Origin of the sequence: Collinsella sp. TF05-9AC, from assembly GCF_003438495.1 — a bacterium.
Taxonomy (GTDB): domain Bacteria; phylum Actinomycetota; class Coriobacteriia; order Coriobacteriales; family Coriobacteriaceae; genus Collinsella.
In genome coordinates this window covers 1-41,592 of sequence record NZ_QSSH01000022.1, presented here as the reverse complement: position 1 = coordinate 41,592, position 41,592 = coordinate 1, and the positions used below count along the sequence as shown (strand labels likewise).

The window sequence follows — 41,592 nt, the reverse complement described above, 5'->3', positions numbered from 1 at the left end:
TGAACTTAGAAGGGGGAGGCCTCGCGGCCTCCCCCTTTTTGCGTTATATACATGTTGTGCTTTGGGACCTAGCTTCCCCGTATGCGCTCTTACTGTTTGGCTGTTTTTTGAGTCCATCTAGTTTATTTGAGCGATAATTACTCGCATTGGCGTTAGGGAGGGCTTGATGTTTACCGTATTTGTCTTGGGCAATATTGCTTCGGGTAAGTCGACTGCCTGCCGCTATTTCGAATCTCGTGGCGCTATGCTTATCGATCTGGATGAGCTTGCAAAATCGCTGTATGTGCCGGGCTCTGATATCGTCAATGCTCTCGCGGATGAATTCGGTTGGGACATTTTGGATGAGGAAGGCGGCATTCGCCGCAGTATCCTCGCTTCTCGAGCTTTCGCTTCTCCTGATTCGGTCGCACGGCTCAATGGCATCGTGCATCCCGTTCTGATTGAACAGCTTTCGCTTAGGATTCTCGATCCGGTTTGTTGTACGGTTTCATCTCCCCGTTATCCCTTTGCGGTGGTCGAGGTTTCAGCTCCGACTGGTTTTGAGGATGCATTTGGCTTGGCTGATGAAATTCTGGTCATTAGCGCCCCTTTGTCAGTTCGTCGCGAGCGCGCTATTCAACGTGGCATGGAGCCATCTGATTTCGATGCCCGTTCTGCTTGCCAGCCCGATGAGTCTGCGCTGTGCAATCTCGCTACAACGGTGATTGATAATTCGGCAGCCGATAATTCGCTCTTTGAGCAGCTTGACTCATGGCTTGCATGCCACGGGTTTATAGATACTCCGGATAAGGAGGAGGCCGATGCCTAAGGCACGTTTCTTTACGTGGTATCGCGTGGCGCCACTTGCCGTTGTGTTCGTCTTCGGCCTTATTTCGCTCGTCTACTCGTGTGCTCCTGCCGCTTTCTTTAAGCCGCTGTATCCGATTGACTACGAGGCGTATGTAAAGCAATCCAGTATTTCGCATAATCTGGATCCGTATCTGGTGTGCGCTGTCATTAAGTCGGAATCGAATTGGGATCCCGAGGCCGAGTCGAATCAGGGTGCTCAGGGATTGATGCAGCTGATGCCCGAGACTGCCCAGGACATGATCGCCAAGGGCCTTGTCGACGGAGGGGAGTATTCGGTCGACAATCTTAACGATCCGGCTACGAATATCGAGTTTGGCTGCGCATACCTCTCGTATCTTCTCGCCTATTTCAACGGGTCGACGGATAGTGCCATCGCCGCCTATAACGCCGGTATGGGCAATGTCGACGGATGGGCGCAGCAGAACACGTCACTCCATAATGCGATTACCTTCCCTGAAACTCAGGCTTATCTGATTCGCGTCAATAATGCCTGGGTTCGATATAAGACTCTCTATCCCGATCGGTTCGTATAGGACTAAGCCCACCGCCTGCGTATACTGCAGATGTACGAGTTAGGAGTATCCATGGCGGAATTTGAAGTAGAACGCGTTGGTGGTGAACTTAAGCGCTTTGGCGTTGAGGGCGCTGATGTGCCGTTTAAGGTCGTGTCTCCATACGAGCCCGCTGGTTCCCAGCCTAAGGCCATTGAGTCACTTGTGCGGGGCGTGAGGGACGGAGACCGCTATCAGGTTTTGCTGGGCGTGACTGGTTCGGGCAAGACCTTCACGATGGCAAAGACTATTGAGGCCCTGGGAAAGCCGACGCTGGTCATGGCTCCGAATAAAACGCTCGCCGCTCAGCTTGCGAGCGAGCTCAAAGAGTTCTTTCCCAACAACGCTGTGGTCTACTTCGTCTCGTACTACGACTACTATCAGCCCGAGGCGTATGTGCCGCAAAGCGATACATATATCGAGAAAGACTCCTCGATTAACGAAGAGGTTGAGATGCTGCGACATCAGGCGACCGCATCGCTGCTCTCTCGACGCGATGTGATCGTTGTCGCATCGGTCTCGTGTATCTATGGCATTGGCTCTCCTGAGGACTATGCAGGTCTGGCTCCAAACGTCGACAAGAAGGTGCCGCTCGAGCGCGATGACTTTATCCATGCACTTATCGACATTCAATATGATCGCAATGACTATGACCTGGCACGCGGCACGTTCCGCGTGCGCGGCGATGTTGTCGACGTGTATCCGCCTTATGCCGAGCATCCGTTGCGGTTTGAGTTCTTTGGCGACGAGGTCGAGCTGATTGCCGAGATCGATGAGGTCACCGGTGAGATGCTTCGTGAGTACGAGGCCATCCCTGTATGGCCGGCATCGCACTACGTGACCGAGAAGCCGAAGGTCAAGGCGGCTCTGAAATCGATCAGCGAAGAGTGCGAGAAGCGCGTGGCGGAGCTCAAGGCGACCGACAAGTTGCTCGAGGCGCAGCGTCTGCAGCAGCGCACCGATTATGATCTTGAGATGCTCGAGACGATGGGCTTTTGCAACGGCATCGAGAACTACTCGCGTCATCTGGACGGTCGCAAGCCGGGTGAGCCGCCGTTTACCCTAATCGATTACTTTCCCAAGGATATGCTCTGCATCATCGATGAGAGCCATGTGACGGTGCCGCAGATTCGCGGCATGCACGAAGGTGACCGCTCGCGTAAGGTGACGCTGGTGGAACACGGTTTTCGCCTGCCCTCGGCGCTCGATAACCGCCCGCTTCGTTTCGATGAGTTTGAGGCAAGGATACCCCAGTTTATCTATGTTTCGGCCACGCCGGGCGACTACGAGCTGCGGGTGAGCCAAAACGATGTGGAGCAGATTATTCGTCCGACTGGCCTGCTCGACCCCAAGATTGACGTGCGTCCAGTTCGCGGCCAGATTGACGATCTTGAGGACGAGATTCGCGAGCGCGTTGCCCGCAAGGAGCGCGTGCTGGTGACCACGTTGACCAAGCGCATGGCCGAGGACCTGACCGACCATCTGCTCGACGCAGGCATTAAGGTCAATTACATGCACTCTGATACGGCGACAATGGACCGTGTCGAGATCCTGCGAACGCTGCGCGAGGGCAAGATCGATGTTCTCGTTGGCATCAACCTGCTTCGCGAGGGCTTGGATCTCCCCGAGGTCTCACTGGTGGCAATTCTCGATGCCGATAAGGAAGGCTTCTTGCGCAACCGCCGTTCGCTGATTCAGACGATTGGCCGTGCGGCCCGTAACGCCGATGGTGAAGTCATCATGTATGCAGACGTTGTGACCGATTCGATGAAAGAGGCCATCGAGGAGACGCAGCGCCGTCGCGAGATTCAGATGGCATATAACGAAGAACATGGCATTGTGCCCAAGACAGTGCGCAAGGCCATCAACGACATCTCAAGTTTTATTGCCGAGGCCGAAAAAACTGTGGGCTCCAAGGGACGCTCGAAGGGCGACTCTCTTGGCCATGGCGCATTCTATACGCCCGATGAGTCGGGCGAGGGCGGTGTGCCGGAAACGGTGGCGCCCGAGCAGACACTTGCGGAGCAGTTGGAAGAACTGCCGCATGACGAGCTTGTGCGGATCGTCGAAACCATGGAAGAGGATATGCGTAACGCTTCTGCCGCTATGGACTTTGAGGAGGCGGCGCGCCTGCGCGATGCCGTCGTTCAGATTCGGGCGATGCTCGAGGGTGCGTCTGAGGACGAGACGATCGAGCGCTTACGCTCGCAGGCCCGCAAGGGTTCCACGTTCGCATCGGGCAGAAAACGCCAGGGTGCACGGTTTAAGAAATAGCGAACAGGCCCCGAGTTCCCTGTGGAGCTCGGGGCCTGTGTCTTTTGCGCGCTGGAATTCGTGCGTTAGAGGTCCGCGATCAGGGCTTCGGCACAACGGATGCCGTCGGTGGCCGCGCTCATGATGCCGCCGGCATATCCAGCTCCCTCACCACAAGGGTAGAGGCCCGGGGTCGACACGGCATGGCACGTTCGGTCTCGGGTGACAGTGACCGGTGAGCTCGAACGAGTCTCCACGCCGGTAAGAACGGCATCGGGACGGTCGTAGCCTCGTAGCTTTTTTCCGAGTAGGGGAAGTCCCAGGCGGAGCGACTCGACGATATGCTGCGGCAGGGCTTCGTCAATTGTCGTCCAGGTCACACCGAGCGGATAGGTGGGCTTTACCTTTCCGGGCGCCTTGCTGGCGCGTCCTGCGAGGAAATCTCCGACGAGTTGTGCCGGTGCGTTCCAGTTGGAACCGCCCAGGCGATAGGCGGCCGCCTCGCAGGCGCGCTGGAGCTCGATGCCGGCGAGCGGGTCATCGTTGGGAAGGTCCTCAGGCGTGACGTTAACGAGCAGGGCGGCGTTTGCGTTGCGTCCGTCGCGGGCATTGAGGCTGGCGCCGTTGACGCACAGGTGGCCCTGCTCGGAAGAGGCGGCGACAACCTGCCCGCCGGGGCACATGCAAAACGAGAACACGCTGCGGCCGTTGGGAAGATGGGCGACGAGCTTGTAGGGGGCTGCTCCGAGGGCAGGATGTCCCGCCAAGGCTCCATATTGGGCTCGGTCGATGTCGCACTGCGGATGCTCGATGCGAACGCCCATGGCAAAGGTCTTTTGTGCGAGGGCCACGTTGTGGTCCTTAAGGAGCTCAAAAATATCGCGAGCAGAATGCCCACAGGCGAGGATGAGGTGCTTTGTTTCGATTGGCTCGTAAGCGGCGTCTTGGGACGATTGGACATCGATACCGGTGATGGCGCCAGACGCGTCGGTGCGAATGTCGACGAGCTTCGTTCGATAACGGACGACACCTCCGAGCTGCTCGGTGCGCTGGGATATAGCGGTGACAACCTTGGGAAGGATGTCGGAGCCAATGTGCGGCTTGGCATCCCACAGAATATCGCGGGGCGCACCCGCCTCGACGAAGGTTTCGAGGATAAGGCGATGGGCGGGATTTTTTGTTCCCGTATTGAGCTTGCCGTCCGAGAAGGTCCCCGCGCCGCCCAGACCAAACTGAATATTGCTCTCGGGGTCGAGGATGCGCTCCTTTAGAAAGAGGTCGATCGCCTGCGAGCGGCGAAATGCCGGGTCGCCGCGCTCGATAAGCAAGGGCTTAAGACCTGCTTCGGCGAGCGTGAGCGCAGCGAAAAGGCCGGCGCATCCGGCGCCGACAACGACGGGGCGCTCTTTGGATGCGTCGGAAATGGGGGAGGGGAATGAAGGCTCATCGTCTTCTATCGCGCGTACGAGCGAGCGGTCACGTTCGGAAACGCTGTCGACCGCTTCTCGCTCGAGGTGGGGACTGGTCAGCTCAACACGAAAGCTCAGGATAAAATGGACGTCTCGTTTTTTGCGAGCGTCGATTGACTTGCGGTGGAGCTCGATGGACTTGATCTCGGAGTCTTTGCAACGTAGGACGCGCTTGGCGACTCGCTTGCCAACAATGAGGCAGGCATTTTCATCGCCGGCTTCATCGAGCGAAGCGTTGACTTGGGTGATTTCGATCATCGAGGTCTCCTTAGAGGCAAGAAAGAGGCCGTCCGGTATCCCAGACGGCCCGAATGCGTTTTTGATTATAGACTGCGCGGCTACAGGCTGCTTGCAGCGCGAATGCCCGAGAGCCATGCCCACGCAAGGTTAAAGCCTCCGCAATCGGCGTCGATGTCGAGCGCTTCGCCGCAGACGTAAAGCGGGGCGTCGACAACGCTGCGCGCGCGTAGACTGGGTGTTGAGATACTCTCGACAGATACGCCACCACGCGTGACCTGTGCCGAGCGCTCCTCGGCTGTTCCCTCAACGAGCAACTTAAAGTGCTTGAGGATCGAGACCAGGTGGATGACATCGTTGGAGCCTGGATGGCACTGCTCGAACGCCGTGCAGACGACGCGGGAGAGTTGCGGGGCGAGCATGCCGTCGAGCCAACGGAGATCGCGGGGCGAAAAGCCGCCGAGCAGCTCAACGCGCCGGTTGAGCATATCGAGCAGCTCGTCTTTGGAGAGGTCGGGGAAAATGTCGAGCAGGATCGTATCACCGCGCTGGATACGACGGGAGAGGTTGAAGACAGCGACGCCCGAGATGCCGAAGGCTCGAAACAGGACTTCACCGTCTTCGTGCCAGAGCTCATTATGATTGCGGGCGAGCGTCAAGCGGGCGCGGACGCGCAGGCCGTCCAACGTCTTGAGTGCCGCCCGATCGCCGACGACCGTTGCCGATACGGGGCAGAGGATGGGGCGCAGCGAAGTGAGGGGGAGGCTAAACGTATCGGCGATACCGGTGGGGTTGCCACCCGTGGCGATAATTACGGCATGTGCCTCCAGGGCCTCGTTCTTGCGAGGGACATCGGCGAGCGCTTTCCGAAGCGAGCGGAGCTCCGTTTTTCGGTCGTCGTGCTTTTTTGCCTTGAGCGCCCGCGCTGGACGGTCTATTTGGAGTGTCCAGCCTTCGGAAGCTTTGTGCGCCGAGGCAACGTTGGCTCCGCAGATTAAGGTAATACCTAGGCGGTCGCAAACGTTGAGAAGCGCGTCGCGCACCGATTCTGCGCGAAGGGAGCGCGGGTATAGCCGGCCTTCCTCGGAGGTTGTCATGATGCCCAGCGAGGAGAAGAAACCCATAAGCTCTTGTTCGGGTTGGGGGCCCATGACAGATTCGACGAATGCGGGGTGGTTATACTGCTGAGGATCAATCGATTCGTTGGAGAGGTTGCAGCGGCCGTTACCGGTCGCAAGGAGCTTTAGGCCGCAGGCGACATCGCGCTCAACGATGCAGACGCTTTTGCCAGCACGTGCGGCCGTAATGGCGGCGGCGAGGCCTGAAGCCCCGCCGCCGATTACCAGGACGTCATAGAAGGCGCTCGTGTTCACTTAGGCCTCGTCGGTCTCGTGCGGGGTAATAGCCTCGACGGCAGAGACTGCCTTGGGCAACATGCCATCGGGCAGCGCGGTCTCAACCTCGCCCTTATCGCAGGCCTCGGCGAGTGCCGGATTAATGGGAAGCGTGCCCAAGATGTCGAGGTTATAGCGCTCTGCGACCTCGGGGAGCTTGCTTTTGCCAAAGACCTCGATCTTCTTGCCGCAGTCGGGGCACTCGATATAGCTCATGTTCTCGACGATGCCCAGAATGGGGACGTTCATCTTCTCGGCCATGTTGACCGCCTTGGCGACGATCATCGAGACCAGGTCCTGCGGGCTCGTGACGATGACGATGCCGTCGACGGGCAGCGACTGGAAGACGGTGAGCGCGACGTCGCCTGTTCCCGGAGGCATGTCGACCAGCAGGTAGTCGATGGGGCCCCACGAGGTCTCGCTCCAGAACTGCCTAATGGCGCCTGCGATGACCGGACCGCGCCAAAGGACGGGGTCGGTCTCGTTTTGGAGCAGAAGGTTGGAGCTCATGACCTTGACGCCGTGCTCGGAGATTTCGGGCAGCATGAGGTTGCCAAGGGCATGGACGTGGCGTCCGCTCATGCCGAACATCTTGGGGATAGAGGGACCGGTGATGTCGGCATCGAGGACGCCGACCTTGTGGCCGTGACGGGCAAGCTCGGTGGCGATGGCACCGGTGACAAACGACTTGCCGACACCGCCCTTGCCGGAAAGCACGGCGATGACGCGTTTGACCTCGGACAGCGTGTTCTCCTCAAATTGCGACGGCGACGTTTGTCCGCCGGCGGCCTGTGCGTGTTCGCAACCCATGTATGACTCCTTTGTATATGCTGGGGCCGGGGCCCCGCGATGTGACACGAGCGTCATTGTACCCTCGTTTGCGAGCGGGAGTCATTTGCGATGCGTTTGGGCCGAGCGTGCTTGCAATACGATGGGCCCAAGCGAATGGGCGGGCTTACTGAACTTTGCTGGCGAACTCGAGGTATTGCATGCGCTGCAGCTTGTCGATCGTCGAGGCGTAGGGGCTGTCCTCCGATTCCAAGTCGTAGCGCAGCCCGTCGGCACCGAGATAGCCGGCGACATTGATGGTGGGCACATCTGACCTTGTCGCAAGCAGGGCCTTTTGGTAATTGGTGAGCGGGGCGCCGATCTTATTAAGGGTAATGGCTGCAATCTCGTTTGCCCCGACGGTGTCGTAGACGTTGAGCTCGGTATTGCCGGCGATCTCATAGTTAGCCCAGACGAGATATGTCGACTGATAGATACGGAAAGCGTGGCTTGCCGTATCTTCCTGAGGGTACAGCTCGTCGTTGAGGGTCGTTGCGGCGCTCGGCTGATGGTCGCCAAAAAAGACAAGAACAACCGGTCTGCCGATATTGCGGAGCTCGTTGATAAAGTACTCGAGGTCCCGGTCGGATGCGTTGATGCAGGTGAGATAGGTGTTGAGCGCGCTGTTGGCACCCTCGCTGGCTCCCTCGACCCAATAGTTTGTCAGCTCTTCGGCGGGAACGGTGCCATAGTCGTAGCCGCCGTGATTTTGCATCGTGACGTCAAAGATGAACTGCGGCGCTTCGTCGGTTCTAAGCAGGTCGAGTATCTTGTCGTAGGTGGCGTAGTCGCATACGCCGGCATGGTAATAGGGCGCACCTTCGAAATCGCCGATTGAAAGAAAGTCTCCAAAGCCAAGCTGCTGATAGATTTTATCGCGATGGTAGTTGACGGGGTTTTGCGGGTGCATAGCGGTAGCGGTATACCCAAGCTCTTTAAGGTCCTTTGCCAGGCTGTTGACGCCATTCATCTGATACAGCTGATAGGGAATTTTGCCTAATCCGACAAAGGCCGTTGTCGCTCCGGTCAAAAATTCGAATTCGGAGTTCGCCGTTCCGCCACCGGCGACCGAAGCGAGCATGGTGCCGCGAACAAGTGTGTCGGGAAGCGAGTTGTAGAATGCGGGGCCGGTGTACCCGGCCGTCTGGAGCTGCTCAAAGCACGAAAGGTCGCTAAAACTCTCGTTCATGACGGCAACAATCGTCGGCTTGATTTCATTGAACTGGGCAACGGCCGCCGCGCGCTGTTCGCTCGAGCCATATGTGCTGTCGTAGACGGCGGCGAGCTCCTGCTCGATGCTCTGCGCCTCATCGGGCGTATAGTCTTCGGGCTTCTCAATGGGCAACTCGTTGACCATTTCGGTGAACGAAGTGATAAAACCCTGAGACGCATACGTGGTGATGGGCTGCCAACGGTCAAATCCAAAATCCAGCGCCTGCTCCAAGTCGATGTTGGAAAAGCCTGAGAGCCCCACAATGGTCACTAGCAGAAAAGCACAGAGGTTAGCGGCGATAGCGGGGAAGACATGGGTGGGCGTACGGAGCTTTCGCGGTCGGATGAGCGAAAGAAGCCCCAGGGAAATCTCCAGCAGGGCGAGAGAGGTTACGATTCCGGCGGTAAAGGTAAACTCGTATCCCTCGCTCACTTCCATTGCGGTGCCAAGGGCCAAGATATCGCTTGGCAGGATGGCTTCGCCTTTAAACGTTATGACGAAGTGCTCGGCAATGCCAAGGATGCAACAGACGACGGGCACGAGGGCCATGACGCCTCCATGACGCTGTCCCAGCAAATAAAGGGAGAGCAGAACCGTCGCGAGCAGCCCGACGGAAAACCCGAATGAGTTGGCGGGAATGCGATAGAACGTTTCGTTGCAGGCAATTTCGAGTGAAACGAACGAGAGCGCTGAAACAGCGGCGATGACAAGGATGTCACGGCAAATACAGGCAACTGTTCCCGTCGCAAGGTCGGTTTGGTCGATAAGTCCCGAAACCAAGGGCTCGACAAGAAGCATGACGGCGGCAGCACCGAGCGCCGAATAAGAAAGGACCCATAGGGAGCTGCCCTCATTTACGAGCAATTGATTCGTAACCCATGCAGCTACCACGCCGAGCGGGATGAGGAGCGTCGCGCACCAAAAGACGCGGGCAATGGGTGGCTTTTCGTTGCGTTTGATTGAAAAATACACGCGCACGACGACGGCGGCTACGATAAGGACGGCGATGAATATGGGCAGATTGGCCATGTCGCTCGAAGTGATTTCAAGGGGGATATCTTCGGTCATGGACGTTCCTCTGGTACAGCAAATTAAGTTCAGTATTAGATTACTGTAACCTTTCCACGGCATTTCGAGAAACAAAGCGCCCGATACGCAAAGCTAAAGGTCTGCGAATCTTGTATTACGAACATCTGTGCGCGTCGAGTGCGCTAAACTCATCGGCAGTATGGTTCGATGCAATAGGAGGCAAGGAGCTTCCATGTCTGATTCTTCTATCGTTATTCGCGGCGCTCGTGAGCACAACCTCCGTGATATCGATGTTTCCATTCCGCGTGACCAACTCGTGGTCATTACCGGTCTTTCTGGCTCGGGCAAGAGTTCGCTGGCATTCGACACTATCTATGCCGAGGGCCAGCGTCGATACGTCGAGAGCCTTTCGAGTTATGCGCGCCAGTTCTTGGGCCAGATGGACAAACCCGACTTGGATTCAATCGACGGCCTTTCGCCGGCTGTCTCAATTGATCAAAAGACGACATCCAAGAACCCGCGCTCGACGGTTGGCACCGTAACCGAGATTTATGACTATCTGCGCCTGCTGTTCGCCCGTGTGGGCACCCCGCACTGTCCCGAATGCGGCCGTGTCATTGAGCGTCAGACGACCGATCAGGTTGCCGACAAGGTCTTGGCGGCGGGGGAGGGCCGCCGCGCGTTTGTGCTGGCACCGGTGGTACGCGGGCGAAAAGGCGAGTACACCAAACTGTTTGAGGACCTTCGCGCCGAGGGCTTTAGCCGCGTGCGTGTCGACGGTGAAGTGCGCTCGCTCGACGATCCGATCGATCTGGACAAGAAGTTCAAGCACGATATCGAGGTCGTGGTCGATCGCATCGTGATTCGCGAGAACTCGCTGGGCCGTATCGCCGAGTCCGTTGAACAGGCGACTGCGCTGGCGCACGGCAATGTGAACGTATACTTGCTGCCCGACCGCGACGCTCCCGAGGGGACCGAAGGCGAGTTGCTGGAGTATTCGCTGGCGTTAGCGTGCCCGGAGCATGGACACTCCATCGATGACCTGCAGCCGCGCGATTTCTCGTTCAACGCGCCCTATGGCGCGTGCCCCGAGTGCGATGGCCTGGGTTTTAAGAAGACGGTCGATGCCGAGGCCCTAATCGAAGACCCCTCGAAGTCGATCGCCGACGGGGTCTTTGGCAGCCTGTTTGGCAACTCTAACTACTATCCGCAGATTTTCGCTGCGGTTTGTAAGCACTTCAAGGTGAGCGTCGATACGCCGTGGGAGGATCTGCCTCCGCGGGTGCGTCGCGCGTTTTTAGACGGCATGGGCGACCAGAAGATTTCGGTCGACTATCAAAAGCTCGATGGGCGCCGCAGCCAGTGGGACACCAAGTTCTCGGGCGTGCGCAATATCCTGTACGAGCGCTATACCGAGACGACGAATGAGAACACCAAGGCGCGCTTGGAGAAGTACATCCGCGAGGAGCCGTGCTCGAGTTGCCATGGTGCTCGTCTGCGCCCCGAGATGCTCGCCGTTACCGTAGGCGGTAAGTCCATTTACGAGGTCTGCTGCCTATCGTGCCGCGAGTCGCTCGAGTTTTTTGAGGGCTTGGAGCTTACCGAGCGCCAACAATTTATCGGCGGGCGCATCGTTAAGGAAATCCTGGAGCGCCTGCGCTTTCTGGTCGATGTCGGACTCGACTATCTGACCCTCGACCGTGCCTCGGCGACGCTTTCCGGAGGCGAGGCCCAGCGCATTCGCCTGGCAACGCAGATCGGCGCCGGCCTCATGGGTGTGCTGTACATTTTGGACGAGCCGTCGATCGGCCTCCATCAGCGCGATAACGAGCGCCTGATCAAGACGCTTGAGCGCCTACGCGATATCGGCAATACCGTCATCGTCGTCGAGCATGATGAGGATACGATTCGTGCTGCCGACTATGTGATCGACATGGGCCCCGGTGCGGGCGTGAACGGCGGACACGTGGTCGCCGCGGGAACGCCTGCCGATATCATGGCGTGCCCCGATTCGATGACGGGTGCCTACCTGACCGGCAAGCGAATGATTCGGGTTCCCGATGAACGCCGCAAGCCCGGTCGCGGCTGCCTTAAGATCACGGGCGCCCGCGCCAACAACCTCAAAAACGTTACCGCCAAGATCGAGTTTGGTACGCTTACGGTTGTTACCGGCGTGTCGGGATCGGGCAAGAGCTCCCTGGTTACCGACACCATTGCGCCTGCGCTTACGAATGCCATTCACCGTTCGACGCGTCCTGTGGGCCCGTACAAAAAGCTCGAGGGTATCGAGTGCATCGATAAGGTGATCGACATCGACCAGTCGCCGATTGGCCGCACGCCGCGTTCCAACCCTGCTACGTACATTGGCCTGTGGGATGATCTTCGCGCGCTGTTTGCGAGTACGCCGGAGTCGAAGGCGCGTGGCTACTCGCCGGGACGTTTCTCCTTTAACGTGAGCGGCGGTCGCTGCGAAGCATGCAAGGGCGACGGACAAATTAAGATCGAGATGCACTTCCTTCCCGATATCTATGTCCCCTGTGAGGTCTGCGGCGGCAAACGCTATAACCGCGAGACGCTTGAGGTCACCTACCGTGGTAAGACCATCTCGGACGTGCTCGACATGAGCGTCACCGAGGCACTGGCCTTCTTTGGGAATATCCCGCAGATTAAGCGCAAGCTCCAGACGCTGTACGATGTAGGCTTGGGCTACGTGAGCCTGGGCCAGCCCGCCACGACGCTCTCGGGCGGCGAGGCGCAGCGTGTGAAGCTCGCCAAGGAGCTTCATCGACGCCAGACGGGCAAGACGTTCTATATTTTGGACGAGCCGACGACCGGCCTTCATTTTGAGGACGTCCGCCAGCTGCTCGATGTGCTGCAGCGCTTGGTCGATGCGGGCAACACGGTGCTGGTGATTGAACACAACCTTGATGTCATCAAGGTTGCCGACCGCCTGATCGATATGGGCCCCGAGGGCGGTAACGGCGGCGGAACCGTCGTGGTTTCGGGCACACCGGAGCAGGTTGCGGACTGTCCGCAGAGTTATACGGGCAAGTTTTTGGCGCCGTTGCTCAGGCGTGACCGGGAGCGTCAGGCTCAACTTAATGCTCAATAAATAGGCGATTCAGTTTATGGGCGCCATCGACTCCTTGTGATTCGATGGCGCTTGCTGTGTCGAAGTGACGTATGCAGCCGAATTGGACATATACTTAATCCTTGCGTCCGAATGCGAGGGAAAGGATATGCCATGGCAAAGGCTGTAAAGACGCCAAAAACCAATGCGATGCGCGAGCTGGAAAGCGCCGGCATTTCCTATGTTCTACATACGTACGAAGACGATGGTGATGAGTCGGCGGGCCTGGGGGTCGCGATTTCGGAGCAGCTTGGCGAGGAGCCCGGTCAAGGATTTAAGACCTTGGTCTGCGTGACGCCGTCCAACGACCACGTCGTGTGCTGCATCCCTGTTGCCGACGAGCTCGATCTAAAGTCCGCCGCGCGTGCCGCGGGGGAGAAGTCCTTGGCCATGATGCATGTGAAGGATTTGCTTGCGGCGACTGGCTACGTTCGCGGCGGCTGCAGTCCGGTCGGTATGAAAAAACGCTACCGGACGCTCATTGATGAGACATGTGTCCTTTGGGATACCATTTTTATTTCGGGAGGCAAGCGTGGTTATCAGCTCGAGCTTGCACCTGATGATTTAATTGCATTTTGCGGGGCGACAGTTGCCGCGATTACGAGAGAGGACTGAGCGATGCCGCAGGAAGAATTGAAGCGCGGAGCTCATTTTGCAGAAGAATCTGCGCCTCAGACACCCTCATCCGAAGCTTCTTCGTCGCGAGATGACACTGACGACATGGGCTCGTCGGACTACTCCACGGTTGGTCGTTCCGCCGGGCTTATGACCATCCTGACCATCGTGTCTCGCGTCACCGGTTTTATCCGCACGTGGGCAATGGCGGCCGCTATCGGCATGTCGCTACTCTCGTCCTCCTATCAGGTCGCCAACAACCTGCCAAATATGCTCTACGAACTCGTGATGGGCGGCATGCTCGTGACGGCGTTTTTGCCCGTGTACATGGGCGTGAGGCGTGAGCAGGGTCGCGAGGCCTCGAACGAGTACGTGGGCAACCTGCTTGGCATTCTGCTTTTGGTGCTGGGTGGCATTTCGTTGTTGGGGACCGTGTTCGCCCCGGGCTTTATCTGGACGCAGTCGTTTCTTTCGGGCGACGGTGGCAGCATGGATACCGCTGCGTTTATGTTCCGTTTCTTTGCTATCCAGATTCTGTTTTACGGCTTGGGCTCGGTGTTCTCGGGTGTCCTCAACGCGCACCGCGACTACTTCTGGTCGACGTTTGCCCCGGTCCTTAACAACGTCATCGTCATTGCAAGCTTTATGGGCTTTGCGCCCGTGTCCGCGCAATTTGGCGAGCATGCCGGCATCATCTTGATTGCGGCTGGTACAACCCTCGGCGTTTTTGTCCAGATGGCCTGCCAGATTCCCGCGCTTGGCAAGCACGGCGTTCATCCTCATATCCATATCGACTTTAAGGATCCTGCGCTGCGTCAGACGATTGCGCTCGGTATCCCGACGCTGCTTGCCACGGTGTGCATGTTTGTCTCGACCTCCATCACCAATGCCGCTGCGCTGGTGGTTCAGCCCGAGACGGGTCCTTCCGTTATTGCCTATGCGCGCCTGTGGTACACGCTGCCCTATGCGCTGATTGCCGCCTCGCTTTCGACGGCGCTCTACACCGAGCTGTCCCATGATGCCCAGGAGAAGGATTACGACAGCGTTCGCATGGGCATTTCGCGCGGTGTCGCCCAGATGCTTTTCTTCCTGATTCCGTTTGCGCTGTACCTGATCGTCTTTGCTCGTCCGCTCAACATGATTTACTGCGCTGGCAAGTTCGATGAATCCGGCGTGGCACTGGTATCCGAGTTTCTAATTTATCTGGCGCTCTCCCTGCCGCTCTACGGCGTGGTCGTGCTGATGCAGAAGAGCTTCTCGGCTCTGCTCGACATGAAACCCTATAGCCGCTATTGCCTGTATTCCGCTATCGGTCAGGCCGGCTCGGTGCTGCTGTTTGGCGTGGTGCTGGGCTACGGTATGCCCGCGATCGCGCTTTCGTATGTCGTCGACTACGTGATTTTGGTTGGCTGCTCACTGTGGTGGCTGCGTCGTCGCCTCCACGGTCTTCAGGTCAAATCTATTCTGCATGGCGGCTTCTTTGGCCTTTTGCTCGGCGGCCTGGGCGCTGCCGCGGGTGCCGCCGTCATGTGGGCGCTTGAGCACTTTGTCGGGGTCCTCGGTGGATCGATTCTGATTACCTTGGGCTATGTTTGCGTTGCGGGCATCGTCTCGCTCGCCGTCACCTTTGGCCTGGCGGTTGCCTTTAAGATGCCCGAGGTCTCGGCGCTGCTTCGCCGCAAGTAGGTAAACGTGGCGGGTCACGATAACATTCCAACGCTTGCCGAGCAGGTTTCGCGTGTTCCCACGCAGCCCGGCTGCTACCTTTGGAAAGATGCCAAGGGCGATGTCATCTATGTGGGTAAGGCGAAAAGCCTGCGCGCCCGCATGCGCCAATACGTAACGCTGCAAGATGAACGTCAAAAGATTCCGCTCATGATGCAGCTGGTGGCGAGCTTCGACTATATCGTGGTGGAGACCGAGCACGAGGCATTGGTGCTCGAGCGCAACCTGATCGGCCAGTACCATCCATACTTTAACGTCGACCTCAAGGACGATAAGAGCTATCCCTTTATCGCTATTACCAAGAGCGACCTGTTTCCCGCTATTAAATACACGCGCGAGCGCCATAAGCCCGGTACGCGCTATTTTGGCCCCTATACCGATAGCCGTGCTGCGCGTGAGACCATCGATACGCTGCGCAAGGTCATTCCTATTTGCTCGGCATCCTGTGCGGAGTGGCGCCGCTGCCGCCGCATTGTCGAGTCCCATAAGGGCGAAGAAGACATCGTCAATATGATTTGCGCGCAAAACGGGCGACCCTGCTTTGACTACCATGTCGGTCGTGGACCGGGTGCATGCGTCGGCGCGATTTCCCCTGCCGACTATGCCAAAAACGTCAAGCGAGTCGAGCGCTTTTTGTCAGGCCATCGCAAGGATGTCGTCGACGAGCTCACGTCTGAGATGACGGAGGCCGCCGAGGCACTCGACTTTGAGCGCGCGGCGCGCGTCAAGCGTCGCCTGGATGTCATTAGGGGCCTGGACGATCGCCAACAGGTCGTTTTTCCATCGAGTGTCGATATCGACGTCATCGGCTTCTATCGCGAGGAGACCATCTCCGCCGCTTGCGTCTTCGTCGTTCGCGAGGGCCGAACAGTTCGCACCTGCGAGTTCATTCTCGACAAGGGTCTTGATGTTGACGAGGAAGAGCTCCAGTCGGGCTTTCTTAAGCGCTATTACGACGAGACGGCTGATATTCCAGCTGAGGTCAACCTTTCCGTCGAGCTTGAGGATGCGGAGGCGCTGGGGGAATGGCTTGCGGGCAAGCGCGAGCGTTCCTGCCATCTCCATAGGCCGCAGCGTGGCGAAAAGCACCGTTTGCTCGATATGGCATCCAAAAATGCGCGCCATGCCCTCATGCGCTACATGATGCGAACGGGGTACGCTGACGACCGCACCAATCAGGCGCTCCTGGAGCTCGAAAGCGCGCTGGCGCTGCCAGCGCCGCCGATGCGTATCGAGTGCTTCGATATCTCGACGCTGCACGGAACCTTTACCGTCGCCTCGATGGTGGTGTTTACCAACGGGCGCGCCGACAAGAGCCAGTACCGTCGTTTTAAAATTCAGGCCGAATTGGACGAGGCAAACGACTTCGTGTCGATGTCCGAGGTTTTGGGACGACGCTATGCTCCCGAGCGCATGGCCGACGAGCGTTTTGGCTCGCGCCCCGATTTGCTCGTTGTCGATGGCGGTAAGCCGCAATTGACCGCTGCGATCAAGCAACTTGAGGCTCTTGGGCTCGATATACCAGTTTGTGGCTTGGCAAAGGCCGATGAGGAAGTTTTTGTGCCTTGGGACGAGACTCCCGTCGTGCTGCCGACCGGGTCTGCTTCGCTCTATCTAATCAAACAGGTGCGCGATGAATCGCACCGTTTTGCAATCACATTCCATCGTGAGTTGCGCGATAAAGCCATGACAGTTTCGGTACTCGATGACGTTCCAGGCGTGGGACCCACCAGAAAACGTGCCCTTATGCGCCATTTTGGTTCGATGAAGCGTTTGCGCGCGGCGAGCGAGCAAGAGATCGCGGAAGTTCGCGGCATACCTGCCGATGTTGCCAAGGCGGTCCACGAGGCGCTCGTTGCGTGGAATGCCGAGCGCGCCGAGGCGGCGGCTGGCCATTCCGATAGCTAAACACGAGCCTAAACTACTGATATACATGATTGCGTGATTTTCAACCATTTATTTCGCCATGATTGCATGCTGGTTTCGGGTTTTATTAACGCTAAAACGTTTGACTAGTCATGGTGAACAACCCTGCTATCCTGCGGGTTGACGAAGACTGATATCTCACCTCGTCGATACATACTGTCTGGCGAATCATTTGTCAATGAATTCGGTGAACGGTAGTAAATACCGTTCAAGCGTATGTATGTATCGGTCGCCGAGCGCGGCACCTCAGTTGGGTTCGTCGGTAGGTAAGGTATATATCGTCCGCAAGTTGCGCGGGGGCAAGTCTAGGTGCTCCCGAGTAAGATTCTCTATTGATAGGAGAAGACATGGCCATCATCAACAAGGGTATGTCCAGGCGTTCGTTCCTCGGCCTCACCGGCAGCGTCGCTGCTGTCGCCGGCCTTGGTCTCACCGGCTGCGGTGGCAGCTCCAGCGACGAGGGTTCCGCTTCCGGTTCCACCGATTCCGCCAACCGTGGCGGCGGCGTGATCACCGCTGGTTCCGCTTACGCTCCGTCCAGCTTCGATCCCGCCAGCACCGGCTCCGCTGTGGGCCTGGGTGCTAACTGGCACGTCGTCGAGGGCCTCTACGGCATCGATTACCACGACTACAGCACCTTCAACGAGCTCGCCACCGACGATCCTAAGTCTGTGGACGACACCACTTTCGAGGTCACCATCCGCAAGGGCGCCAAGTTCTCCGATGGCACCGAGGTCACCGCTGACGATGTCGTCGCTTCCTACACCGCTTGCGCCGCTTCCGCTACCTATGCTCCGTTCTTCCAGCCCTTCGAGTCCATCGAGGCCAAGGACGCCAGCACCGTGACGGTCAAGACCAAGGTCCCCAACTTCTCCCTGCTCAAGGATCGTCTGGCCATCGTCCGCGTTACCCCGGCCACCCAGACCGAGGAGGATCGCGCCAAGCAGCCGATCGGCTCCGGCCCCTGGATGTACGACTCTATCTCCGATACCGAGATCACCTTGGTTCCCAACCCCGAGTACAACGGTGAGTATGCTGCCGAGGATAAGAAGATTCAGTACAGCATCCTGACCGACCCCACCGCTCGCGTTACCGCTCAGCAGGAGGGCTCCACGCTCGTTATGGAGCTCGTTACCGCTGACGCCGTCGACCAGCTCGAGAGCGCCGGCTGCAAGATCGATAACGTTCAGGGTTTCGGCACCCGCTTCATCATGTTCAACGTCGCCAAGGAGCCTTGGAACAACGTCAAGGTCCGTCAGGCTGTCATGTATGCGCTCGACACCGAGAAGATGGTCAGCAACACCTTCGCCGGCCTTGCCACCGCTGCCAGCTGCTACCTGCCCAAGAGCTTCACCAACTATCATGAGGCTTCCACGGTGTACAAGACCGACGCCAAGAAGGCTAAGAAGCTCATCGAGGAGTCTGGCATCACCCCGGGTGCCATCACCCTGCGCACCACCGATAACGAGCAGATTAAGGGCATGGCCGCCCAGGTCAAGAACGACCTCGACGCTCTCGGCTTCGATGTGACCATCCAGACCGATACCTCGCCGGCCACCTACGCTGCCATCGACGGCGGCGAGGCCTACGATATCCTCCTTGCCCCTGGCGATCCTTCCTGCTTCGGCGCCGACCCCGACCTGCTGCTCAACTGGTGGTACGGCGACAACGTCTGGATGCAGACCCGTTGCCCGTGGAAGGAGTCCGCTGAGTGGCAGAAGCTCCACGGTCTCATGGACGAGGCTCTTGCCGCCGAGGGCGACGAGCAGCAGAAGAAGTGGAACGAGTGCTTCGACATCATTGCCGACAACGCCGTTCTGTACCCTGTTGTCCACGTCAAGACCGTCTCCGCTTTCTGGGACGATCCGTCCACTGCGCCCAACGGCGAGGCCCTCGATGGCTTCAAGGGCATCGGCACGACGAGCATGTCCTTCAGGGGCGTTGCGACCGTCAAGGCGTAAGACTCGCTTGAGTCTGTATGCAGGATGTCGGCCGTTGGGACCGTATCCTCATAGTTGAAACAAAGACCCGGGCGGCAACGATGTCGCTCGGGTCTTGTAATGAGTATCCGTACTCATATACCAGTTGGTCCTACCGACAAAAGAAAGGGGAGAGAACGTGAACAACTTGCTACGTTTGATTGGAAGGCGTCTTGTGGCGCTGCCGATCATGGCATTGGGCGTCACCGTCCTGGTGTTCTTCCTTATGTCGTTCTCCAAGACCGACCCCGCCTACACGGCGTTGGGTGACGGTGCCTCGCCCGAGGCGGTTGCCGAGTACCATGAGAAGTATGGTCTGGACGACCCCTGGCCCGTGCGCTACGTGCGCTATATGGGCGATTTGATCCATGGCGACATGGGCACCTATGGTGCTGCTCGCAACTCCGTTGCCAAGCGCATCTCCACGGCCCTGCCCGTCACGATGCAGCTGACCTTTATCGGTCTTGCTATCGGTGCGGTCGTTTCGTTTTTGCTCGGCGTCATCGCGGCACTGTATCGCGACAAATGGCCGGACCAAGTGATCCGCGTCTTTTCCATCGCCGGCTTGGCAACCCCGTCGTTCTGGCTTGCCGTTCTGTTGATCCTGCTGTTCTCTTCCTACCTTAAGGTGCTCCCGGCATCGGGTGCTCTGCCTCACTTCACCACGAATCCGGTTGGCTATCTGGGACGTATGATCATGCCCGCCATCGCCTTGGCATTTCCGCTGACGGGCCAGATGACTCGTATCGTGCGTACCGCCATGGTCGAGGAGCTCGACAAGGATTATGTCCGTATGGCTCGCGGCGCCGGCGTTCCCGAGAAGGTCGTCGTCGGCATCAACGTTCTTCGCAATGCGCTGATCACCCCGGTCACCACCCTCGGTCTTAAGATCGGTTACCTCATGGGCGGCGCTGTCGTCATCGAGGTTATCTTCAACCTCCCCGGCATGGGCACCGCGATTCTGCAGGGCGTTCAGGGCAACGAGGCGAACCTGGTTCAGGGCGTCGTTATCGTCGTTGCTCTCGCCTTCATCATCATCAACATCGTGGTTGACATGCTCTACCTGCTCATCAACCCGCGCATCAGGACGGTGTAGATTATGGTAAAGATTCGAGAGAAGCAAACCGAGCAGCTCGAGAAGGCTGCCTCCAAGGGGCTCAAGCTCGGTGGCTGGAAGAAGATGACGCTGTCTTCTAAGATTGCCGCCGTCGTGCTGGTGCTGGTCGCCCTGACTGCGATCCTGGCGCCCCTTCTTGCCCCCTATAGCCCGGTCGAGATCTTTACGGCTCGCCAGGCTCCCGGCAACGGATTTATCTTCGGTACCGACGATAAGGGTCGCGACATTCTGTCGCGTATGCTCTACGGTGGTCGTTACTCGCTGATTATCGGCTTTGGCGCCACTGCCATGGCTCTGGTCTGCGGCTCGGTCGTGGGCGCCCTTGCAGCGGTTTCGCGCAAGGCCGTCTCCGAGTCGATCATGCGTATCCTGGACATCATCATGTCCATCCCGGGCATCGCCCTCGCGGCCGTCTTCGTCTCCATCCTGGGCAACTCCGTGCCGTCGATTATCTTCGCCATCGGCTTTATGTACACTCCGCAGATTGCCCGTATCGTGCGCGCCAACATCGTGTCCGAGTACGGCGAGGACTATGTCCGCGCGGTCATCGTTTCCGGCGCCAAGGCTCCGTGGATTTTGATCAAGCATGTTCTGCGTAACTGCATCGCCCCGATCATGGTCTTCACCGTTACCCTGGTCGCCGACGCCATCATCTTCGAGGCCTCGCTGACCTTCATCGGCGCTGGTATTCAGGAGCCCACCGCTACCTGGGGCAACATCCTCGCCGACGCCCGCGGCGGCGTGCTTGCCGGCCGTTGGTGGCAGGCGCTGTTCCCGGGTCTGGCCATCATGATCACCTGCCTGGCGCTCAACATCCTCTCCGAGGGCATTACCGACGCCATGGCCGCTGCTCCCTCCGCCGCCCTGGATCCGACCGATTCCTCCAAGCGTCGCGAGGCCGACCTGCTGGTCTCCGACCCCGTTCGCGCCTACAAGGAGCAGGCCCAGTCCCTCTCCGCTCGCCTTGGCGCCCTGCGCGATGTTGAGCTCAAGCGTGACGATCGCCATGTGCCCGACGAGTCTGTCGAACCGATTCTCTCGGTCCGTGACTTCTGCATTCAGTTTGAGCATCACGGTGATATCAACGTCGTCGACCATGTCAACTTTGACGTCCGTCCTGGTCAGACCATGGGTCTGGTGGGCGAGTCCGGTTGCGGTAAGTCCATCACCACGCTGGCCATCATGGGCCTGACCGATGAGGACGAGCACCTTTCCGGCGAGGTCCTCTGGGAGGGCCGTGACCTGCTCAAGATGAGCAAGAAGGAGTGGTTCGGCCTGCGAGGTACCGATATCGCTATGGTCTATCAGGACGCCCTGTCCTCGCTCAACCCCTCCATGCTCATCTCTGCCCAGATGAAGCAGCTCACCAAGCGCGGCGGAACCCGCAGCGCCGAGGAGCTCCTGGAGCTCGTCGGCCTCGATCCCAAGCGCACGCTTGAGAGCTATCCGCACGAGCTTTCCGGCGGCCAGCGTCAGCGTGTCCTGATCGCTATGGCCCTTACCCGCGACCCCAAGCTGGTCATCTGCGACGAGCCCACGACCGCTCTGGACGTTACCGTCCAGAAGCAGGTCATCAAGCTGCTCAACGATCTTCAGGCCAAGCTCGGCTTTGCCATGATCTTCGTTTCGCACGACCTGGCGCTGGTCGCCGAGGTCGCCCACAACATCACGGTTATGTACGCTGGTCAGGTTATCGAGCAGGCGCCCACCAAGGAGCTGCTCACTAACCCGATCCACGAGTACACCCGCGGTCTTCTGGGCTCCGTTCTGTCCATCGAGAGCGGTTCGGGCCGCCTGCACCAGGTGCCCGGCGCCGTTCCGAGTCCGCGCGATTTCCCCAAGGGCGATCGCTTCGCGCCCCGCTCGAGCCATCCGCGTATTGGCCTGGACACCCGTCCGGTCTTCAAGCGCGTGCCCGGCACCGAGCACTTCTATTCCGAGCTCCCCGACGAGGTGCTCAAGGCAAATGGTTTGACCCCTCACGCGGAGGTGATGTAGATGAGCGAGACCGCAGTCAACGGCGTCGAGCCGATCATCTTCCTTGATGACGTCCACGTCACCTTTAGGACCCGTACCGGCTCGATTCTGCACCCCAACCTGGTTCACGCCGTCCAGGGTGTAACGATTAAGCTCATGCCCGGTCAGACGATCGGCATCGTCGGCGAGTCCGGTTGCGGTAAGTCCACCACCGCTAACGTCATGTGCGGCCTACAGGCCCCCACGAGCGGCAAGGTCTACTTTAAGGGCAAGGACGTTACCAAACGTACCGCCGAGGACCGTCGCCACATGGGTCGCGTCATCTCGGTCGTGTTCCAGAACCCGGCCACGGCGCTCAACCCCCGCATGGTCGTTCGCGAGCAGCTGCTCGACCCCATGCGCGTCCACAACCTGGGTACCGAGGCCGAGCAGGAGAAGCGCGTCAAGGAACTCTTGGAGCTCACCGGTCTGCCCAGCTCCGCTGCCGAGGTTCTTCCCGGCCAGCTTTCGGGCGGCCAGCGTCAGCGCGTCGCAATTGCCCGTGCCCTGTCGCTGAACCCCGATGCCATCATCGCCGACGAGCCCACCTCGGCTCTGGACGTTTCGGTCCGCGCGCAGATTCTGAACCTGCTGACCGACCTTAAGAAGGAGCTCGGCCTGGCCATGGTGTTCATCAGCCATGACATCCAGACGGTCCGCTATATCTCTGACGACATCATCGTTATGAATGGCGGCAAGATCGTCGAGCAGGGCGAGGCCAAGCAGGTCTTCCAGCACCCCCAGGACCCCTACACCAAGATGCTGCTCGGCGCTGCGCCGTCGCTGCTGCATCCCAAGCTCGGCGAGTAGCCTCGCTTTCCCTCCCGTGCGCCCGGTTCCCTTGCCGGGCGCACCTCCGTTGCGATTTCGAAAGGTTGGGTTCACGAGCCATGCCAAGTGCTCAGGAGCTACAACATCAATTTGGTGAATATCGAGGCGCCATGCCCCGTCCATCAGATTTCGATCTCTTTTGGAAGGATCGCATGGCCGAGGCCGACGCCGTCGGGCTTGACTATGCGATCGAGACGGCATCGGTCAACGATGCCGCGACCTGCCAGCTTTTCGACCTCTGGTATACCGGCATGTGTGGCGCTCGCCTGCATGCCAAGTACCTTAAGCCCGTCTCGGACGAGCCCGTGCCATTGGTGCTTCAGTTCCATGGGTATCCGGGTGCAAGCCGCAGCTGGTTTGAGCAGGCGTCGTTTGCGGGCATGGGCATGGCACTCATCGCCCTCGACTGCCCCGGCCAAGGAGGTCCCTCCGAGGACATTGGTGGATTTGAGGGCACAACGGTCGCGGGCCATATCGTCGCCGGTATCGACGGCGACCCGGCCAACCTCTACTATGTCCGCTTGCACCAAGATATTCGCATCCTGTGCCGCATCGTTCGCGAGCTCGAGGGCATCGATCTTGCCCGTGTGTTTGTGAACGGCGCGTCTCAGGGCGGCGGTTTGGGCATTGCGACCTGTGCACTTAACAGCGAGCTTATCAATCGCGCCGCCATCCTCTATCCCTTCCTGTCAGATTTTCGCCTGGTCTGGGATTTGGATGCCGATGACATTGCCTACGAGGGCCTGCGCTATTGGTCTCGCTGGTTTGACGAGGACTCGACTCGTATTGACGAAGCCTATGCCAAGCTGGCGTACTTCGATTCCAAGAACTTTGCCCCTATGGTCAAATGCCCCGTGCTGTTTGGCACCGGCACAGCCGATATCGTCTGTCCGCCAGCGACGCAGTTTGCGGTCTATAACAACCTGACCTGCGAAAAGCGTCATGAGTTCTTTGAAGGCTTTGGCCACGAGGAGATTCAGGATTTTGACGATTTGATCATTCCGTTTTTCTGCAAGGGAGGGGAGGCTCATGTCTAAGTGCGAGAGCAATGTTGACGAGCTGATTGTCCCCGGGCTTGCGGGAATTCCTGGAACGGTTTCGTCAAGGCTCGCAGAATATCGGGACTGGCGCGGTGATGTCCAAGCAGATGTTTCTGATTTAGAGACATGCGCTTCGAATCTTGAGATTCAAGCCCTGATCATTACGGCGATTGACTTTGTTAACCCCTGCGCCCGTTACTCGGAGGTCTCCTTTGAGCTCGGTGACGATGCGATTCACGCTCGTTTGATTGAGCCTGTCGGTCGTGCCCGAGTATCTGAGCGCGTGCCGCTGTGCCTGATGTTCCACGACATCGATCGGCCTGTGCGCGGCTGGCATCACATGACGAGATTTGCCGCCATGGGGTATGCCGTCCTCGCGCTGGATGACGATGTTGCTGGTGCGGACGACCTGCAGCGGGGGATTTCTTCGCCCGCTTTTGTCGAGCGCGTCCGTTGGGGCTGCGCGCTGGCGAAGGTGGCGCGCAATCTTGATGGCATGGACCCCGACCGCATCTTTGCATGGGGCGAGGGTCTTGGCGGCGGAGTCGCGCTGGCGGTTTCTGCTCTGGACGAGCGGGGCCTCGCCTGCACGGCGGTTGCCAATCCGCTTCCTGGCGGCCTCGAGGCGCTGTCGTCTCGGGTGCGCGGATCGGTGCTCATGGGCACATCGCTTATGGATACCGTGAGCGATCCCAAGGATCAGTTTGCCGTATTCAACGGTCTTGAGTGTGACCGGAGGCATATCATCTATGCCAAATACGCTCACGAGCGCATCAATGCGTTCGAAAACGAAGTCGTCGACTTTTTTAACCAAACGTTCTGCTCGTGTTCTTTGGCCTAGACGGCCTGGACACTGCCAACAAGAGTGGGCGGCATAGGGCTGCCCACCAGACAACTAAGGAGATTCTCGTGGCAACTCAGAAATTCACCGGCGTTATCCCTCCCGTCGTTGTTCCCGATACCGAAGATCACCAGCTCGATGTTGTCTCCTTTGAGCGCAGCATCAACCGCATGATCGACGCCGGCGTCGATGGCCTGTTCTTCTTGGGATCCTCGGGCGAGGTCGTCTTCTCCACCGACGAGCGCCGTCGCCAGATTATCGCCGAGGCCGTCCGTATCGTCGACCACCGTGTGCCTGTTCTGGTCGGCATCATCGATACCGAGACCGAGCGCATGATCGAGCACGGCAAGGTCGCCCAGGAGCTGGGCGCCGATGCCCTCGTCGCCACCTGCCCGTTCTATGCCCTGCAGGGCATGACCGAGGTTGAGGAGCACTTCCGCATCCTGCATGAGGAACTCGACCTGCCCATCTTCGCCTACGACATCCCCGTGTGCGTCCACACCAAGCTCCCCTGGAAGCTCCTTGCCAAGCTCGGCGCCGAGGGCGTTCTGGCCGGCGTCAAGGATTCCTCGGGTGATGACATCTCGTTCCGCTACCTCGTTCAGGAGAACGAGAAGAACGGCCATCCGATGAGCATCCTCACCGGTCACGAGGTTGTTGTCGACGGCGCTTACCTCGGTGGCGCCGACGGTTCCGTCCCGGGTCTCGCCAACGTTGAGCCCGAGGGCTACGTGCGTCAGTGGAAGGCCGCTCAGGCTGGTGACTGGGCTACCGTCAAGGCCGAGCAGGATCGCCTCAATGAGATTTCGCACATCTGGGATGTCACCTCGGGCGTCCAGGGCTATGCCGGTGGCGTCGGCGCCTTCAAGACCGCTATGAACCTCATGGGCATCTTCGACAGCCCGACCATGCCGCGCCCGGTGAAGGCCATGACCGGCGAGAACGTCGAGGCGATTAAGAAGGTCCTCCAGGACAACGGTCTCCTGTAAAGCTTCCCCGGGCACCCGATCTTGGGGCTCAAGCGGTCGAGCGTGACCCATTGGGTCAACGCCCGACCGCTTTCACCCCAACCTCGGGCACCCGGGAAACCTTTACCAAGCTGCGGCGATAACGCAGCCTTCATTTCCTGTAGTTGTTTTTTATCTCCTAAGGAGAGCGACATGGAGAACAAGTACATTTGCTCCGTTGATATCGGCGGCACCAAGATTGCGACCGCCATTATGGAGTACCCGGCTGACGGTAGCGTGCCTCATCCCGTTTTTGAGGCCGAGGTTCCCACCGAGGCCCAAGAGGGCGGCGAGGCCGTCTTCCAGCGTATCGAGGCGTCCATCAAGGCTGCTCTCGAGGCGAATCCCGATGTCGAGGTCCTTGGCGTCGGTATCGGTGCCGCCGGCGTCGTCGATCCCAAGACGGGCGCCATCGCGTATGCCAACGAGATCATGCCCGGCTGGTCCGGCGTTCAGTTGGGGCCGCGTCTGCGCGAGGACCTCGGTCTTCCCGTTGCCGTTGTAGGCGACGTGCAGGCTCATGCTCTGGGCGAGGCCCACTGGGGCGTCGGCAAGGGCAAGTTCTCCGTCTTGTGTCTTGGCATCGGTACGGGCATCGGCGGCGCATATGTCGAGAACGGCCGCGTGATGCAGGGCTTCCATGGTGCTGCCGGCCATATGGGCCACATCGAGTGCTCGGCTGCCGCCGGCATTCCCTGCGCCTGCGGGCGTTCCGGCCATCTGGAGTCGGTTGCTTCGGGCACTTCCATTGGTCGAATGTACGATGAGCGTTTTGGCCGCGTCGACCCCAGCCGTCCTTCGGTCGGTCGCGATGTGAACGACCTGTGCCGTGCGGGCGACGCAAAGGCGACCGAGGTCATCCATGACGCCGGCTTTGCGCTGGGTGCCAGCTTGGGCTCGCTCGCTAACATCCTGGACCCCGAGGTCATCGTGCTTTCGGGCGGCGTGATTCACCAAGGTCCCGATTGGCGTTCGCAGACGTGGAAGGATTCGGTGCACGAGGGCTATGCCAGCCAAGCGCTCGATCCGCTTCAGAACACACCGATCCTCATCGGTTCTCTGGAGGGCGATGCTCCGCTCATCGGTGCCGCCGAACACCTTCTTGCTTCGTTGAAGTAAACATAACTACCAAGTGTGCCTTCTGAGGTGCCGCAGATTGACGTGAAAGAGGAGCGAAGCGTACTTCGGTACGCGAGCGACGGTTTGAACGTCAAGGTGCGGCGTCTCAGAAGGCTGTTTTGAGAAAGGTTGAGTCGAACATGACCGTTGATCCTTTGATCCAGTCCCTGAAGGGCAAGCTCGTCGTGAGCGTTCAGGCGTATATGGGCGAGCCGCTTCGTACGTCCGAGACCATGGCGCAAATGTCTCGCGCTTGCGAGCTCGGCGGCGCCGCCGCCATTCGCTGCCAGGGCCTTGCCGACATTGCCGCCATTAAGGGTCGCTGTGAGGTTCCCGTCATCGGCCTGTGGAAGGATGGGCACGAGGGCGTTTACATCACGCCGACGCTGCGTCACGCTCGCGCCTGCGTTGCTGCCGGTGCCGATATCGTGGCGATCGACGCCACCGATCGTCCGCGCCCCGATGGCAAGACGGTCGAGGATACCTTCCGCCCGCTGCACGAGGAGGGTGTGCTCCTGATGGCGGATTGTGCCACCATCGAGGATATTCGCCGTGCTGTTGATATGGGCTTTGACCTGGTATCCACCACGCTTTCTCACGGCGTCGCCGCCATCGACTGCACCATGGCCGATGGCCCCGACCTGCCGCTCCTGCGTCAGGCGACTGAGGAATTCCCCGGCCTTCCTATCATTTGCGAGGGTCGCGTGCATACGCCCGAGGAGGCTCGCGCCGCGATCGATGCTGGCGCCTGGGCCGTTGTCGTCGGCACCGCCATCACGCACCCCACGAGTATTACGAGTTGGTTCAAGGCTGCACTTGAGGCGTAAGACAGGCCTCGTATCCGCTCGGGGCGGTATACTCAATATAGGCAATTGACCGCGCGGGATCCGGGTTGCTGGGTCCCGCGCTTGTTTTCGGGAGGCAGCACATGCAAAAGGGAGATGCCATGGATGCGGCGGAGCGCTCGGAGCGCATCCCCGATATCGTCATCATCACCGGAATGTCCGGATCGGGCCGCACACAGGCCATGCACGTGTTCGAGGACATGGGCTATTTTTGCATCGATAACCTGCCTCCGCGTCTCATCGCCCAGCTTGCCGAGCTCGTCGGCATCAATACGGGCGTGGGCAGGCATCTCGCCGTCACCTGTGACCTGCGCAGCCAGGGCTTGTTCGATGAGCTGCTCGATGCCGTTGCCGCACTCGAGGAGCGCGAGATGAGCTGTGACATCGTGTTTCTCGAGGCCTCTGACGAGGTGCTGATCCGTCGTTATAGCGAAAACCGCCGCCGCCATCCCATTGCCAAGCCGGGGGAGACTACGGCCGATGCGATTCAGCGCGAGCGCCTGCAGCTGCAGGGTGTGCGCGACCGAGCCGATATGATCATCGACACGAGCCGCCTGCGTACCTCTGCCCTGCGCAACAAATTGCGCATGGCGTTCTCCGAGTTGTCCGACCAGCAGCTCATGGACGTTCACGTGTTCTCGTTTGGCTTTAAGCACGGCATGCCCGTCGAGGCGGACATTATGATCGACGTCCGCTTCCTGCCCAATCCGTTCTACGATTCCGAGATGCGCACCATGACCGGTCTCGATAAAAAGGTCTCCGACTTTGTTCTGGACCATCCCAAGACCCAGGAGTTCTGGAAGGCCTGGACGCAGCTGCTCGATACGGTCATGCCCGGCTATATCGCGGAGGGCAAGCCACAGCTTTCTATTGCCATCGGCTGCACGGGCGGTCAACACCGCAGCGTTGCCATCGCCGAGGCCACGGCACGTTATTTAGAAGGTGCCCAATATCATGTGAGCATTTCCCATCGCGACCTGTCGCGCGCCAACACGAAAGCATAGGCCTGCATGTCGTTTACCGCCGAGGTGCGTGACGAGCTCGCGCGCTGCGAACCCGAATGTGAATACTGCGATTTGTCGACGCTTGCCGCCCTGACGCGTGTGAGCGGTACACTTTCGCTGGCCGGCTCCGGGCGGTATCGTTTGACGGTCGCGACCGAGACGGGCGCCGTCGCGCGCACGATGATCACGCTGACGCATCGCATCCTTAAGCTCAAAACGGAATTCACCGTTCGTAAATCGGTCTTGCATAAGGTCCGTAACTATCTCATTACCCTGCCCGATCAACCCGACCTGGACAAGGCTCTGGTGCTGCTGGGCATTCTCGACCGCAGGGGAGGGCTCGTCGCCGGTGTTCCCCGGCACATCGTTGCCCGTCCCTGCTGCAGGCTTGCCTACATCCGCGGCGCGCTCATCGCCGGCGGTTTCGTGGCCGATCCACGCGGCGATTTTCATTTGGAGATCGCGGTGCAGGGCGAGCAATATGCCCGGGGACTTTGCGATCTATTGGAGCAGATTGGAGTCCATGCGCGCGTTAACGCGCGGCGCGGATCCTTTGCTGTCTACATTAAGAGCGCCGAGGAGATCGAGCAGCTCCTAAAGCTGGTCGGCGCCAAGCGCAGCGTTGCCGAGATCGAGGAAGCGCGCGCGGTCAAATTGGTTAAGAACGACGTAAACCGTCGCGTGAATGCCGAACTGGCCAATCAGACCAGAAGTGCGGGTGCCGCCCAGCATCAGCTTGCGTTGATCGATGAGCTCGAACAGCGGGGTTTGCGCGACACGCTTCCGGACGCCTTGGCAGTCTTTTGCGACCTGCGCGAGCGCTATCCCGATCTGTCGCTGCGTGATTTGGGGGAGATGGCTGACCCTCCCTTGTCGAAGTCTGCCCTGTACCATCGCGTTTTGAGGCTTGAAAAGCTCATTGAAGCAAACAAGTAGTTTGAAGTATCGACTTATATACGGATTTAGCTGCTATTTTATTCTTTAAAACGTTTTAACGTAAATTTGATTTTCAATTTCGAGCATTCTCGTGAAATTCAAGTCAAAAAAAAGGTATATTAGGCGAGTGGTTAGTTTGTGGGCCTCAACGGCGGGCGCTGTAGCTCGCGGGGGCCTTACGAAAGGAGACACAATGGCAGTAAAGGTTGCTATTAACGGCTTCGGTCGCATCGGTCGTCTGGCTTTCCGTCAGATGTTCGGTCATGAGGGCTCCGAGATCGTCGCTATCAACGACCTCACCTCTCCCGATATGCTCGCTTACCTGCTGAAGTACGACTCCACGCAGGGCAACTACGCTCGCGATCACGAGGTCGTTGCTGGCGAGGATTCCATCACCGTTGACGGCAAGGAGATCAAGATCTACAAGGAGGCCGACGCCAACAACCTGCCTTGGGGCGACCTCGACGTCGACGTCGTTCTCGAGTGCACCGGCTTCTACACCAGCAAGGCTAAGGCTCAGGCCCACATCAACGCTGGCGCCAAGAAGGTCGTCATCTCCGCTCCGGCCGGCAGCGATCTGCCCACCATCGTGTACAACGTCAACCATGAGACGCTGACCGCTGAGGACAACATCATCTCCGCTGCTTCCTGCACCACCAACTGCCTTGCCCCGATGGCCAAGGGTCTCAACGACTTCGCTCCCATCGTGTCCGGCATCATGACCACCATCCACGCCTTCACCGGCGACCAGATGCCGCTCGACGGCCCGCAGCGCAAGGGCAACTTCCGTCGCTCCCGCGCCTGCTCCGAGAATATCGTCCCGAACACCACGGGCGCTGCCAAGGCCATCGGCCTGGTTCTCCCCGAGCTCAACGGCAAGCTCATCGGTGCCGCCCAGCGCGTCCCGACGCCGACCGGCTCGCTGACCAACCTCTACGCCGTCGTTGACAAGAAGGTCACCGTCGACGAGGTCAACGCTGCCATGAAGGCCTACGCCGAGACCATCCCCGATACCTTCGCCTACAACGAGGACCAGATCGTCTCCCGCGACATCGTCGGCGAGACCCACGGCTCCATCTTCGACGCCACGCAGACCATGTGCTCTGACCTCGGCAACGGCCAGACCCTCGTTCAGGTCACCTCTTGGTACGACAACGAGAACTCCTACACCTCTCAGATGGTCCGCACCATCAAGTACTTCGAGAAGTTCGTTGCTTAATTTAGCTTTTAGCGAATAGCTCGTTGAGCGTCTAAAGAAGGGCGCGGCCTTATAGGGCTTACACCCTAGGGTCGCGTCCTTTTTATAAGAAATCGTCTGCCGTAATGGAAGGCAGACACGTACGAAAGGTAGAAGCAAACATGGCCTTTACCAAGAAGACCGTCCGCGACATCGATGTCGACGGCAAGCGCGTTCTCGTCCGCGTTGACTTCAACGTGCCTATCAAGGATGGCGTCGTTGGCGACACCACCCGTATTAAGGCTGCCCTGCCCACCATCAACTACCTCGTTGAGCACAACGCTCGCGTCATCCTCATGAGCCACCTCGGCCGTCCTGAGGGCACTGGCTTCCAGCCCGAGCTTTCCCTCGAGCCTGTCGCCAAGAAGCTCGCTGAGCTCTCTGGCCTTGACGTTGCTTTTGTTGCCGACACGTATGGCGAGAAGGCCGCCGAGGCTGTCGCCGCCGTCGAGCCGGGCAAGGTCCTCGTTCTCGAGAACGTCCGTTTTGACAAGCGTGAGAAGAAGAACGATCCCGAGATCGCCAAGAAGCTCGCTTCCTATGGTGACGTCTTCGTTCTCGATGCCTTCGGCACCGCTCACCGCGCCCAGGGTTCCGTCGTGGGCCCCGCCGCTTACCTGCCTGCCGTCGCCGGCTTCCTGCTCGAGAAGGAGGTCGACACGCTGACCGGCATCTTCGCCGAGCCCGAGCGCCCCTTCGTCGCTATCGTCGGCGGTTCCAAGGTTTCCTCCAAGATCGGTGTTCTCGATCACCTCATCGACTCCGCTGACACCCTGATCATCGGTGGCGGTATGGCCTACACCTTCTTCCTGGCTCAGGGCCTGTCCGTCGGTCAGTCCCTCAAGGAAGAGGACTGGGTCGAGCGCGCCGGCGAGATGCTCAAGAAGGCCGAGGAGAAGGGCGTCAAGATCCTGCTCCCCATCGACAACCGCGTTGCCGATCACTTTGGCGAGGACGCTGTCCCCGAGGTTGTCGCTTCCGACGCTATCCCCGACGACCGTGAGGGTATGGACATCGGCCCCAAGACCGAGGAGCTTTACGCCGAGGCCGTCAAGGGCGCCAAGACCGTGTTCTGGAATGGCCCCATGGGCGTCTTCGAGTTCGACAACTTCGCTCACGGCACCCAGGCTATCGCCGAGGCTGTCGCCGAGGCCGACTGCACCTCGATCATCGGCGGTGGCGACTCTGTCGCAGCTGTCAACAAGTTCAACCTGGCCGACAAGATGAGCTGGATCTCCACCGGCGGTGGCGCTTCCATGGAGCTCGTCGAGGGTAAGGCCCTGCCCGGAGTGGAGGCGCTTCTCGATGCCTAATCGCACCCTTCTTATCGCTGGTAACTGGAAGATGAACAACGACGTCGCCGAGGCTGCCAAGCTCGCCGACGAGCTGGCTCAGGCTCTGCCCGAGGTTCCGGCTGGCGTCGAGGTGCTCGTCTGCCCTCCGACCATCGACATCACCACGGTTCATGACCGCATTCAGGCTGCCCCCATCGCCCTCGGTGCACAGAACGTGTACTGGGAGGCCAAGGGTGCCTTCACCGGTGAGTCCTCTTGCGACATGCTCAAGTCCGCTGGCTGCACCTACTGCATCATCGGCCACTCCGAGCGTCGTGACTACTTCCACGAGACCGATGAGGACCAGAACAAGAAGGCCAAGGCTCTCGTTGCCGCCGGTCTTGTTCCCGTCTTCTGCTGCGGCGAGTCCCTCGAGGTCCGCGAGGCTGGCACCTATGTCGAGCACGTCGTGAACCAGGTCAAGGCTGGCCTTGCTGGTCTTGAGATCACCTGCCCCAAGCAGGTCGTCGTCGCCTACGAGCCCATCTGGGCCATCGGCACCGGCAAGACCGCTACCGCCGAGGACGCTCAGGAGGTCTGCGGCGCTATCCGTGAGACCCTCAAGGAGATGTTCGGCGAGGAGCTCGCCGACGGCATCCGTGTCCTGTACGGTGGTTCCGCTAAGCCCGGCAACATTGCCGAGCTCGTCGCCAAGCCCGACGTTGACGGCGCCCTCGTGGGCGGCGCTTCGCTCAAGGCTGCCGACTTCGCCTCTATGGTCGTCAAGGCAGGCGAGTAGGACATATGGCACAGCGTCATCTTCCTGCACTCCTGATTATCATGGACGGCTGTGGCCTGGCTCCGGCCGATGGCGAGAACGCCGTCGCCGCTGCCAAGACGCCCTTCCTTGATAGCCTGTACGAGAAGTACCCCCACACCACGCTCGGTGCTTCGGGCGAGGACGTGGGCCTTCCCGACGGCCAGATGGGCAACTCCGAGGTGGGCCACCTCAACATCGGTGCCGGCCGCATCGTGTTCCAGGAGCTTTCGCGCATCAACAATGCCATCAAGGACGGCTCCATCGCCAAGAACGAGGTTTTCGTCAAGGCTATGGACGATGTTAAGGCTGAGGGCAAGACCCTTCACCTCATGGGCCTTATGAGCCCTGGCGGCGTTCACTCCCACATGAACCACGTCGAGGCTCTGGTCAAGATGGCTGCCGAGCACGGTGTCAAGACCGTTCGCGTCCACGCCTTCATGGATGGCCGCGACGTTGACCCGCAGTCCGGTGCCGGTTACATGAGTGAGTTCTGCGCCTTCCTGGCTAAGATCTCCGAGGAGACCGGTTGCGACGCTCGCGTTGCCACCGTGTCGGGCCGTTATTGGGCCATGGACCGCGATAACCGTTGGGAGCGCATCCAGCGCGCCTACGACGTCATGGTCAATGCGTCCGATGCCGATACAGACCCCGTTGCCGGTATCAAGGCCTACTACGAGAAGGATCCGCGCGGCGACGAGTTCGTCGAGCCCTTCGCTGCCCACAACGAGGGCATCCACGAGGGCGACGCGGCTATCTTCTTCAACTTCCGTCCCGACCGCGCCCGTCAGATGACCCGCGTGTTCACGGACAAGGAGTTCGACGGCTTTGAGCGCGAGCAGATCAAGCTTTCTCACTTTGTGACGATGACCGAGTACGATCCGACGTTTGACGTCGAGGTCGCCTTCCCCAAGACGTTCCCCGAGAACGTCCTGGCCGACGTTATCGCCGCCAACGGCCTGAAGCAGCTGCACACCGCCGAGACCGAGAAGTACGCCCACGTGACGTTCTTCCTCAACGGCGGCATCGAGGAGCCCAAGGAGGGCGAGGAGCGCGTGCTCGTCGCTTCCCCCAAGGTCGCTACCTACGATCTGCAGCCTGAGATGAGCGCTCCCGAGGTTACCGAGAAGCTCGTCGCCGCTATTAACGAGGATCGCGCTGATTTCTACATCGTGAACTTCGCGAACTGCGACATGGTTGGTCACACCGGTGTCTTCGACGCCGCCGTTAAGGCCGTCGAGGCTGTTGACGATGCCTTGTCCAAGGTTGTCCCGGCGATTCTCGCCAAGGGTGGCTTTGCGCTGATCACCGCCGACCACGGCAACGCCGACCACATGTTTGACGTTGCTTCCGACGGTTCCAAGCATCCGTTCACGGCTCACACCACCAACCGTGTGCCGTTCATTATCGTTGATGAGAAGGCCAAGCTCACCGGTATCGAGGACGGCCGTCTTTCCGATATCGCTCCGACCATGCTCACCATGGCTGGTATTGAGCCTTCCGCCGAGATGACGGGTCGCGTGCTCGCCACCGAGGCCTAAGAGAAAACGCCAAGCGTTTCTTTGAAAAGGGGTTGTCCATATTCGGGCAACCCCTTTTTGGTATTTCTGCCATATCTGCCCCGTCTCCGAGTGGCAGGTAGGGGAGAGCGGGGGATTGTGGTACAGTACTGGAGTTTGAATTGTTCTATTAAGGAGCTTATCTATGGGTCCGTTCCAGATTCTTCTGTTTGTCGTTTGGGCTGTCTCTGCCGTGGCGCTGACGATTCTCGTCCTGATGCATTCCGGTAAGGGCACCGGCGTTTCGGATATGATCGCTAGCTCGCTGTATAACTCCAGCTCTGCCACGGGCGTCATGGAGCAGAACCTCGATCGCCTGACGGTAATTATGGCCGTCGTTTTTGCCGTGTGCGTCGTCCTGTGCATGTTCTTCTTCCCGCAGGGCATCGTCGGCTACTAAGCATCGGCGTATATACGTTTGCAATGGGTCTCGCAGGTGCGGGACCCTTTTTGTTTACATATTTGTAACAGAGTCAAAATATCCCCATATACTTCGCCCAACTAAAGAAATTCTTGACCGTTGACCGGAATTAGCCCCAAATCGTGCATAAAATGCGCTACTGTATTGCGAAACGTTGGTCCGTTGTGCATAACCAGCCATAGCAACGGGCGGCGTTTTAATGGTTCGGATCGGATTGTCTCGACATGTGTCCGACTGAACATTTCTTTGTCCTATCTCATAAGGAGGATGGCATGGCTGATTCTATGTTCCACCAGCCCGTTATGGGTCGTCGCGCCTTCGTTGGCGGTACCCTTGCTGCGAGCTCCATGGCTTTTCTTGCCGCATGCGGCAAGAAGGGCGGCGACGCTTCCGGTTCTGAGTCCGGTTCGACGCTGAACTTCTACATCAACAACCCGGTCTGCATCGACCCCTACAACGTCCAGGAGGACCAGGGCACTCAGGTCGAGTACCAGCTCTTTGACGCTCTGACCTCTTATGACGCCGAGAAGGGCGAGATCGTTCCGCTGGCTTGCGAGTCCTTTGAGTCCAACGACGACGCCACCGAGTTTACCTTCAAGATCAAGAAGGCCAAGTTCCACAACGGTGACGACGTTACCTCCAAGTCCTTCAAGCTCGGTTGGGAGCGTCTGGTCAACACCAAGTCGGCTGTCGCTACCGAGTACGGCCCTTCCGAGGTCTCCTATCACCTCTCCATGGTCGAAGGCTATGACGATCTGCTTGCCGGTAACGCTACCGAGCTCAGCGGTGTTACGTGCCCCGACGATGAGACCCTCGTCGTCAAGCTGTCTTCCGCTTACGCTGACTTCCCCTTCGTCGCCTCTCATCCGGCTCTGGCCCCGGTTCCCGAGTGCGCCGAGTCCGATGTCAAGAGCTTCTATCTTGCCCCGGTCGGTAACGGCCCGTTCATGATGGACGGCAAGTGGGAGGATGGCCAGGAGATCAACGTCAAGAAGTTCGACGATTACTATGGCGACAAGGCCAAGATCGATGGCATCCACTTCCAGGTCATCAAGGACATGGAGACCGCTTACAAGGAGTTCCAGGCCGGTAACCTCGATGTCTGCGACGTTCCCGTCGCTCAGATCGATGCCGCCAAGAAGGATCGCGGCGTGTCCAAGGACGGCTACACCATGGGTGACGGCGAGCGCATGCTGCTCGGCGCCGAGCCTTCCACGTACTATCTGACTTGCAACACCACGGCCGAGCCGTTCAACAACGCCGACCTGCGTAGGGGCATCTCCCTGGCCATTAACCGTGAGGCCATCTGCAAGACCATCTTCAAGGGTACCCGTACTCCTGCCGACGGCATTGTTCCTCCGGGCATCGATGGCTACAAGGAGGGCGCATGGGAGTTCTGCGCCTACGATGTCGACAAGGCTAACGAGTACCTCGACAAGGTTGCTCCCGCTGGCGCTAACGGGGATCGTGGCATTAGCGTGACCCTGTCCTACAACCAGGACGGCGGTCACAAGGAGATCATGGAGTCCATCATCGGTGACCTCGCCAAGGTTGGCGTTACCGCTGTCTCCGATACCCCTGAGTGGTCTGCCCTGCTCGAGCAGTATCAGAACTTTAACTATCAGTTCGGTCGTCTGGGTTGGATTGCCGACTACCCGATCATGGACAACTTCCTGTATCCGCTGTTCCACTCCGACTCCCTCGGTGGCGACAACCGCTCCGGTTACAACAACCCCGAGTTCGACGCCAAGGTCGACGAGGCCCGTACTATTGTTGACGACGAGGAGCGCGTCGCTAAGATGCAGGAGGCCGACGCAATGGTCGCTGCCGACTGCCCGGTCATCCCGATTATGTTCTACACGCACACCATCGCCGGCTCCGATCGCATTAAGCACCTCTATGTCGATCCGCAGAAGCACGCCGATCTGGGTACCGCTGAGCTCGCCTAAGAGTTTGCAGCTTCCGTGAGGGTCAAGTATTTACGTAGACCTCATGGGAAACATACAGTTCTCCCTAACCTGGGGTAAACTGGCTGATGGTAATTTTGGGATGCCGGTCTGGCGATCGGCATCCCATTTAGGTTAATCCCTAGATAGGGGAGTGGTATGGGTAAGTACATCGTTAAACGTGTGCTTCAGTTCATCCCGGTGTTTTTGGGCGTTACGCTGATTCTGTTCGCCCTCCAGAATATCGTGCCGGGAGATCCGATCAAGCTGATCGGTGGAGACAAGGCTCTGTCCCCCGAGGTGGAGCTTCAGCTTCGCGTCCGCTATCACCTGGTCCAGACGGACGAGGACGGCAACGCGATCCTTGACGAGAACGGCGACCCCGTTCAAACGTCGCTCGTAGACCGTTACTTGTATTACATGAACGGCCTGCTTCATGGCGATCTGGGCAATTCGTATCAGCGCAAGCTGCCGGTTACGGAAATCTTTGCCCAGAAGTATCCGTATACGGTCAAACTTGCCGCGTGCGCCATCGTGCTCGAGGCAATTATGGGTATCGGTGCGGGTATCATTTCGGCGGTAAAGCGTTATTCCTTCTGGGATATTTTGGTAACGCTCACCACGTCGATCCTCGTTGCGGTCCCGGCCTTCTGGCTCGGTATGTTGCTGCAGCTGTTCTTTGGCGTCATCCTCAAGGACGCCACGGGCGGTGCAATCTCCATGCCGATCTCGGGTGCCGGCGGTTCCAGCTCTCAGTATCAGGATTGGATGCACTATGTGCTTCCGACCATTACGCTGGCTTCGGTTTCGACCGCTTATGCTGCGCGCATTATGCGCTCGCAGCTGCTTGACGTCATGAACCAGGATTACATCCGTACGGCAAAGGCCAAGGGTCTCTCCAATCGTGCGATCATCGTCAAGCATGCGCTTAAGAATGCACTCATCCCCGTCGTTACCTATATTGGTGTCGACTTTGGCGGCATGCTTTCGGGCGCCATCCTGACCGAGACGGTCTTTAACTGGCCCGGTATCGGCTATGAGGTCTATCGCGCCATTAGCATGCGTGACTGGCCCATCGTTATGGGCGGCGTTACGCTCATCGTTGTCGTCGTCATGGTGATCAACCTGCTCGTCGACATTAGCTATGCATTCCTCGACCCGCGCATCCGCCTTGGCGGTCCGTCGGATAAGGCCTAAGGGAGGTACGTCTCATGCAGGAAACTGATTCTCAGTCTCAGGAGCAGGCTACCGCCACCAAGGCCGCATCTGCTCCCGCCAAGTCCCGCACGCTGTGGGGCGACGCTTTTAAGCGTCTTCGTAAGAACAAGCTCGCCGTTATCGGTGTCTGCTGGATCATCATCGTCGTTGTGGTTGCCCTGACCGCAGATCTGTGGGCTAAGCCCTGGCTCGGTTCCCCGACGGCTTCCGACTCGACCACTATGGCCGAGACGTCGCTGTTGGCTCCGTGTGCAGAGCACCCGTTTGGCACCGACGCCCTTGGTCGTGACATTCTCGTCCGCGTTATCTACGGTGCGCGCGTTTCGCTGTCCGTCGGAATTATGGCCACCGCGATCTCCACGCTAATTGGTCTGGTCATGGGTGCTCTGGCCGGTTTCTACGGCGGCATCTGGGATACGATCATCATGCGCTGTGCGGACATCTTCCTGGCGTTCCCGTACGTGCTGTTCGTTGTCGCCATGATCGCCGTTATCGGCCGTGGCCTTCAGAACGTCTTTATCGCCATCGGTATTCTCGGCTGGCCTTCGATTGCGCGCGTCTTCCGATCCGCGATCCTGACGGTCAAGGAAAATGACTATGTTGATGCTGCGCGCGCGATGGGTGCATCCGATGCTCGTATCGTCGTGCGTCACATCTTCCCGAACTCCGTCGCCTCCATCGTGGTCTACGCGACCATGAACATTGGTGGCGCCATTCTGACCGAGTCCGCTCTGTCCTTCCTCGGCATGGGCGTTATTCCGCCTACGCCTTCGTGGGGCTCCATGATTCAGGACGGTCAGCAGTATCTTCTGACCGCTCCCTGGATGATGATCATGCCCGGTCTGGCAATTCTCTCGACGGTGCTCGCCTTCACCCTGCTGGGTGATGGTCTGCGCGACGCCCTCGACGTCAAGATGAAGGACGCATAAGGATGAAGAAGAACAAGAACTATGTGGACCTGAAGGACCAGCCGGTTCCCGAGGGCCAGCATCTGCTCGAGGTCGATGACCTTAAGATGTATTTCCACACCGAGGATGGCGTTGTTCGCGCTGTCGACGGTGTCTCCTACACGCTCGATCGCGGCGAGACCCTGGGCGTCGTCGGTGAGTCCGGCTCCGGTAAGTCCGTGACCGCCATGACCATCATGGGTCTTATCTCGATGCCTCCGGGAAAGATTGAGGGCGGTGACGTTCGCTATCGCGGTCGCTCCATCCTCGAAATGACCGAGGAAGAGATGCAGCACATTCGCGGTAACGACATCGCGATGATCTTCCAGGATCCTATGACCTCCTTGAACCCGGTCTATAAGATTGGCAAGCAGGTGGGCGAGGGTCTTCGTCTGCACCGTGGCTACTCCAAGCAGGAGGCGCTCAAGCGCGCTACCGAGCTTTTGGACCTCGTGGGAATCCCCGAGCCCGAGAAGCGCGTCAATGAGTATCCGCACCAGTTCTCCGGCGGTATGCGTCAGCGTGTCATGATCGCTATGGCTCTTGCCTGCGATCCCGATATTCTGATTGCCGACGAGCCCACGACTGCCCTGGACGTTACCATTCAGGCTCAGATTATCGAGCTCATGCAGGAAATGCAGGAGAAGAACGGCAACGCCATCATCATGATTACCCATGACCTGGGCGTCGTCGCCGACATGGCCGACAAGATCATGGTTATGTACGCCGGCCGTCCCGTTGAGTTCGGTACTGCTGAGGAAATCTTCTACGAGAGCCGCCACCCCTACACCTGGGGCCTTATCCGCTCCATCCCGGAGCAGGCCATCGAAGAGAAGAAGCCGCTTACGCCGATTCACGGCAACCCGCCTTCGCTCATGAACCTGCCCGAGGGCTGCGTGTTCTCGCCTCGTTGTCCCTATGCGACCGATAAGTGCCGCAAGCAGCGCCCCGAGCGCGTTGTCACCGAGTCTGGTCATTACTCTGCGTGCCACTACTCCGGTGACCCCGAGTTTCTCAAGAACGCTCCTGAGACGTCCCGCACGCGCAAGGATTCCAAGAAGGGAGGCGAGGCGTAATGGCAGATACCAACGAGCGTACTCCGTTGCTGAAGGTCGAGCACCTCTCTAAGGAGTTCCCCGCTGAGTCCGGCATGTTCGCCAAGCGTTTTTCCAAGCGTGTCGTCTCTGCAGTGAATGACATTTCGTTCGAGATTTATCCGGGCGAGACCTTTGGCCTGGTCGGCGAGTCTGGTTGCGGTAAGTCCACGACGGGCCGCACCATCATGCGTCTGACCAAGCCGACCGCCGGTAAGGTGTTCTTCCAGGGTAAAGATGTTGCCGAGATGAGCAAGCATGAGATCAAGGACATGCGTCGCGAGATGCAGTTTATCTTCCAGGATCCTTATGCTTCGCTGAATCCCCGTATGACCATCGGCGAGATTGTCTCCGAGCCCATGACCATTCACGGCGTGGGCACCAAGGAGGAGCGTATTGAGCGTGTCCGCGAGCTGCTGGACGTCGTCGGTCTGAACCCCGAGCACATCAACCGCTATCCGCACGAGTTCTCCGGCGGTCAGCGTCAGCGTGTCGGCATTGCCCGCGCGTTCGCTCTGAAGCCCAAGCTGATCATCTGCGACGAGCCTGTCTCTGCACTTGACGTTTCCATTCAGGCCCAGGTTTTGAACCTGCTGAAGGAGCTTCAGGATAAGTTCGGTACGGCTTATCTCTTCATTGCTCACGACCTCTCTGTCGTACAGCATATCTCCGACCGTGTTGCCGTTATGTATCTGGGTAAGATGGTCGAGGTTTCGGACTGGAAGACACTCTACAGCGAGCCTCACCATCCGTACACGCAGTCGCTGCTGTCTGCCGTGCCGGTGCCCGATCCTGATATCCAGAAGACCCGCAAGCGCATCATCCTCGCCGGCGATCCGCCGTCACCGCTGGATCCGCCGACCGGCTGTCGTTTCCACACGCGCTGCCCGATCGCGCAGGGTATCTGCTCCGAGAAGCTTCCCGAGTTTAAGGAAGTTGCCCCGGGTCACTGCTGCGCCTGCCACTTTGCGGAGCCGTTCCCGATCAAGGAATCACACATCGACCTGTAGTCGGTGACTTGTCCGGGCCCGCCCTGGTGTTACTTTTCAGAACGTCCTCGGACATGCAAGAAACCCCCGCTGCGCACTTCGTGCGGCGGGGGTTTCTTGCGTCCTGCGGAATGTT

32 protein-coding genes are annotated in these 41,592 nt (G+C 59.0%); 28 read left to right on the top strand and 4 right to left on the bottom strand.

Annotated features, from left to right (window positions below):
- Positions 1 to 166: 166 nt before the first annotated feature.
- The 3 genes from coaE to uvrB are packed head-to-tail and all read left to right on the top strand — an operon-like array spanning position 167 to position 3,674.
- Positions 167 to 808, top strand: a complete 642-nt coding sequence (gene coaE / locus DXC52_RS07100) for a dephospho-CoA kinase (protein WP_117746700.1) — start codon at positions 167 to 169, stop codon at positions 806 to 808.
- Positions 801 to 1,382: a lytic transglycosylase domain-containing protein gene (locus tag DXC52_RS07095; RefSeq protein WP_117746699.1), complete on the top strand. Its 582-nt coding sequence runs from the start codon at positions 801 to 803 to the stop codon at positions 1,380 to 1,382. The genes coaE and DXC52_RS07095 overlap by 8 nt, the downstream gene beginning before the upstream one ends.
- Positions 1,383 to 1,433: 51 nt before the next feature.
- On the top strand, positions 1,434 to 3,674 hold the full coding sequence (gene uvrB / locus DXC52_RS07090; RefSeq protein ID WP_117746698.1) for an excinuclease ABC subunit UvrB: 2,241 nt from the start codon (positions 1,434 to 1,436) through the stop codon (positions 3,672 to 3,674).
- 65 nt (positions 3,675 to 3,739) lie between these two features.
- On the opposite strand, the gene DXC52_RS07085 is transcribed toward uvrB, so the two are convergent.
- From DXC52_RS07085 to DXC52_RS07070, 4 genes are all read right to left on the bottom strand, one after another.
- The gene (locus DXC52_RS07085) at positions 3,740 to 5,380 is read right to left on the bottom strand and encodes an NAD(P)/FAD-dependent oxidoreductase (RefSeq protein ID WP_117746697.1); all 1,641 of its coding nucleotides are present in this window, start codon (positions 5,378 to 5,380) and stop codon (positions 3,740 to 3,742) included.
- 80 nt (positions 5,381 to 5,460) lie between these two features.
- Entirely contained in the window at positions 5,461 to 6,732 is a 1,272-nt protein-coding gene (locus DXC52_RS07080; RefSeq protein WP_117746696.1) for an NAD(P)/FAD-dependent oxidoreductase, read from the bottom strand.
- Entirely contained in the window at positions 6,733 to 7,563 is an 831-nt protein-coding gene (locus DXC52_RS07075) for an Mrp/NBP35 family ATP-binding protein (protein ID WP_006236172.1), read from the bottom strand.
- Between the two features lie 145 nt (positions 7,564 to 7,708).
- On the bottom strand, positions 7,709 to 9,862 hold the full coding sequence (locus DXC52_RS07070) for an LTA synthase family protein (protein ID WP_158554611.1): 2,154 nt from the start codon (positions 9,860 to 9,862) through the stop codon (positions 7,709 to 7,711).
- Between the two features lie 193 nt (positions 9,863 to 10,055).
- Between DXC52_RS07070 and uvrA the strand changes: the two genes are divergently transcribed.
- From uvrA to DXC52_RS06945, 25 genes are all read left to right on the top strand, one after another.
- Entirely contained in the window at positions 10,056 to 12,935 is a 2,880-nt protein-coding gene (uvrA, locus tag DXC52_RS07065) for an excinuclease ABC subunit UvrA (RefSeq protein ID WP_117746694.1), read from the top strand.
- Between the two features lie 132 nt (positions 12,936 to 13,067).
- A complete protein-coding gene (gene ybaK / locus DXC52_RS07060) occupies positions 13,068 to 13,568 on the top strand; it encodes a Cys-tRNA(Pro) deacylase (protein ID WP_117746693.1) in 501 nt (166 codons plus the stop codon).
- A 3-nt stretch (positions 13,569 to 13,571) separates the two neighbouring features.
- Positions 13,572 to 15,254 (top strand): murein biosynthesis integral membrane protein MurJ, encoded by a 1,683-nt coding sequence (gene murJ, locus DXC52_RS07055; protein ID WP_233504901.1) that lies wholly within the window; start codon positions 13,572 to 13,574, stop codon positions 15,252 to 15,254.
- Positions 15,255 to 15,260: 6 nt separating this feature from the next.
- Entirely contained in the window at positions 15,261 to 17,201 is a 1,941-nt protein-coding gene (uvrC, locus tag DXC52_RS07050) for an excinuclease ABC subunit UvrC (protein WP_117746691.1), read from the top strand.
- Positions 17,202 to 17,566: 365 nt separating this feature from the next.
- The gene (locus tag DXC52_RS07045) at positions 17,567 to 19,180 is read left to right on the top strand and encodes an ABC transporter substrate-binding protein (protein ID WP_117746690.1); all 1,614 of its coding nucleotides are present in this window, start codon (positions 17,567 to 17,569) and stop codon (positions 19,178 to 19,180) included.
- A gap of 157 nt (positions 19,181 to 19,337) precedes the next feature.
- Entirely contained in the window at positions 19,338 to 20,294 is a 957-nt protein-coding gene (locus tag DXC52_RS07040) for an ABC transporter permease (protein WP_035138896.1), read from the top strand.
- 3 nt (positions 20,295 to 20,297) lie between these two features.
- On the top strand, positions 20,298 to 22,313 hold the full coding sequence (locus DXC52_RS07035; RefSeq protein ID WP_117746689.1) for a dipeptide/oligopeptide/nickel ABC transporter permease/ATP-binding protein: 2,016 nt from the start codon (positions 20,298 to 20,300) through the stop codon (positions 22,311 to 22,313).
- Positions 22,314 to 23,141, top strand: coding sequence for an ABC transporter ATP-binding protein (locus DXC52_RS07030; RefSeq protein WP_006236159.1), 828 nt, complete (start codon positions 22,314 to 22,316; stop codon positions 23,139 to 23,141).
- A gap of 80 nt (positions 23,142 to 23,221) precedes the next feature.
- Positions 23,222 to 24,199: an acetylxylan esterase gene (locus tag DXC52_RS07025; RefSeq protein WP_117746688.1), complete on the top strand. Its 978-nt coding sequence runs from the start codon at positions 23,222 to 23,224 to the stop codon at positions 24,197 to 24,199.
- Entirely contained in the window at positions 24,192 to 25,043 is an 852-nt protein-coding gene (locus DXC52_RS07020) for an acetylxylan esterase (RefSeq protein ID WP_117746687.1), read from the top strand. Before DXC52_RS07025 ends, DXC52_RS07020 begins: the two co-directional genes overlap by 8 nt.
- A 68-nt stretch (positions 25,044 to 25,111) precedes the next feature.
- Positions 25,112 to 26,032: a dihydrodipicolinate synthase family protein gene (locus DXC52_RS07015; RefSeq protein ID WP_117746686.1), complete on the top strand. Its 921-nt coding sequence runs from the start codon at positions 25,112 to 25,114 to the stop codon at positions 26,030 to 26,032.
- Positions 26,033 to 26,203: 171 nt separating this feature from the next.
- Complete coding sequence (locus DXC52_RS07010) at positions 26,204 to 27,169, top strand: ROK family protein (RefSeq protein WP_117746685.1); 966 nt, start codon at positions 26,204 to 26,206, stop codon at positions 27,167 to 27,169.
- A gap of 140 nt (positions 27,170 to 27,309) precedes the next feature.
- Positions 27,310 to 27,996 carry an N-acetylmannosamine-6-phosphate 2-epimerase gene (locus tag DXC52_RS07005; RefSeq protein ID WP_117746684.1) on the top strand — a complete coding sequence of 229 codons (687 nt, stop codon included), beginning with the start codon at positions 27,310 to 27,312 and terminating at the stop codon, positions 27,994 to 27,996.
- A 101-nt stretch (positions 27,997 to 28,097) separates the two neighbouring features.
- Positions 28,098 to 29,018 carry an RNase adapter RapZ gene (rapZ, locus tag DXC52_RS07000; RefSeq protein WP_117746683.1) on the top strand — a complete coding sequence of 307 codons (921 nt, stop codon included), beginning with the start codon at positions 28,098 to 28,100 and terminating at the stop codon, positions 29,016 to 29,018.
- Positions 29,019 to 29,024: 6 nt separating this feature from the next.
- On the top strand, positions 29,025 to 29,954 hold the full coding sequence (gene whiA, locus DXC52_RS06995; protein WP_117746682.1) for a DNA-binding protein WhiA: 930 nt from the start codon (positions 29,025 to 29,027) through the stop codon (positions 29,952 to 29,954).
- A gap of 193 nt (positions 29,955 to 30,147) precedes the next feature.
- Complete coding sequence (gene gap, locus DXC52_RS06990) at positions 30,148 to 31,173, top strand: type I glyceraldehyde-3-phosphate dehydrogenase (RefSeq protein ID WP_006236151.1); 1,026 nt, start codon at positions 30,148 to 30,150, stop codon at positions 31,171 to 31,173.
- A gap of 140 nt (positions 31,174 to 31,313) precedes the next feature.
- Positions 31,314 to 32,504: a phosphoglycerate kinase gene (pgk, locus tag DXC52_RS06985; RefSeq protein WP_006236149.1), complete on the top strand. Its 1,191-nt coding sequence runs from the start codon at positions 31,314 to 31,316 to the stop codon at positions 32,502 to 32,504.
- Positions 32,497 to 33,264: a triose-phosphate isomerase gene (gene tpiA, locus DXC52_RS06980; protein WP_089572945.1), complete on the top strand. Its 768-nt coding sequence runs from the start codon at positions 32,497 to 32,499 to the stop codon at positions 33,262 to 33,264. The genes pgk and tpiA overlap by 8 nt, the downstream gene beginning before the upstream one ends.
- A 5-nt stretch (positions 33,265 to 33,269) precedes the next feature.
- Positions 33,270 to 34,823 carry a 2,3-bisphosphoglycerate-independent phosphoglycerate mutase gene (gpmI, locus tag DXC52_RS06975; protein WP_117637998.1) on the top strand — a complete coding sequence of 518 codons (1,554 nt, stop codon included), beginning with the start codon at positions 33,270 to 33,272 and terminating at the stop codon, positions 34,821 to 34,823.
- A gap of 163 nt (positions 34,824 to 34,986) precedes the next feature.
- Positions 34,987 to 35,241 carry a preprotein translocase subunit SecG gene (gene secG / locus DXC52_RS06970; RefSeq protein ID WP_006236144.1) on the top strand — a complete coding sequence of 85 codons (255 nt, stop codon included), beginning with the start codon at positions 34,987 to 34,989 and terminating at the stop codon, positions 35,239 to 35,241.
- A 293-nt stretch (positions 35,242 to 35,534) separates the two neighbouring features.
- Positions 35,535 to 37,211, top strand: coding sequence for an ABC transporter substrate-binding protein (locus DXC52_RS06965; protein WP_233504899.1), 1,677 nt, complete (start codon positions 35,535 to 35,537; stop codon positions 37,209 to 37,211).
- Between the two features lie 156 nt (positions 37,212 to 37,367).
- Positions 37,368 to 38,405 carry an ABC transporter permease gene (locus DXC52_RS06960; protein WP_117746680.1) on the top strand — a complete coding sequence of 346 codons (1,038 nt, stop codon included), beginning with the start codon at positions 37,368 to 37,370 and terminating at the stop codon, positions 38,403 to 38,405.
- 14 nt (positions 38,406 to 38,419) lie between these two features.
- The gene (locus DXC52_RS06955; RefSeq protein ID WP_035138881.1) at positions 38,420 to 39,355 is read left to right on the top strand and encodes an ABC transporter permease; all 936 of its coding nucleotides are present in this window, start codon (positions 38,420 to 38,422) and stop codon (positions 39,353 to 39,355) included.
- Positions 39,356 to 39,357: 2 nt separating this feature from the next.
- Positions 39,358 to 40,449, top strand: a complete 1,092-nt coding sequence (locus DXC52_RS06950) for an ABC transporter ATP-binding protein (protein ID WP_022094887.1) — start codon at positions 39,358 to 39,360, stop codon at positions 40,447 to 40,449.
- Positions 40,449 to 41,477 (top strand): ABC transporter ATP-binding protein, encoded by a 1,029-nt coding sequence (locus DXC52_RS06945; RefSeq protein ID WP_022094888.1) that lies wholly within the window; start codon positions 40,449 to 40,451, stop codon positions 41,475 to 41,477. Before DXC52_RS06950 ends, DXC52_RS06945 begins: the two co-directional genes overlap by 1 nt.
- Positions 41,478 to 41,592: the final 115 nt, after the last annotated feature.

What these genes read in the sequence shown, in the direction of transcription:
- coaE (WP_117746700.1), top strand. Translation starts at nt 167, where the DNA reads ATGTTTACCGTATTTGTCTTGGGCAATATTGCTTCGGGTAAGTCGACT.
- DXC52_RS07095 (WP_117746699.1), top strand. Translation starts at nt 801, where the DNA reads ATGCCTAAGGCACGTTTCTTTACGTGGTATCGCGTGGCGCCACTTGCC.
- uvrB (WP_117746698.1), top strand. Translation starts at nt 1,434, where the DNA reads ATGGCGGAATTTGAAGTAGAACGCGTTGGTGGTGAACTTAAGCGCTTT.
- DXC52_RS07085 (WP_117746697.1), bottom strand. Translation starts at nt 5,380, where the DNA reads ATGATCGAAATCACCCAAGTCAACGCTTCGCTCGATGAAGCCGGCGAT.
- DXC52_RS07075 (WP_006236172.1), bottom strand. Translation starts at nt 7,563, where the DNA reads ATGGGTTGCGAACACGCACAGGCCGCCGGCGGACAAACGTCGCCGTCG.
- DXC52_RS07070 (WP_158554611.1), bottom strand. Translation starts at nt 9,862, where the DNA reads ATGACCGAAGATATCCCCCTTGAAATCACTTCGAGCGACATGGCCAAT.
- uvrA (WP_117746694.1), top strand. Translation starts at nt 10,056, where the DNA reads ATGTCTGATTCTTCTATCGTTATTCGCGGCGCTCGTGAGCACAACCTC.
- ybaK (WP_117746693.1), top strand. Translation starts at nt 13,068, where the DNA reads ATGGCAAAGGCTGTAAAGACGCCAAAAACCAATGCGATGCGCGAGCTG.
- murJ (WP_233504901.1), top strand. Translation starts at nt 13,572, where the DNA reads ATGCCGCAGGAAGAATTGAAGCGCGGAGCTCATTTTGCAGAAGAATCT.
- DXC52_RS07045 (WP_117746690.1), top strand. Translation starts at nt 17,567, where the DNA reads ATGGCCATCATCAACAAGGGTATGTCCAGGCGTTCGTTCCTCGGCCTC.
- DXC52_RS07035 (WP_117746689.1), top strand. Translation starts at nt 20,298, where the DNA reads ATGGTAAAGATTCGAGAGAAGCAAACCGAGCAGCTCGAGAAGGCTGCC.
- DXC52_RS07030 (WP_006236159.1), top strand. Translation starts at nt 22,314, where the DNA reads ATGAGCGAGACCGCAGTCAACGGCGTCGAGCCGATCATCTTCCTTGAT.
- DXC52_RS07025 (WP_117746688.1), top strand. Translation starts at nt 23,222, where the DNA reads ATGCCAAGTGCTCAGGAGCTACAACATCAATTTGGTGAATATCGAGGC.
- DXC52_RS07020 (WP_117746687.1), top strand. Translation starts at nt 24,192, where the DNA reads ATGTCTAAGTGCGAGAGCAATGTTGACGAGCTGATTGTCCCCGGGCTT.
- DXC52_RS07010 (WP_117746685.1), top strand. Translation starts at nt 26,204, where the DNA reads ATGGAGAACAAGTACATTTGCTCCGTTGATATCGGCGGCACCAAGATT.
- DXC52_RS07005 (WP_117746684.1), top strand. Translation starts at nt 27,310, where the DNA reads ATGACCGTTGATCCTTTGATCCAGTCCCTGAAGGGCAAGCTCGTCGTG.
- rapZ (WP_117746683.1), top strand. Translation starts at nt 28,098, where the DNA reads ATGCAAAAGGGAGATGCCATGGATGCGGCGGAGCGCTCGGAGCGCATC.
- whiA (WP_117746682.1), top strand. Translation starts at nt 29,025, where the DNA reads ATGTCGTTTACCGCCGAGGTGCGTGACGAGCTCGCGCGCTGCGAACCC.
- gap (WP_006236151.1), top strand. Translation starts at nt 30,148, where the DNA reads ATGGCAGTAAAGGTTGCTATTAACGGCTTCGGTCGCATCGGTCGTCTG.
- pgk (WP_006236149.1), top strand. Translation starts at nt 31,314, where the DNA reads ATGGCCTTTACCAAGAAGACCGTCCGCGACATCGATGTCGACGGCAAG.
- tpiA (WP_089572945.1), top strand. Translation starts at nt 32,497, where the DNA reads ATGCCTAATCGCACCCTTCTTATCGCTGGTAACTGGAAGATGAACAAC.
- gpmI (WP_117637998.1), top strand. Translation starts at nt 33,270, where the DNA reads ATGGCACAGCGTCATCTTCCTGCACTCCTGATTATCATGGACGGCTGT.
- secG (WP_006236144.1), top strand. Translation starts at nt 34,987, where the DNA reads ATGGGTCCGTTCCAGATTCTTCTGTTTGTCGTTTGGGCTGTCTCTGCC.
- DXC52_RS06965 (WP_233504899.1), top strand. Translation starts at nt 35,535, where the DNA reads ATGGCTGATTCTATGTTCCACCAGCCCGTTATGGGTCGTCGCGCCTTC.
- DXC52_RS06960 (WP_117746680.1), top strand. Translation starts at nt 37,368, where the DNA reads ATGGGTAAGTACATCGTTAAACGTGTGCTTCAGTTCATCCCGGTGTTT.
- DXC52_RS06955 (WP_035138881.1), top strand. Translation starts at nt 38,420, where the DNA reads ATGCAGGAAACTGATTCTCAGTCTCAGGAGCAGGCTACCGCCACCAAG.
- DXC52_RS06950 (WP_022094887.1), top strand. Translation starts at nt 39,358, where the DNA reads ATGAAGAAGAACAAGAACTATGTGGACCTGAAGGACCAGCCGGTTCCC.
- DXC52_RS06945 (WP_022094888.1), top strand. Translation starts at nt 40,449, where the DNA reads ATGGCAGATACCAACGAGCGTACTCCGTTGCTGAAGGTCGAGCACCTC.